The sequence below is a fragment of the Collinsella tanakaei YIT 12063 genome (genome assembly GCF_000225705.1).
In the GTDB taxonomy this organism is placed as follows: Bacteria; Actinomycetota; Coriobacteriia; order Coriobacteriales; family Coriobacteriaceae; genus Collinsella; species Collinsella tanakaei.
This window is the reverse complement of sequence record NZ_JH126467.1, coordinates 494014-551684: the sequence shown is the minus strand read 5'-3', so window position 1 is coordinate 551684 and position 57671 is coordinate 494014. Positions and strand designations below refer to the sequence as shown.

Sequence of the window (57671 nt, the reverse complement as noted above, 5' to 3'; positions counted from 1 at the left end):
TGCGCGGCGTCAGGACGCAGCCAGTTGTGCAGGTCGCGGTAGCCGTCAAGTGAGACGCCTACCAGGAAGTTGTTCTCATGGAAGAACTCCGCCCATTCTTTGTCTACGAGATAGCCGTTGGTTTGCAGCGCGTAATGGATGGTTTGATTGATGCGGTGGTCCGAGACGTAGCGGGTGAAGTCCCGGAAGAACTCGAGCCCCGCCAGCGTGGGTTCGCCGCCTTGGAACGCAAAGGTGACCTCCGCATCCTCGCCCAGGCCGAGCGCGCGGTCAATAAGGGCGCGCATGGTTTGGGACTGCATCACGCCGTGGCTTTTGACCTCGCGATGCGCCGACACGTCTGCATAGAAACAGTATCGGCAGCGCATGTTGCAAAGCGATGACGCCGGCTTGATGAGAAAACTGATGTGCTTCATGGTGTCCCTGTTATACGTGGTTGAAATCTAGCATTGGGTCTAGTATAGCCTTGCGCTCGCTAGGATAGAATCAACTGCGAGCGCGGTGCGTGCGGGTGCATGCGCCGTGACGAGTTTGGAACCTTATTTGGGATTTGTTTGCAGCGCCGCGATGTTCGCGGGTGCCTATGCGGGTGCTCGCGGGTTGCGGCAAGGTCGATATTGGAGGAGCTATGGCAACCGTTGATGAAGCGCGAATCGCTCGCGTGCTGCAGGTTCTTGGCGAGGGGCATCCCGGCTCCCAGCTGCTGGTGACCGATTCGTGGTCTATCTACTATCTAACCGGCTTTTATGCGGAGATGGGGGAGCGGTTCTCCGGTCTGCTGCTGTCCGATGGCGAGCGCCCGGTCATCTTTGACAACGCGCTGTTCCCCATCGATGAGTATGACAATGCGGACGTGGTGCTCTTTAGCGATACCGATGACCTTGCAGGGGTCTTGATGGCTCGCATCGACCCTGAGCGCCCGCTGGGCATCGATGCGCAGATGAGATCTGGTTTCCTGCTGCCGTTGCAGGAGCGCCGCGCCGCCGCATCGTTCTTTTTGGGGTCTTACGCCGTTGCGCGCACGCGGGCGATCAAGGACCAACGCGAACGCGAGCTTATGCGCCGTGCAAGCCAGATCAACGATCAGGTGATGGCGCAGCTGCCCTCCCTGGTGCATGCGGGCGTGACGGAGCGCGAGGTTGCCTCGCGGCTATCGGGCCTCTACAAGGAGCTGGGGTGCGACGGATTCTCGTTCCCTCCCATCGTGAGCTTTGGCGCCAACGCGGCAGATCCCCATCACGAGCCGGATGACACCGTGCTGGGCGACAACCAGGTTGTGCTGTTTGATATCGGCGGCCAGTATCGCGATTATTGCTCTGACATGACGCGCACTTTCTTTTGGGGCGAGCCGGACGAGGAGTCCGCTCGCATCTATGACGTGGTGCGTCGCGCGAACGAGGCTGCCGCGGCCATGGTGCGTCCGGGCGTTCGCTTTTGCGACATCGACCGCTGCGCGCGCGATATCATCGAGCAGGCCGGTTACGGGCCGTACTTCACTCACCGCTTGGGCCACTCCATTGGCATGCAGGATCATGAGCCGGGCGATGTCTCTCTTTCTAACACGGCCGTGGTGGAACCCGGTATGACGTTTTCCATCGAGCCGGGGATCTATCTGCCCGGACGCACCGGCGTGCGCATCGAGGACTTGGTCCTTGTGGGTGAGGAGGGCGTCGAAGTGCTCAACTCCTATACGCATGAGCCGGTGAGGCTGGACGCGTAGGCATTCCTGTAAGGGCATAGCACGCGATCTCTGGGCGCCGTGCCTGGTCTGGTATTACTTTGTACCGTTTTAGACGGCTTATGTGGTCCCTTTTAATACCGCTATGAGAATTGGTATTAAAAGGGACGCTTTTTTGCAAAAAAAGTGGCACATGATAATACCGATTCCAAAGTTGGTATTGCCACGTGCCACTTGAAGGGCTTCAATATGGTCCAAAGTAATACCTAAAACATCGGTATTACTTTGGACCATTTTTGGTGCCATTGGTGCATCCTGCATCGGTGCGGTCGCGGTTGCGAGCAGTGACAAGGGCCTAGCGCTCGCAATCGATATCGAGGGACGCAACCACGTCGACGCCGCTATCCAGTATATCGGGCACCACCACATCGCCCATGCGTACCGGCGCTACCGCTTGCGTGGCGCGCAGCAGCTCCATGGCCTGCATGTGAAGTGCGCGCGGGATGGCCTCCTTGGTGCGAACCGGCAGCAGCGGTTGGTCGCCGCCGGTGACGGGGACGGTGGTTGCCAAGATGCGCATGGGGCAGGTGGTCTCCTGCTCCGCAAATGCCGCGCCGCGCTGGCAGCGGTTGCCGTGGACAGATAGGACGCGGGTGACGTCGCCATCTTTCTCAATTACCACGTCGAGTAGGCACTCGGACGGGCATGTGGTGCAGTGGAACTGCAAAGCTTGCGTGTCTGCCATGGTTACCGTACCTCCTTTGCGGGCGTATCCTCATCCTCGACGGGCTCGACGCTAAACGTGATGCTCCCGTGCGCCTGCTGCATCATCTTGGGTGTGAGTGGTATGAACTCCATGATGCTGGGTTTGAACGCGCGCGGCTTGCCCTCAAAGATGACCGTGCCGCCGCTAGAAACCTTGATGCGCGCGCGGTCATGCGGACGCCGCACGCGAAAGTACAGTTTCACCAGCTTATCCGTGTTTGAGATGACCTCCGGCAGGGCGTAGCTGGCTATGCCGCCCGCCTCTACCTTAAGGTTTTCGGCTTGGACGGGGGCGGGGTTGACGTTGGCGGCAGCGCCTTCCCGGCTTTCAAGGTCTTCCTCGTCCACGTACATGGAGTTTGCCCACGATGCCGCGGCGGCGCCCGCGCGCTCGGCCTCAGCCGTGGCGTTGTCCGCAAGGTCGTGCACGTGTAGAACGTTGCCGCACGAGAAGATGCCGGGCACGTTTGTCATAAGGTCTTGGTTCACCATGGCGCCGCGCGTGCGGGGGTCGAGCTTTACGCCGGCGGCGACGGAGATCTCGTTTTCTGGGATGAGGCCAACCGAGAGCAGCAGCGCGTCGCAGGGGATGGTGCGCTCGGTGCCGGGGATGGGGGCGAGATTTTGGTCTACGCGCGAAACCTCGACCGCTTCGAGCCTGTCATGGCCAATGATGCGGGTGACGGTGGTTGAGAGGTGCAGCGGAATGCCAAAGTCCTCAAGGCAATTCTTCACATTGCGGAACAGTCCGTTTGCGTAGGGCATGAGCTCGTAGACGCCCTCCACCTCGAAGCCTTCCAAGGCCAGGCGGCGCGCCATGATGAGGCCGATGTCGCCGGACCCCAAGATGACGAAGCGTCTGCCCGGCGCCAGATTCTCGATATTGATGTAGCGCTGCGCCAATCCCGCGGTGAAGACGCCGGCGGGGCGGCTGCCGGGGATCTTGATCTCCGAGCGCGTGCGCTCGCGGCATCCCATGGCGAGGACCACGGATGCGGAATCGAACTCGATGTATCCATTGGGGCTCATGCAGGCGACGGTGTGGACGGCGTGCGAATCGCGCGAGGGCGCGGGGGAGTCGATGCCCGCAGCGCCGTTCGCGTCGCCGCCGTCGATAGAGAGCACCATGGTGTTGGTAAAGACGTCGACGGCGGTCTGCTTCACCTGGTCGATGAGCCGCTGGGCGTATTCCGGTCCGGTGAGCTCCTCTTTAAAGTGCTCGAGACCAAATCCCGGATGGATGCACTGGCGAAGGATACCGCCCAAGTGCGCGTCTCGTTCTATGATGGCGACACGTGCGCCGACTGCCTGCGCGGAGAGCGCAGCTCCCATTCCCGCGGGGCCGCCGCCAATGACCAAAACGTCATAGCGGGTGCGTTTACGTGCATTTTCGCTCATGGCTAGCGCACCTCCTTTACAGGGCCGTAGACGATGTTCGAACCCTTGTCCTCAAGAAGGACGTCGGCGGGATCGCAGTCGAGTTCGCGGGCGAGGATGCGCACCACACGGCTCTGGCAAAAACCGCTTTGGCACCTTCCCATCCCGGCGCGGCAGCGGCGCTTGACGCCTTCGACCGAGACGGCTCCCGGCTCGCGGCGGATCGCGGCGACAATCTCAGCCTCCGGCACGGTTTCGCAGCGGCACACCACGCGCCCCCAGGCAGGGTCGGACCCGATGAGTTCTCGCTTGCGATCGGGCGAGGCGAGGTCGAAATCCTCCGGCACGGTGCGCGCGGGGTTATAGCCGGGCTTTTCGATAAGCGTTATGCCCGCTTGGCGAATGAGGCCCTCGATTCGTTCTGCCACGGCGGGCGCGCTGGCGACGCCGGGGGACTGGATGCCGGCGGCCTGGAACAGGCGCGGCTGCGCGGCGGAGCGCTCGATAAGGAAGTCGTTAAGTCCGCGGATGACTGCTCGCCCGCCCGCGAACGCGCGGACTAAGCGGCGCGTATCCAGGTCAGGGACCAGTTTACGGGCTCCGGAAAGCAGCTCCTCCACGTCCGCGGCGTAGGTATCGTTGTCGCCCGCCTCGTGAATTGCGGCCGTTGCGGTGATGACGGTGTTGCCATGGACCGTTCCGGTCACGATGACGCCTTTGGAAACCGACGTCGGGATAGGGTAGAGCGGCATGAGGGGACGAGCCTCATGGTCCAAAACAGCGATGTTGCCCTGGCGCCATACCAACTCAAAGTGTTCGCCGCCCGCCATGCGCGAGATGTCGGCGCAGCCGTTGCCTGCGGCGTTAACCAAGTAGGAGGCGCTAAGGTCGCCGGCGGACGTATGGAGCACAAAGCCGTCGGCATGCTCGTCGATCGCGTCGACCGCGGCGCTACGCCAGAATTCGACGCCGTTCGCAGCGGCGTTCTCGGCGGCGGCGATGGCGACTTCAAAGGGGTCGACGTAGCCGGTCGAGGGGCACCACAGCGCGCAGGTGGCTTCCTTGCTCGCGCGGGGCTCGTGCTCCCAGATCTCATCGTCCTCTATAATGCGCATGTCCTCGACGCCGTTGGCGCGTCCGTTTTCCAGCAGCTTTTCCAGGTGCTCGCGGTCGGCGGGGGAGAAACCCAGCACCATGGAGCCGGTGCGCTTAAAACCAAATCCAAGCTCTTTGGCCCAACGGCCGTAGAGGGCGCAGCCGCGTGCGTTAACGCTCGCCTTGACGGTGCCTGCCGCCGGATCGTATCCGGCGTGGACAAGACCGCCGTTTGCCTTTGTCGAGCCCAGCGCGATGTCGTTGCCCGCCTCCACGCAGGCGATCGCAAGGTCATATCGTGAAAGCTGGCGCGCGATGGCGCACCCCGTGATGCCTGCTCCCACGATGACGATATCGTAGTGTCTCACCCTGATATCACGTCCTTTTTGGTGTCAGGTGTTCATGTTTCATGGCTTATGGTATCCCTGCGGCAGGATTGGCACGCATGATATAGACGAAGCGTCAATAAGCGTCCGCGAACGGCCTTATGCTCCGTTAGCGGACGGCGCCATTCGCCCCGACGCGTTTCTATACATACGGGGATTCTTGCTGCTGGGCGATGCCGCCACCGGGCCGCGTTGAATCAAAATGCATGAATAATGGACGAAGCCGCCGTATGCGGTATACAATGCCAAAGACCATGTCGCCGCAAGTCGGCGTACCAGATAGGAAGGTAGCGCATCGCTATGTCGAAGTATATCCAGGAGCTCATGTCGCCGCAGTTGATGATGGCGGTCTATCTGTTCATCGGCTTCATTGTCGCACTGTACGTGCTCTCCGTCGTCTATGTGTTCATCGACGCGAAGCGCCGCGGCGTCAAGGCGTTTTGGGCGTGGGGCCTGGTCGCGCTCATCCCGCTGGTCGGCCTCATCGCATACATTGTCCTGCGCCCCAATTCCTATGCGTCCGATCGCGAGGAGCAGGAGCTCGACGTCGCTATCCGCGAGCACCAGCTAGCCCAGTACGGCGCATGTCCCAAGTGCGGCACCACCATCGAGAAAGACTTTATTGTCTGCCCGGTATGCAACACGCAGGTTCGCAACGTCTGCCCCTCATGCCACAAGCCGCTCGACGCTCATTGGAAAGTGTGCCCGTACTGCCGAACTCACATCCAATAGGCGCGCACGCTCCGGTTTTCGCGGCGTGATATGCGCGTCCAAGCACCCGTCTTCCAAATATGTGGATGGCGGGTGTTTTGCGGTATCGATACATTGTGCGTGGGCGCATGGCGATACATCTTTATTCTGGTACTAAGCTCATCTACAAGAGGGAGATTTACATGAAGGCACTGTATAACGACGGCTCCGTCGCAGAGGTCGCGGACGAGGATGTCGTCCACGTAATCCGCCACTCCGCCGCTCACATCATGGCGCAGGCCATCAAGCGCCTGTACCCCGAGGCCGACTTTGCATACGGCCCCGCAACCGATAACGGCTTCTATTACGACGTCGACCTCGGTGACAAGAAGATCAGCGAGGACGATTTGCCCGCGATCGAGGCTGAGATGAAGAAGATCGTCAAGGAGAACCTCAAGTTCAGCACCTTCGAGCTTCCCCGCGAGGAGGCCGTCGCCCTCATGGAGGAGCGTGGCGAGAAGTACAAGGTCGAGCATATCGGTGACCTGCCCGAGGACGCCCGCATCACTTTCTACCAGCAGGGCGACTACATCGACATGTGCGTCGGCCCGCACCTCACCTATACCAAGGCGCTCAAGGCCTTTACGCTCACCGGCGTTTCCGGCGCCTACTGGAAGGGCGATAAGAACAATAAGATGCTCACCCGCATCAACGGCACCGCGTTTGCCACCAAGGACGAGCTTGAGGAGCACCTGCGCCTGCTCGAGGAGGCCAAGAAGCGCGACCACCGCAAGATCGGCCGCGATATGGACCTGTTCATGATGCGCGACGAGGCCCCCGGTTTCCCGTTCTTCCTGCCCAACGGCATGATTCTTAAGAACACGCTGCTTGACTATTGGCGCGAGATCCACACCGCCGCCGGTTACGTCGAGATTTCCACGCCCCAGATCATGAACAAGCAGCTGTGGAAGACCTCCGGTCACTGGGACCACTACAAGGACAACATGTACTCCACCGTCATCGATGACGAAGAGTACTGCATCAAGCCCATGAACTGCCCGGGCGGCGTCCTTGTCTACAGCTCCAAGCCGCATAGCTACCGCGAGCTTCCCATCCGCGCCGGCGAGATCGGATTGGTGCATCGTCACGAACTCAAGGGCGCCCTGCACGGCCTGTTCCGCGTCCGCTGCTTCAACCAGGACGATGCCCATCTGTTCGTTACCCCCGAGCAGCTGACCGACGAGATCGTGGGCGTTGTGAACCTCATTACCTCCGTCTATGACAAGTTCGGCTTCACCTATCACCTGGAGCTCTCTACTCGTCCCGATGACTCGATGGGTTCGGACGAGGATTGGGAGGCGGCGGAGGCCGGCCTCAAGACCGCGCTCGAGCAGCTTGGCATGGACTATGTCATCAACGAGGGCGACGGCGCCTTCTACGGTCCCAAGATCGACTTCCACCTGGAGGACTCGCTGGGTCGCACCTGGCAGTGCGGCACCGTTCAGCTGGACTTCCAGATGCCCCAGAACTTCGATCTCACCTACATTGACGCCGATGGCGAGAAGAAGCGCCCCATCATGCTCCATCGCGTCTGCTTCGGCTCCATCGAGCGCTTCATCGGCATCCTGATCGAGCACTTCGAGGGCAAGTTCCCCACTTGGCTCGCTCCGCTGCAGGTCAAGGTCCTGCCCGTCTCCGAGAAGAGCCGCGACTACGCCCACACCGTCTGCGATCAGCTCGTTGATGCCGGCGTCCGCGCCAAGGTGGACGATCGCGACGAGAAGATTGGCTACAAGATCCGCGACGCCCGTAGCACGGACCGCGTTCCCTACATGCTCATCATCGGTGAGAAGGAGGTCGAGAGCGGCAACATCTCCGTCCGCGACCGCAGCAACGAGACTGTCCAGCGCGAGCTTTCCGACTTCATCGCCGATATCAAGGCAGAGATCGCCGAGCGTCGCTAACGGCTTTGCTTAGATGGGCTCATCGGCCAAAGCATTACAGAGTCCATACAGCGCCCCGCAGCCCTTTTGGTTGCGGGGCTTTCCTTTTTGATGGAATAATAAATTCTTCTTATTTGCAAAAAAAGGGGGGGATTGCAATGGGTGACCTCGTGTCTATCGAGGAGCGCTATGCGTGCGCATGCTCGGCTCGCGCGTCTTGGTTTATGCGGGCAGCTCATGCGCCCGCGGCCCTTGCGCTAACGGGCCTTGCGGACCGTACGTGTTTGGTGGCGTGCGCAAATGATTTCACCGCTGCTTTTTTGCAGGGTTTCGATTCAACCTGCATTCGCTTTATCGACCGTCCGTGCGTGGACGAGTTTGTACGAGCGGGGAGGGATGCGGGATCCAAAGACGCTTCACTTGTCTGGTTTGTGAATTCTATCGGCTGCCTGGGGCTCAGGGTTCCAGATCTTCGCGCGCTTGCGGTCGTCGCTCGAGAAGAGGGAGCGCTGTTGGTTGTCGATAACACCGTCGCCTCTCTTTTTGGGTGCCGTGCCCTTTCCCTTGGAGCTCACGTGGTGCTCGAGGCCCTCGATCGCATTGCCGCCGGATCTCTTGGCTGCAAGGTGGTTGCCGTGAGCGTTGCGCGCGATCAATTTAAGCGGGGCGGGCATCGCGCGGACGATCCCGCGGCAAGAACGGCGTTAAATCATCTGGAGTCGCGGCTGTCCCAAAGCGAGGCGCGTACGTCCCTTCTTCGGGATGCGTCATCGCTTGACTGCATCGCCCAAGGACTCGATACCGTCGAGGTTCGCATGCAGCGCCATATGGATAACGCGAGGGCGATCGCCGAATACCTTTCCGCCCATCCAGCTATACCGCGTGTCGACTATCCCGGTCTTTCGGCCCATGTAGATCGCAATGTTGCTTCGAGTGTGCTTATGCACGGCGCAGGTCCGGCGATTGATTTCGCGCTGCCGCGGGGCGAGCGGGCGGGTGAGTTTATCCGCGCGCTTGGAGCCGAGTACCGTACGGCTCCCGCAGGAGGCCCCCGCACCAGGGTTTCCGCGCTCGAGGGCGACGGGGGTTGCACCGTCAGGCTTTTTGCGGGGACCGACAACCCTCTTGGCGTTGTGGATGATATCGACAGGGCGCTGCGCGGCATCGTCTAGGCGTCGGGCCTGGTCGCATTCATCTTGTGAATTGGTTCTGCATCGTCGGTGTTGCAGATTTAGTATGGGGAGGAAACTTGAACGCAGCGGTTATAGGTTCTTTGGTCGAGAGCATTGTTTTGGGCATCGCGCTAGCTATGGATGCCATGGCGGTCACCTTGTCCAATACCCTGTGCGAGCCGGATATGCCTATCTCAAAGAAGATCGCCATCCCCATCGCCTTTTCCGTCTTCCAGGCCGCTATGCCGGTTGCGGGGTATTTTGGCGGAACCTTGATAGCGCCTGTCATCGAGGCCTATGCGGGCATTGTTTCGCTGGTTATTCTCGCGTTCGTCGGCGGTAAGATGATTTTCGAGGCCGTACGGGAGTTGCGCGAGCCCGAGGCGTGCTCGGCCACCAAGCTTTCGTTCGCCACTATCTTCTTCGAGTCGATCGCAACGTCTATCGATGCGTTTGTGGTCGGGGTTTCTCTTGCCGCATCGGGCGCCGATATCGTGATGTACGGTCTGTCGATCGGTCTCACCACGCTTGCGTGCTGCTTTGCCGTCCTGATAATCGGGCGTCGTTTGGGCGAGCGCTTCGGCTCTCATGCTCAGATTACCGGCGGCATCGTCTTGATCTTCATCGGCCTTAAGGCGTTTTTCGGTTAGCCTGTGTTCGCGCCTATCCAAATAACTCGGGGGTGCGTCGCCGTAGCAGCTCGTCTATCTCATCCTGAAGGATGCGATAGGCCTCTACCGCGCGAGCGCCCTCGGGCGTAAGGCTAGACCCTCTGGCCCCGTCGCGCAGCAAGAGCTGATAGCCAAGCTGGCCTTCTGCTTCCTTTACCAGGCGCCACGCTTTTGAATAAGCCATGTCAAGCTCTTTGGCGGCCTTGTTAAGCGATTTGGTGCGAGACACGCCGTCGAGAAGCATGACGCAGCCGTGGCTAAAGGTGCCCGGCAGCTCGGGGTTCTCCGAGTTGACCACAAGGCGCGCGGAAGCCTTCAATTTCATATGCGACCTGCCTTCATACAATCGCGATGCATTGGAATATCGTGTAATAGTTTGGACACTCTGCATTGTAGCAGCACCGACTGCGCTACAATGGGCTGCAACCTATACGACATGCGACATGCGAAGGAGTACCATGGCCACGTTTTTCCCAGGTGAGTCCCATACCTTTTCCGAGTGCCTACTCGTCCCCGGTTATTCATCCTCTGAATGCGTGCCAACAAACGTCTCGCTCAAGACGCCGCTGACTCGCTTCAAGCGCGGCGAGGAGCCTGCAATCACCCTGAACATCCCCATGGTCTCCGCCATCATGCAGTCCGTGTCCGGCGTCGACATGGGCGTCGCCCTGGCAACCGAGGGCGGCCTTTCCTTTATCTACGGCTCCCAGACTCCCGAGTCCGAGGCAGCCATGGTCAAGGCTGTCAAGGACCACAAGGCAGGCTTTGTTGAGTCCGATTCCACGCTGACCCCGGACATGACCATGGCCCAGGTCATCGAGCTCAAGGACAAGACCGGGCACTCCACCATGCCCGTGACCGATGACGGTACGCCCCGCGGCAAGCTGCTGGGCATCGTCACCAGCCGCGACTACCGCCCCAGCCGCGACGACCACTCCAAGAAGGTTGCCGAGTTCATGACGCCGCGCGCCGAGCTCATCGTGGGCGATAAGGACATCACCCTGAAGGATGCAAACGACCTTATCTGGGATAAGAAGCTCAACGCTCTTCCCGTTGTGGACGAGAACGACCACCTGGTGGGCATCGTCTTCCGTAAGGACTACGATAGCCATAAGACCAACCCCAACGAGCTGCTCGATGCCAACAAGCGCTACATGGTTGGCGCCGGTATCAACACCCGCGATTACGCCGAGCGCGTGCCCCTGTTGGTCGAGGCCGGTGCAGACGTTTTGTGCATCGACTCCTCCGAGGGTTTCTCCGAGTGGCAGAAGCGCACCATCGAGTGGATCCGCGCCAACTACGGCGAGACCGTCAAGGTCGGTGCGGGCAACGTGGTCGATGCCGAGGGCTTCCGATTCCTGGCAGATTGCGGTGCCGACTTCATCAAGGTGGGTATCGGCGGCGGTTCCATCTGCATCACCCGCGAGACCAAGGGCATCGGCCGCGGCCAGGCCACCGCGCTGATCGACGTCTGCCGCGCTCGCGACGAGTACTTCGAGGAGACCGGCATCTACGTGCCCGTGTGCTCCGACGGCGGCATCGTCTACGACTACCACATGACGCTCGCGCTCGCCATGGGCGCCGACTTCATGATGCTGGGACGCTACTTCGCTCGTTTCGACGAGTCCCCGACCTCTCGCGTGAACGTCAACGGCCAGTACATGAAGGAGTACTGGGGCGAGGGTTCCGCACGCGCTCGCAACTGGCAGCGCTATGACCTGGGCGGCGCGCAGAAGCTCTCCTTTGTCGAGGGCGTCGATTCCTACGTGCCGTACGCCGGCTCCCTCAAGGACGGCGTGGGCGGCACGCTCTACAAGGTCAAGTCCACGATGTGCAACTGCGGTGCCCTCTCGATCCCCGAGCTCCAGGAAAAGGCACGCCTGACCCTGGTAAGCTCCACCTCCATCGTCGAAGGCGGCGCCCACGACGTTGTCGTGAAGGATTCGCAGCAGTCCGTTACCTATCGCTAGCGTTTAGGTATTAGCGGGTTTTTATGTTGAAGGCGTCGTCCGCTTCATTTGCGGGCGACGCTTTTTGTTTTCGATAGGTCCACATTCGAGTATCGTTGTCTCAAACGTCCTGTGGCGCTTTTCATAAGGGAGATATTAGAAATGAAGATTGACGAACTGGTCCGAGACCATTACGTCGATTTGGGTGAGATCGATCGTGATATTTGGCATTATATTTCGATACATCGCTTTGAAGCGGCGAACTCAACGCTCGTTGATCTTGCTGCTAAGTGCAATGCATCGAAGTCTGCTGTGCTTCGCTTTACTCAGCGCTTGGGATTTCGAGGGTTTTCCGAGTTCAAGTATGCCCTTAAGGCAGAGGTGGAAGCTGATGCGCGCGGTATGGTTGATGCCGCAGTTCTCGATAGGTATACCTCCATCGTTTCGAAATGTCTTAAGGATTTTCTGACCCGCGATTTCACGTCTGTTTTTAGGCTCATCGAACAAAGCTCAAAGGTGTTCCTTTATGGTACGGGAACACTTCAGCGCGCAGTTGCGCAGGAGATGCGTCGCGTGTTTCTGGCCGGCGATGAGTACTTTTATGTCGTGGAAGGCGTTGACGAGACTGCCGCCCTTACGGGTGCGTTAACTCAAGATGACTTGTTGTTTGTATTCTCTTTGAAAGGCCAGTCTGATAACGCGACGACATTAGCGCGAAATCTCAAAGCCAGAAATGTTCCTTTTATTGCGGTAACGAGCTATCTGGATAACGATATCGCTCATCTTGCTGATGCGAGCATTTTGGTCGGTACCGAGAGTTTGCCGATCGGCGGAGGGCGCACCTACGATGTTCTTGATGCGTACTTCCTCCTCGTCAGCATCCTGTTCTTAAGGTATTCCGAATATAAACGGGCACATCGTTAAGTTTTTGCAGGTAAGCGACCTGTGGAAAATTCCCAGCCTTTGGGAATTCGTCCCAACCGCGGACGAAGTACCTATATCTGCTTTCTCGAATCACTTGGGGACATTGGCCTCCTACACTGGGCCTCGTTAGGCGAGACCGCGAACAGAAGCGTGTCTCGATGAATCGGGAAGGAATCACATGGACTCCTTGAAGATCACGGACGTGCGCCCAATTTGCACTGCTCCTGAGGGTATTAACCTCGTTGTGGTGAAAGTGGAGACGAACGACCCGTCTATCTACGGTGTTGGCTGCGCCACATTTACGCAGCGTTATGAGGCGGTGGCGCACGCAGTCGATCGTTACCTAAAACCTTTCTTGGCTGGTAAGGATCCTGCTCGGATTCAGGATATCTGGCAGACCGCGCACGTTTCTGGTTATTGGCGCAATGGGCCAATCTGGAACAACGCCCTCTCTGGCGTAGATATGGCACTTTGGGATATTAAGGGCAAGATGGCCGGTATGCCGCTTTACGACCTGTTTGGCGGTAAATGCCGAGAGGCCGTTCCGGCTTACATTCATGCCGATGCGCAGACGGTCGAGGGTGCTATTGATTTGGTTCAGCAGCGTGTTGATGCTGGATGGAATCGAATTCGCGTGCAGATTGGCGGCTACGGCGGAAACGTTCCCGTCGAGAACAAGCCTAAGGGTGCGTTGCCTGGAGCCTACTATGACCCCAAGGTCTATATGCGCACAGCCATTAAGGGCTTTGCTGCGCTGCGTCGAGAATTTGGCGACGACATCGAGCTGTGCCACGATGTACACGAGCGTTTGACGCCCTCCGAAGCGATTCGCTTTGCGCAGCAGATGGATCAATTCGACCTGTTGTTCCTTGAGGACGTGCTGCCTCCCGAGCAGATCGCGTGGTTCGATCAGGTGCGTGCTCATACGACGTGCCCGCTTGCCATGGGCGAACTCATCAATAATCCTCACGAGTGGATGCAGCTTGTTCAGAATCGAAGCGTTGACTATCTGCGTCTCCACATTAGCCAGGCGGGCGGCATCACGCCCGTTCGCAAGATTATTGCTTTTGCGGATGTTAACGGTGTCCGTACGGCTTGGCATGGGCCCGGCGATATGTCCGGTATTGGGCATGCGGTCAACACGCACCTCTCCATTTCGTCTCCGAACTTTGGCATTCAAGAGTGGAGCTGCAGCATTAAGGAGAATACGTATCGCGTGTTCCCCGGCATGCCGGTTGTTGAGAACGGCTATGTGTATCTAAACGATCAGCCTGGCATTGGCGTTGATATCGATGAGGATCTTGCAGCGGAGTTCCCTCCTGCCGATAAGGATCTGAGCTGGCTTCTCTGCAGGCTTCCGGATGGCTCGGCTGCTCGTCCGTAACGTGACTCATAACTATGTATTTTGAACTTCTCGAAAGGGGATTAATCATGAAAACTGACGATAAGGCCATTGCCGATGGCATTATTGCCGCGATTGGCGGAATGGACAATATTAGGGCGGTCGGCCACTGCTCGACCAGGTTGCGTTTGACGCTGCACGACAAGGCCAAGGTCGACGAAAAGGCCATCGAGGACATCGAGGGCGTCAAAGGCCAGTTCTTCGCTGGCGAGCAGTATCAGGTAATCTTGGGTACCGGCCTCGTCAATCGCGTGTATGACATTGTTGCTGGAGAGAATCAGGGTGGCGTTAACACCGATATTAAGGCTGATCTGTACGCTGGCATGTCGCTCCCTAAGAAACTATCCCGTATTCTGGGCGATATTTTTATTCCCGTCATTCCCGTTCTGGTTGCAACGGGTCTCTTTAGCGGTTTTATTAACTGCATTAACTCGTTTGGTGTCCAGATGGACCCCAACGTTCTGACAATCGCAACTATCTTGATGAAAACCGCCTTTACGTTCCTGCCCGTGCTCATTGCATGGTCGGGTATGAAGCAGTTTGGCGGCAGCCCCGTTATCGGTATCGTCCTTGGTCTCATGCTGGTAAACCCGCTTCTTCCTAACCCTAACGACGTGGTCAAGGGTACGGTTGAGGCAATCACCTTCCACCCGTTTGGTCTGGAGTGGAATGTGGTTGGCTATCAGGGTTCTGTTCTTCCTGCTCTTGTCGTCGCCCTTATCGCTGCGAAGACCGAGAAAGCTCTAAAGTCTGTTGTCCCTGATGTGATGGATCTGATCGTTACTCCATTCACCACTATTCTTGTCGCCGGCCTGCTTGGCATGCTCGTCATCGGTCCCGTGTGCCAGACTGTCGAGCACGCTGTCCTGGCGGCTGCTAAGTTTGTTATTGCTTTGCCGTTTGGCCTCGGTGGACTGATCCTTGGCGGCACGCAGCAGGCGATCGTGGTTACCGGTATGCACCACATCTTCCTTGCGCTCGAAACCGACTACCTTGCCACCACTGGTTTTAATCCCTTTAACGCCATGATTTCCGGCGGCATTATGGCCCAAGCTACCGCTGCTCTGGTTACCGGTCTTAAGGTGAAGAATCCTAAAAAGCGTGGTTTTTATATGGCTGCATCGCTGCCTGCCTTCCTGGGCATTACTGAGCCGGCAATCTTCGGTGTGAACCTTAAGTTTGGCAGGCCGTTCCTGTTCGCACTTTGCGGTGGTGCCTGTGCTGGTTGGTGTGGTGCAATGCTTCATGCGGCCAGCACCGGTATGGGTGTCGCTGCCATTCCGGGTATCGTTACCTACCTGTACAGCCAGCAGGCCATCATCAACTACTTCATTATCCACGGCGTTGGAATAGTCGTGTCGGGCCTACTCACTTGGTTCTTCTTTGACCCCAATAAGGCCGAACAGGGTGAACTTGAAGGCTAGGGTCAACTTAGTTGATTTTGCTGGTCCAGTTACTCATTTGGTGGGCCTTTGATGACTCACAACCAATGAAGTGTGTTATCCCTGTACATACTCTTTTTTGATAAAGCGAGATGCCAACAAGTCGCAGGCATCTCGCTTGTTGTATTTGCTATCATCAGTCAAGTTAACCTTAGGGTCGGTCGGCTTGGCTTTGTTCGCTACAAGTTCCGCACGAGCCGAAGACCACTTAATGTGGCCTTCGTGCGAGCAGGACTGTCCGCAGTAGCGAGTAAAGCCAAGCCGACCGACCCCAGCTAAGATTAAAGGAGCTGATATGTGCGATTGCACAGACCATAAGGATGAGATCCCTGCCTACGACGCGCAGGCCATTGAGTCCCGGTGGATGAAAGCTTGGGAGGATTCCAGCCTCTTTGCCGTCGACACCGACGCGAGCAAGCCCAAGAAGTACGTTTTGGAGATGTTCCCGTATCCTTCGGGCGACCTGCACATGGGACACGCGCGCAACTACACCATCGGCGATGCCATGGCGCGCCAGGCCCGCATGCGCGGTTTCGATGTGCTGCATCCCATCGGCTTCGACGCCTTTGGCCTTCCTGCGGAAAACGCCGCCATCAAGCACAACACCCAGGCCGCTGCCTGGACGTACAAGAATATGGAACAGGCGCTTGCGACCATGAAGCGCATGGGCTTCTCCTACGATATGGACCGCCTGGTCAAGACCTGCAGCCCGGATTACTACCGCTGGGGCCAGTGGATCTTCGAGAAGCTGTGGGAGCGAGGCCTTGTCTACCGCAAGAAGAACCCCGTCAACTGGTGCCCCAAGTGCGAGACGGTCCTTGCGAACGAGCAGGTGACCGAGGGCCGCTGCTGGCGCTGCGACTCCGAGGTGGAGAAGCGCGACCTGGAGCAGTGGTACATCAAGATCACCGCCTATGCACAGGAGCTGCTCGATGACCTGGAGAAGCTCCCTGGCTGGCCCGAGCGCGTGAAGCAGATGCAGGCGAACTGGATCGGTCGCTCCGAGGGTGCCGAGGTCGACTTCACCCTTTGCGATAAGAACGGCGAGCCCATCCCCGGCGACGAGGGCAAGATCACCGTCTTCACCACCCGTGCGGACACCCTGTTTGGCAACACCTTCTTCCTGCTGGCCCCGGAGTACAAGGGCCTGATGGAGCTTGTCGAGGGCACCGAGTACGAGGAGACGGTCCGCGAGGTCGTCGAGGGCGCCAAGCACATCTCCGCCGTCGAGCGCGCCCAGGGCACCCTTGAGAAGCACGGCGCCTTCACGGGCCGTTATGTTGTCAACCCGGTCTCCGGTGCCAAGGTGCCGGTATGGGTCGCCGACTACATCATCTCCGATTACGGAACCGGCGCCGTCATGGCCGTGCCTTGCGGCGACCAGCGCGACTTCGAGTTTGCCAAGAAGTACAACCTCCCCGTTGTCCCCATCATCCTTTCTGATGACGACCCGTTGTTCGATCAGCTCAAGGACGAGCAGGGCACGGTCGTCACGTCCGTCGATTGGGAGGAGGCGCTCACCTGCGAGGGCACGCTGGTCCAGTCCGGAAAGTACACCGGTATGATCGGCGGCAAGCACTCCGAGGGCGAGGCGGCCATCGTCGCCGACCTGGAGGCGTCCGGTACCGGACGCCGCTCCGTGCAGTACCGCCTGCGCGACTGGCTCATCTCCCGCCAGCGCTATTGGGGCAATCCCATCCCGGCTATCCACTGCGAGCGCTGCGGCATCGTGCCGGTTCCCGAGGACCAGCTGCCCGTGATGCTGCCCGAGAACCTCGACCTGGGCGCCGGCGAGACACTGGCGGAGTGCCGCGACTTCTACGAGACCACCTGCCCCGTGTGCGGCGCGCCCGCTCGCCGCGAGACGGATACCATGGACACCTTCACGTGCTCTAGCTGGTACTACCTGCGCTATACCGATCCGCACAACACGGAGCTGCCCTTCTCCAAGGACGCCGCGAACCATTGGATGCCGGTTGATAACTACATCGGTGGCATCGAGCACGCGATTCTGCACCTGCTTTACAGCCGCTTCTTCACCAAGGCGCTGCGCGATATCGGGCTGCTCGATGTGGACGAGCCCTTCACCAACCTTCTGTGCCAGGGCATGGTGAAGGACGAGAACGGCGACACCATGTCCAAGTCCAAGGGCAACGTGGTTCCGCCTTCCAGCGTTATCGAACCCTTTGGCGCCGATACCATGCGCCTTGCCATCCTATTCATCGCCCCGCCCGAGAAGGACTTTGACTGGGATCCCAACGCGGTGGAGGGTGCCAACCGCTTCATCAAGCGCGCGTGGCGCATCGTCTGGCAGCTTTGCGAGACCGCCGGTGATTCCTCGACCCTCGATAAGGCGGGCCTGGACGCTCCCGCGCTCGATCTGTACCGCGAGCGTCACCGCACGCTTGCCAAGTGCACCGACGATTTCGACCGCGGCCAGTTCAACACGGCAATCTCCGCGATGATGGAGCTGGTCAACGCTGCGAGCGCCTATATCAACGCGGTGGAGCCGGAGTCGCGCGACGCCGCCCTGACCGCGCTGGTTGCCGAGGACATCGTTTCCGTCCTCGCCCCCATCTGCCCGTTTGCCTGCGAGGAGCTGTGGCACGCCGCGTTGGGTCGCGACGGCAGCGTCTATACTGCCCCCTGGCCTGAGTTCGATGTCGCGGAGGCTGCCGCGGACGAGGTCGAGATCGCCGTTCAGGTTCTGGGTAAGATGCGCGCCCGCGTCATGGTGCCCGCTGGAGCCGACAGCGCCGCCATGCAGGCCGCCGCTGAGTCCGCGGTCGCTAAGTGGATCGACGGTAAAACGGTGGTCAAGGCCATCTGCGTGCCCGGCAAGCTCGTCAACCTGGTGGTCAAATAACGGTTCGAATTGGGACTTGGCGGGGGAGATGCACCACAATCTCATGGAAACATTGTGGTGACGTAGCCCCCATTCGTCCGCTTATTTCGACCAGTTCGCCGATTTTTTGCAAGTTCAGCCTATTCGTGGTAAGCTTGGCAAGTAATTGAAGCTGTTTCGTAAGAGGGAGTGGGGTTTCGGCCCCGCTTCCTTTCTTGTATGAGGAGGTGTTGCATGGTCAAGAGCAAGTTGGAGCAAGAGATCATCGACGCATTGGAGGCGGTCGCCCAGGACCACGGTATCGATGTAGTCGATGTCGAGATCGTGGGCGCGACCAAGGCGCCGTGCGTGCGCGTTCGCCTCGATCGCCTTGACGGCGAATCCATCTCGCTCGAAGACGTGACCGCGCAGAGCGCATGGGTTTCCGATTGCGTTGAGCAGCTCGATCCTATCGCCGGACCCTATACGCTCGAGGTTTCGAGCCCTGGCATGGCGCGCCCCCTGCGTCGTCCTTCCGATTTCGCCCGCTTTGTGGGCGAGCCGGTTGAGCTCACCACCACGGCCATGCAGGGCCGTCGCAGCTATAAGGGCACTATCGCCCAGGCGACCGATACGCAGGTGACCCTGGAGCTTGAGGGCGAGGACCCTGCGACCATCTCTTACGACGAAGTGAAGAAGTGCGTCTTGAAGCCGGTGTTCGACTTCAAGCCCAAGAAGGAGGAGAAGTAAATGGCATCCGATATGATGGACGCGCTGATGGCGCTGTGCCAGGAGAAGCACATCGACCAGCTCTACCTGATCGACCGCCTCGAGCAGTCGCTTGCCAAGAGCTACGCCGAGATCTTGCATCTTGATTGGGGCGCCAAGGTCACCATCGACCGCTCCAATGGCAAGATCTACGTCTACAAGCTCATCCCCATCGATGACTCTATGGACGAAGAGGGCAACTACACCGAGTGGGAAGAGATCGACGTCACCCCTCGCGATACTTCTCGCATCGCCGCCCAGCACGCCAAGGCGGAGATCAACGCGATCGTCCGCAACTCCGCCCGCGAGCAGATCTACGAGGAGTTCTCCGGTCGTATCGGCGACATCATCAACGGCACCGTGCTTCAGTCCACCCCGGACTTCACCATCGTGAAGATCCGCGAGGGCGTCGAGGCCGAGCTCCCGCATTTTGACCAGCGCCGCTACGAGAACGAGCGCAACGAGCGTCCCCAGGGCGAGCGCTATCTTCACAACCAGCGCCTCAAGGCCGTCATCATCGACGTCCGCGACCCCAATTCCACGCTGCAGCCCGTTCGCGGCGAGCACTCTCGTCCGCCTATCGTGGTCTCCCGTACGCACCCCGCGCTGATCAAGCGCCTTTTCGAGCTCGAGGTACCTGAGATCTATGAGGGCACCGTCGAGGTCAAGTCCATCGCCCGCGAGCCCGGTATGCGCTCCAAGGTCGCCGTCCGCTCCCTGGACGACCGCCTCGATCCGGTCGGTGCTTGCGTTGGCCCCAAGGGCAGCCGTGTCCGCACCGTGGTTTCCGAACTCCGCGGCGAGCGCGTCGACGTCATCTTGTGGGATGCCGATCCGGCCGTCTACGTTGCCAATGCTCTGTCTCCCGCTAAGGTCACCCGCGTGCTGATCGATGAGGAGAAGAACTACGCGGGCGTCATCGTCCCGGACGACCAGCTCTCTCTTGCCATTGGCAAGGAGGGCCAGAACGCCCGTCTCGCCGCTCGCCTCACGGGTTGGCACATCGACATCAAGAACGAGACCCTTGCTGCGGACATCCTCAAGAACGTTCCGGTTCCCGCCGCCCCCGCCGAGGACCTTATCTACGAGGACGATGAGGACCTTGAGACCGAGCGCTGCGCTTATGTGGACGAGGACGGCGTGCGCTGCCGCAACCAGTCCCGCCCCGGCTCGCGCTTCTGCGGCGTTCACGACGAACTTGTAATGGGTGAGCCCGGCGCCGATATCATCGACGACGCCGACGAACTGATCTAACGCTGTCAAGCATGGCCCGTTTCGTATGTATGAGCACGCATGTGCTTGAGAGGTAGGTGAAAGGCGTATGGCGAAGGTTCGCGTATCAAGCCTTGCTAAAGAATTTGGAATGACTTCCAAGGAGCTGCTCGACCAGCTCGCAGAAATGAAGATCCCGGCGAAGTCCGCTTCGTCTGCACTCGAAGACGCATACGTCTCCATGGTGAAGAAGAAGCTCGCCCCGGTGATCGAGGCCCGTTCTGCTGAGATCGAGGCGAAGAAGATTGCCGAGCAGCAGGCTGCTGCAGCCGAGGAGGCCGCTGCTAAGGCGGAGGCCGAGAAGGAGCGCATCGCCGCCGAGGCCCGTCGCGAGGAGGAGCGTCGACTCTCCCTCGCAGCCCAGGCCGCCGAGGAGGCCGCCCGCGCCGCAGCCGAGGAGGCTGCCCGCGAGGCTGCCCGCAAGGAGAAGGAGCGCATCGCCGCCGAGGAGCTCGAGGCCAAGCGTCGTGCTGTTCCGGCATCGGATTCCGGCTCCCGCTTCCGCTCCCTGCTTGATCAGATCGCGGCTCAGGAAGCCGTCCTGAAGGAGAAGAAGGAAGAGGACGCGAAGAAGCAGGCTGCTTCCGCTTCCGAGCGACCCGCGCGCAAGGGCCGCGGCCAGCGCGGCGAGCGCGGCGAGCGTTCCGATCGCGGTGATCGCGGTTCCGCGACGAACGAGGCGCCCGCTCATCGTCGCCGCAGCAACGCCGCCCCCGCTGTTCCCGGCAACGTCGACTTCCCGTCCCCGGATAAGGGTGGCAAGGGTAAGAAGCGCAAGGGTTCCGCTCACGTTGAGGAAGACCGTTACGCCCGCATGGCTCGCGAGGCGGAAGAGTACAGCCGCGAGAAGGTCCTCGAGGAGGCTCGAGCCGCCGTCGAGGAGGCGTCCCGCGAGTCTACCGGTCGCCGCAAGAAGCGCAAGGAGAAGCGCGAGCGCGAGGCGGAGCAGCTGAAGCAGGAGAAGAAGCTCGAGGAGGCTATCGCCCAGGGCATCAACCCTGAGGATCTCGACGCCGTCAAAGTTTCCGAGGGCGTCACCGTGGCGGAGCTCGCCGAGGCCCTCGACGTTTCCGCTAACGACATCATCAAGCGCCTGTTCCTGCTGGGCACCCCGCTTACCATGACGCAGTCCATGAGCAATGACCTGGTTGAGCTCGTCGCCGACGACATGGGCCGCAAGGTTCGCATCGTCACCGCCGAGGAGGAGAACTCCTTCAGCTTCTACGACGATCCCAAGGACCTCAAGCCCCGTCCGCCCGTGGTCACCGTCATGGGCCATGTCGACCACGGCAAGACCAGCCTGCTCGACGCCATCCGTCACACCAACGTTTGGAGCGGCGAGGCCGGCGGCATCACCCAGCACATCGGTGCTTCCGAGGTCATGATCAACGGCCGCAAGATCACGTTCGTCGACACCCCGGGCCATGAGGCGTTTACCGCCATGCGCGCCCGTGGCGCGAAGATCACCGACGTCGTTGTCCTGGTGGTCGCTGCCGACGACGGCGTTATGCCCCAGACCATCGAGGCTATTAACCACTCCAAGGCCGCCGGCGTGCCCATCATCGTCGCCGTTAACAAGTGCGATAAGGAAGAGGCCAACCCCGATAAGGTCCGCCAGATGCTGACCGAGTACGGCATCATCCCGGAGGAGTGGGGCGGACAGAACATGTTCGTCAACGTCTCCGCTAAGAAGAACATCGGTATCGATGAGCTGCTCGAGACCATCCTTCTCCAGGCTGACGTTCTCGAGCTCAAGGCCAACCCCGATACCTTTGCTTCCGGTAACATCATCGAGGCAAAGCTCGATCGCGGCCGCGGTCCGGTCGCCACGCTGCTCGTCACGCGCGGCACGCTGCACGTTGGCGATACCATCGTCGCGGGTCAGAGCTACGGCTCCGTTCGCGCCATGCTCGACCAGCACGGCGAGCACAAGGACGAGGCGCGGCCTTCCGACGCCGTCGAGATCCTCGGTCTCAACTCGGTTCCGGCAGCCGGCGACGAGTTCCGCGTCTTCGAGGACGCCCGCGATGCTCGCGACCTTGCTGAGCAGCGCGCTCTCAAGGCCCGTATCGAGGAGCAGAACAAGGTCAAGCACGTCACCCTCGAGACGCTGTTCGAGGAGATGAGCCAAAACGAGCTCAAGGAGCTCAACCTGGTCGTCAAGGCGGACACCCAGGGCACCATCGAGGCACTTGCCGACTCCATCGGCAAGATGGACCAGTCCGAGGTCCGTATCAACATCATCCACTCCGCCGTCGGCGCCATCTCCGAGACCGACGTCTCGCTTGCCGCCGCGTCGAACGCCATCATCATCGGCTTCGGCGTCCGTCCGCAGGGTAAGGCTCGCGACGCCGCGGAGAAGGAGAGCGTGCAGATCAAGACTTACTCGATCATCTACAAGGCGATCGAGGACATCGATGCCGCCCGTATCGGTATGCTTGCTCCCACCGAGGAGGAGGTCCAGACCGGTTGCGCCGAGGTCCGCGATACGTTCCGCGTTCCCAAGGCAGGACTCATCGCTGGCTGCATGGTTACCGAGGGCGAGATCAGCCGCGACGACAAGGTCCGCGTCGTTCGCGACGGCGTCGTCATCTTCGACGGCGAGTTCGGCTCCATGCGCCGCTTCAAGGACGATGTCAAGACCGTTAAGAACGGTTATGAGTGCGGTCTTGGTATCGAGAAGTTCCAGGACATCAAGGTCGGCGACATCTTCGAGGCTTACAAGATCGTCGAGGTCGCTCGTACCGAGTAAATAAGGAGGGCAAGCGTGAAGCAGAACAACGCCACTCGCAGGCTTGGCGAGCAGCTTCGTGAGAAGTTGGGCTACATCCTGCTGTTCGAGGTTTCCGATCCCAGGCTCGACCTGGTAACGCTCACCGGCGTGGAAGTCTCCATCGATCGCTCTTTTGCCCGCGTGTTCGTTAGCTGCGATGGGGACCGCTATGAAGAGGTCCTCGAGGCCCTTGGCTCAGCCAAGGGCCGCATCCGCAGCCTTCTCGCCCGGTCTCTGGATTGGCGCGTGACTCCCGAGCTCGATTTTCGTATCGACCGCTCCACCGATGAGGCGGAGCGCATCGCGAGGGCTCTTGAGAACGCGCCGGAGACTATCGACGTCGAGAAGGACGAGGAAGGATACCCGCTCGCTCCCGAGCTTCGCGCCAAGCTTGGCTTGGACCAACTCGATGCGGGTATCGAAGACGACGATGACCAGGAGTCGCATGAGTAGCACTTCTTGTTGTCTCGCGCGGAGCACTACCCCCGACATGTGGGGGAGCGTTATAGATTGCATCGAGGGCGCCCAGACCATCGCTATTTCGGGACACACCAATCCCGATGGCGATGCGCTGGGCTCCGTCCTCGGTCTCGGTCTCTCCCTTCGCGAGAACTTTCCTTCTAAAAAGATCGTTTTCTTGCTTGCGGATAGAGCGCCTGTTCCGCGCGTCTACCGGTTTATGGCCGGTTCGGACATGATGGTTCCTGCCGCCGAGTATCACGAGACTCCTGACCTGTTCATTTCCGTGGACTGCCCTACGCTTGGGCGGCTGGCGGACTCCGCCGTTGTCGCAAAGCGTTCCCGCGGCCGCGTGGTCATCGATCACCATCCTTCACGCGAGGAGTTTGGTGATGCAGCCGTTCGCGTGGTCAGCGCCGCTGCGACGGCCGTTCTTGTTGAAGAGCTCCTCGAAGCCGCCGGCTATCCCAGGTCTCCCCAAATCGCTACCTGCCTGCTTACCGGTCTTGTTACCGATACGGGAAGGTTCCAGTACCAAAACGCCGACCCGTCGGCGTTTGCATGCGCTTCGCGTCTTGTCGACGCCGGCGCGGAGCCCTCGCGCATCGCGCTCGAGGTCTATCAAAGCCAGCGCATCGAATATTTACGGCTTGAATCGATCGTGATGGGCCGTATCAAGGCAATCGCCGGTGGACGAGTGGCCTATAGCTACGCCTATGCCGATGATCTGGCTTCATGTGGTGTCTCGTCCGACGAATGCGATGGCTTGGTCGACGTCGTCCGCTCCGTCCAGGGCTCTGAGGTCTGCCTGTTTTTGAAGGAGAACGAGCCGGGCGTTATCCGCGGCAACCTTCGCTCTAAGGGTTCGTTGGATATCTCCCATATCGCGTCGGCCCATAATGGCGGCGGACACGCTGCCGCAGCGGGATTTACGTTTTACGGAACGGTGGAGGAGGCGCTTGATACCCTCCTGCCCGAACTCGATGAATTGGTAACCAACGCCCGTCGATAGGTGATGCACAACTTATGGCAAAGCGCAAACCCGCAGACTTGAACCTGCTCCTCGCAGTCGACAAGCCGCTCGGCTGCACCTCTCACGACGTCGTCGCAAAGGTGCGCCGAGCGGTGCACGAGCGTCGGGTGGGTCATGCAGGAACCCTTGACCCACTGGCTACGGGGGTCATGATTATCGGCGTTGGCCAGGCGACGCGTTTGCTCGGCATGCTCACGCTTGATTCAAAAAGCTATGTCGCCGACATCCATTTTGGATACGAGACCAATACGGATGATTCGGAAGGAGAGCCGACCCGCACGGTGGAACCCGATCAATCCCTGTTCGACGAAGAGGGCGCCCGTCGCGTGTTGTCGGGATTCCTCGGCGCATCCGAACAGGTTCCGCCCGCGTTCTCGGCTATCTCCGTTGACGGCGTGCGCTCCTACAAGCGCGCGCGTTCGGGGGACGAGGTGGTTCTGCCCGCTCGACCCATCGAAGTCTCCGCAGCCGACCTCATCTCGATATCTTTGGATCCTGAGTCTGGAAATCCGGTTTGGACCGTCGCGTTCAGCGTGAGCAAGGGTACATATATCCGAGCGCTCGCCCGCGACATTGGCCGCGCGGCTGGATCCGCTGCCCACGTGTCGGCGCTAAGGAGGACCGCTTCCGGCGGCGTCGGCATCGGCCAGTGCCTGGCGGTTGATGGTTTGGATGCAAAGTCGGCTCGCGAGCGCGCGCTCGATCCCGTGGCAACTCTGAATCTACATGCCTCTTCGATCTGCGATGAGCAACTTGAGGACGTGCTGCTGGGTAGATCCATTTCTGCTCCCAACGGATTGCCTGTCGATCACGGCAGCCAGGTGGCGCTTGTGCACGTAGGGCAGTTGAGGGCCGTCGCTCGGGTCGACGGCGACCGCTTCAAGATGGAGCATGTTTTTCCGCAAGGTATTGAAGGGGTGCGTGGATGACGTATTCGATCGCCGAACTAAGACGCGACTTTTTGGTCGGTGCGCGCGCTGCCGGCGTGCGACGCATCGGCGAGGGCTTCTTTGATGGATTCGATGGGCCTGCGCCCGCATCGATCGCGATCGGCGTATTCGATGGTCTACATGTTGGCCACAGCGAGCTACTCGGCCGCACGGTGGAGGACGCTCGCCGTCGCGGCACCATTTCCGTCGTGGTCACGTTCGATCCCGATCCCGATCAGGTGGTGTCTCGCAACCCATCGCTTAAACTCATGTCAGTCGAGGACCGTCTTCGCGCGCTTTCCCTAAGCGGCGTCGACGCCGTGCTCGTCGTCCCTTTCGATAGGTCCGTCGCGGCGCTTGACCACGTGGGCTTTTTCGAGGGCGTTCTAGCTCCATACCTCGATATCCGCTCTATTCACGTTGGTTCGGATTTCAGGCTTGGCGCACGCGGGGCGTCCAACGTCAATGTCATCGCGCGATGGGGGTCGCAGCGTTCCATAGAGGTATTTGGGCACGACCTTGTTTCTGACCAAGGGGTTGCCGTTACCGCGACGCGCATTCGTTCTTTGCTGTCCAAGGGCGAAATCGACGACGTGAGCCGAGAGCTGGGACGCACCTACGTTGTTCGCGGTGCCGTGGGCTCCGGCCGCGGGCAGGGGACCGGCATGGGCTTTCCCACCGCCAATGTCATAGTGGATCCCATGATTCAGCTGCCGCTCGATGGGGTCTACGCGGGCTACGCCTATCTGGATGGGTTCGCGTGGCCCGCTGCGGTGAACGTTGGGATTCCGCCTATGTTCGCCCAATCCAAGCGGTCCGCTCGTCTTGAGGCAAACCTTTTGGGTTTCTCCGGCGACCTGTACGGCAAAGACCTTAAGGTCTCGTTTACAAAAAGACTCAGGCCTTCATGCCATTTCGACTCAATCGCTCAGCTCATCGAGGTTGTCAACGGCGATATCGAAACGGTCTCGCGCCTTCATGGCGACTCGGCGATAAGGATTGCCCATGATTAGCGATGAAGATAAAGATAAGGTTAGGTCGGCAACGGATCTAGTGGAGCTCGTCCAAGAAACGGTCGAGCTCAAGCCGCGCGGTAGCGAGTTTTGGGGCTGCTGCCCGTTTCATGGTGAGAAGACCCCGTCGTTTCACATCATTCCATCCACGCAGGTATGGCATTGCTTTGGTTGCGGGGAGGGCGGCGACGTCTTTACCTATACCATGAAGCGCGAAAACCTAAGCTTTCCCGATTCGATTCGCTACCTTGCGGAGCGTGCCGGCATAGAAATATCGGATGAGGGGCCGGCTCGCAAGGGTACCAAGCGCTCTCGCCTCATCGACGTGTGCGAAGAGACGTCGCAGTTCTTCCATACCATGTTGATGAGGGGTAAAGACGGCCGTGGAAGGGAGTACTGCTCGCACCGCGGGCTGACTGCGGACGTGTGCCGTCGTTATCGTTTGGGCTATTCTGTTGGGCGCAACACGTTGGTCGCCCATCTTTCCCAAAAGGGCTTTACCCCTCGAGAGATGATCGATGCCAACGTTGCGTTTACGGGTCGCGGCGGCGGGCTGGTCGATCGATTCTACGAGCGCGTCATGTTTCCTATTTTTGACGAGCAGGGGAAATGCATTGCCTTCGGTGGCCGCATCACGGGCGATGGCGAGCCGAAATACCTCAACACGTCCGAGACCCCGCTGTTCCATAAAAAGCGCAACCTGTATGGATTTAACTGGGCTAAGGAGCATATCGTCGCCCAGGGTGAGGCCGTGGTGGTTGAAGGCTATACGGACTGTATCGCATGTTGGGAGGCTGGGCTTGGCAACGTGGTGGCAACGCTGGGAACGGCGCTGACGGAGCATCACGTTAAAACGTTGACGCGCTTTGCAAAAAAGATCATCTACCTGTTTGACGGCGATGCCGCGGGCCAGAAGGCCGCTGAGCGCGCGATTCAGTTTATCGAGAAGGATTCGGTCGATCTGCGCTGCGTCATTTTGCCCGACAACCTGGATCCAAACGATTTTGTGCACCAGTTTGGCGGCCACGCGCTTCGCGACATGCTCGATGCGTCCGAACCGCTCATGGACTTTGTGTACCGCAAGCTAGAGGAGCGCAGCGACACATCCACCCCGGGCGGACGCGCCAGGGCATTGGAGGACGCGTGCAGGCTCATCTATCCCTTGCGGTCGAGTTACGTGATCGACACGTATTTCATGCAGATCGCAGACAGGCTCGGTGTCGATGTGGACATGGTGCGCGACGTGGCGCCGCGCGTCTTTAGGGATGTGCAGAAAGAGGAGGAGGCATCCGCCCGCCGCGCGGAGCGTTATGAGCGGCAGCGCCGCGATCGGGAATCCTCGTCCTATCGCTCCGATGCATCCCGATCGCGAAGCGGCTCTTTGGCCGCCCCCGCGGCCTCGCAGGGCGCATGGAGCGTGACTGGCTCCTCAGCGCCGACAGACGTTGCGTCGGCTCCGGTCGACGGGGGAGAGCCTTACGACTATGTGCCCTTGGATGCCTATGAGGACGCGCCGTATGCGGACGAGGCGCCGTATCCGGATGCCGGGGAAGCTTATGCACCTGCACCCGCCCATCAATTTGCGGTCGCATTAACGGATTTGGAGCGACGCTCCCTGGCATGCGAGAGGGAGCTCTTGACGCTTCTGACCGCCTATCCAGATGATTTTCGTCCCAATGCAGAGCGGATTACGGAGATCGAGTGGGTGGAGCCAAGGAACGAGACTATCGCGTGGGCCGTGCTCGCCACGCCTGAGGGTACGTCGCCCCAAGACGTCATGGCCGCCGCGCGGGCCGTCTGCCCGGATGCGGCGCAGTTGGTAAGCGCGGGCACCATCGATGCGACGAGCAAGCATCCCACGCAGACCAACATCGCCTTCTTGCTTGACAGCCTTGAGCTGTTCACGTTGCGCCGCCGTATGAAAGCGAGTCAGTCGAAGCTTCGCAGCGACAAGAACCTGACGGCGGAAGAGAGGCGTGCGATGACCATCCAGGCGACGCAGGACGCTGCCCGCGCAAGGGAGCTCGCCAAGGCTGTCGAGGGCGTTGCCGACCCATTTAGGAATCTGTAGAAATATCCAACGGATTGACAAAGAGTCTGGCTGGGTATAGTCGAGTGTGTTAAAGTAATGTGTCCTATGTGCTATGAAGGGAGATTCTGTGCCTAAAAAGACGGAGAGCACCGGTAGCGAGCTCGATTCCTATGTAGGAAACCTGCTTGTCAAGGCAGCCACAAAGGGTTCGGTTACCGAGGACGACATCCAGATCGAACTGAAGGACGTCGACGTTTCCGATGCACAGCTGAACTCCATCTATCGAAGCTTGCGCGACCGCGGTGTTGAGATCGTCACGGCAAACGATGACGAAGACGCCGCTCTCGATCCGGATGATGTCAGCGATCTGGACGATGTGAGCCTGGATGACGATGAGAGCGATGAGGATCACGACGTCAAGGTCGCCAAGATGGCGGACGCCGAGATGGCGTCGGAGAAGCCCAAGAAGAAGTCCCGTGTTCGCACCGCTCGTTCGCGCAATCGCGCCCGCGGCATCGATGCGTCCACGGTAATGCTCACCGGCGACCCGGTTCGCATGTATCTCAAGGAGATCGGTAAGGTCGATCTGCTGACCGCTGCCGATGAGGTTGACCTCGCTATGAAAATCGAGGCTGGCCTTGAGGCTTCCAATAAGCTTGAGGCTGCGGATGCGGGCGAGATCGAGCTCACTCGTGCCGAGATGCGACGTCTTACCCGCGTCGAGCAGGTTGGCCTTGAGGCCAAGCAGGCTCTTATCTCTGCAAACCTGCGTCTGGTCGTTTCCATCGCAAAGCGCTACGTTGGCCGCGGCATGCTGTTCTTGGACCTTATCCAGGAGGGCAACCTTGGCCTTATTCGCGCGGTCGAGAAGTTTGACTACGAGAAGGGCTTTAAGTTCTCCACCTATGCTACGTGGTGGATTCGCCAGGCCATTACGCGCGCCATCGCCGACCAGGCCCGTACCATCCGTATTCCCGTGCACATGGTCGAGACGATTAACAAGCTCGTTCGCGTGCAGCGCCAGCTGCTCCAGGATCTGGGTCGCGACCCAACCCCGGAGGAGATCGGTGCCGAGATGGATATGAGCGCCGATCGCGTCCGCGAGATTCAGAAGATCTCACAGGAGCCCGTCTCCCTGGAGACGCCTATTGGTGAGGAAGAGGATTCTCAGCTGGGTGACTTCATCGAGGACTCCCAGGCCGTCGTTCCCCCTGAGGCCGCGAGCTTCTCGATGCTTCAGGAGCAGCTCACCCAGGTTCTCGACTCTCTTGCCGATCGCGAACGCAAGGTTATCGAGCTTCGCTTTGGCCTCGTCGATGGTCATCCCCGCACTCTCGAGGAGGTTGGCCGCGAATTTGGCGTGACGCGCGAGCGCATTCGTCAGATCGAGTCTAAGACTCTTGCCAAACTGCGCCATCCCAGCCGTTCGAGCAAGCTCAAGGACTATATCGAGAGCTAAATCACATTGATGCCCTTCGGGACCCCGGGTTTTCCGGGGTCCTTTTTGTATCGAGGCGCTTTATCTGAAGGCGCTTCTCTGCAGGATGCTAGCCGTGCGACCTCAAGAGGGCGTCATCGATCACTTTACGAACTGCGGGTGTCAAATAATCGCTTAGTGCGGAACCGGGCTGGGACAAATAACGGCTTAGTGCGGAGGTTGGGACAAATAGTCGCTTAGTGCGGACCCGAGCGCGACAAATAATGCGTTAGTGTGGAAAGGACGAGATATAGCAAGGGTACCTTATGAATAGGCCGTTCGCATCGTCTGAGCTAGGAGGCTTGTTCGATGCTGCCCGATGAATAGGGAAGTCTCTTCGGACCCTCTCCAATCCGCACTAATGCACTATTTGACCAAGCCTCCGCACTAAGCCCTTTTTTGACACACCGGATTTCTCGCACTAAGGCATTATTTGGCACAGCCCTTTAGGGGAGATGGTTGAGGGCGCGTTGGAGTGGAAACGATTTGCTTTTTAGCTAAGTGGAAGGTTTACGCTACCTGGTCGTGATCCCGTGCAAACGGTTGAACGGTTGGCTATCTAGATAAATAATAAAAAACCCCGCTCCAAGGAACGGGGTGAAAGCTCTGGCTCCTCGAGTAGGACTCGAACCTACAACAGCGCGGTTAACAGCCGCGTGCTCTACCATTGAGCTATCGAGGAATTCGGTTGCGGCTAAGCAACAAAGTTAATTATATTCATGACCGGGGGAGGCGCAAGGGGGAATTTCAAAAAAGTTTGGAACGTGGCTTCGCCGCTTTTTCCCGACTCTAATAGCGGGGCAGATCGAAGTGAAGGGCGATCAAACTTCAGTTTGCCAGCTTGCATCGCCGATAAGATCTTTAAATAACAAAAAACCCCGCTCCAAGGAACGGGGTGAAAGCTCTGGCTCCTCGAGTAGGACTCGAACCTACAACAGCGCGGTTAACAGCCGCGTGCTCTACCATTGAGCTATCGAGGAATTCGGTTGCGGCTAAGCAACTAAATTTATTATATCCATGGCTGGGGGACGCGCAAGGGGGAATTTCAAAAAAGATAAGCGACAAAAGACAGATAACGGTCTTATCAGCACATTGCGCAACGTGTGAAGCGTCTGTTTTTAGGTCTCGCGGTCTCAAGGCGTATTATCATATTAAAGATTACTCCCATGAACTGACGCGACATCCCGCGCGTCGCGGAAGGAGATACATGTCTGAGACCATTACCGGTTCCCTGAACGTCTCGAACGACGTCATCGCCGACATCGCCGGTTACGCTGCCATGTCCTGCTACGGCGTGGTTGGCATGGCTGAGCAGCTGCAGGGCGCTGAGAGCGTTCGTCTGTCCTCCGGCCAGCGCCTTCGCAAGGGCGTTTTGGTTTCCACCGCTGAAGATGGGCTGACCGTAGATCTTCACGTGGTCATCGAGGCTGGTGTCAACATGAGGTCCGTGAGCCAGAACCTTGCCAGCTCCGTCACCTTCACGCTGCAGGAGATCGCCCAGATCGATCCCTCCAAGCTTAAGATCGCTATTCACATCGACGCTATGAAGTCGCGCGCCTAGTACGCGTTGTCCACGAGATGGAGCTGCAACATCTAATGATCGCAAAGACCGTTCGCACCTGTTTTCCCATCGCCGCCGGCGCGGTTGCTGAGAAGGCAGAGGAAATCAACAAGCTCAACGTGTTCCCCGTGCCCGATGGAGATACCGGCACCAACATGTCCCTTACCCTCCAGTCGGTTGTTAAGGAGCTTTCCGCCCTTCCCGTCGATGCCGATATGGAGGCTATCGCTGGCGCCATCACCCACGGTTCCCTGATGGGCGCCCGCGGCAACTCCGGCGTCATCACCTCCCAGATCCTTCGCGGCGTCGCCGAAGGTCTTGTTGGTGCAACCGAGCCCGCCACTTCCGCTCATATCGCCGTCGCGCTTCGCCGCGCCGTCAAGGTCGCTTTCCAAGCTGTCCGCAAGCCGGTTGAGGGCACCATCCTCACCGTCCTTCGCGACATCTCGACTAAGGCCGATGAGTGCGAAAGGAAGCGCATGACCGCCGAGGAAGCTCTCGACGCCATCGTCGTAGAGGCGTACCAGTCCGTTGCCCGCACTCCCGATCTGCTTCCCGTTCTGAAGGAGAACGGCGTGGTGGACTCCGGCGCCTTCGGCTTCGCTATCTTCCTTGAGAATTTCGTCGCCGCAGCCCTGGGACGTGCGAGCAACATCGAGGACTTCTCCGCCACGTTCGATACCGATGCGGATTCTGCAAAGGCCGGCGCCCTGGATCGTGTCAAGATCGAGGCGAATGACGACTGGGAGGGATCGGAGTACCGCTACTGCAACGAGTTTCTCTTCAAGGCTGAGAAGCATTTTGACGAGGACAAGGCGCTGCAGTTCCTCGCCTCTATGGGCGATTGCGAGTTGCTGGTCGGTGCGTATCCCGACTACAAGGTTCACGTGCACTCCAACACCCCCAACCTTGTCCTTGAGCACATGCTCCAGTTTGGCCAGGTCTACGAGGTCTTCATCCACAACATGGACCTGGAGGTCGCCGAGCGCACCGCTAAGATCCATGCCGATCAGGAGGCTGCCGCCGAGCCCGCTAAGCCCCTTGGATTTGTCGCCGTTGCGGCAGGTTCCGGCGAGGCGGAGATCTTGAAGTCCCTTGGTGTCGACGTCGTCGTTTCCGGTGGCCAGACCATGAATCCCTCTACCGCCGATCTGCTTGATGCCGTCGCCAAGGTCAACGCCGAGGCCGTTATCATCCTGCCTAACAACGGCAACATCCGCATGGCTGCGGAGGCCGCTGCCAACGCATGCGAGGACAAGCGCGTTGTGGTCGTTCCCACCAAGACGGTCCCCCAGGCGTTCTCCGCGCTGTTCGCCGTCATGCCCGATGCGGGCGTTGACGACGTTGTCGAGGCCATGTGCGATGCGTACTCCGAAGTCCGCGACGGCGAGGTCACCCGCGCCGTGCGCGATAGCTCCGCTTCCGACGGCTCTCCCATCCACTCCGGTGATGTTATGGGTATCATCGCCGGTTCCATCGACATCGTTGGTTCCGACGTACTCCAGGTCACGGTCGACTGCATCAATCGCATGATGGACGAGGAAGAGGGCGACTCCCTTACCATCCTCGCCGGCGAAGAGCTTTCTGACGATGCGTTCCAGGAGATCCTCGACGCCATCGAGGAGGCCCAGCCCGACCTCGAGATCGATTCCCATCGTGGCGAGCAGCCGCTGTATCCGGTCATCTTCTCTATCGAATAGGGGACAACTCCATGTCGACAGGCGTTAAGCTGCCCGCCGCGTCCGCGCGCCTTGCTCGCTCGGCCGCCCTTAGCGACGACGTCTCTCGACTCAAATACGTTTCTGGCGCTCGTGAGGAGGCCCTTCGCAAGCTCGGTATCGAGTGCGTGGAGGACCTCCTCCTCCACGTTCCGCGCCGTTACTTGGATTTCACCAGAGCCTACTCCATCGAGCAGGCTCCGCTGGGCGAGGTCTACACCGTCATCGCTACCGTCGATCGCGTGACCGAGAAGCGCCCGCGGCCTCGCATGGTGGTAACGGAGGTCTCTCTTGTTGACCAAACCGGCGTATTGCAGGTGGCGTTTTTCAAGCAGCCTTGGATTTCGCAGCAGCTGTCGCGCGGAGATCGCCTCGCCGTTATGGGCAAGGTCGAGTTCTCCTACGGCTTCAAGCAGATGGCGTCGCCCCATTTTGAAAAGCTCGACGCCGCATCGGTGTCCGGAACGGTGCTGCCGGTGCACCCCGTTCGCGACGGTATAAGCCAGGCTTGGATGAGGCGCATCGTTTCCGGTGCGCTCGAGCAGGTCGCCGATTTCTGCGATCCGCTTCCCGCGCGCCTTCGGGCAAAGCGCGGCCTTATGAGTCTGTCGCGGTCCTATCGCTCGCTTCACTTTCCCGTCGCCATGCCCCAGCGAGAGCTCGCGCGCAAGCGCCTCTCGTATGAAGAGGTGTATTACCTTCAGCTCGCCTTGCGCTTGCGCGGCAACGCCGGCCTTCTTGGCGTGCGTCCCTTCAAGCACCGGGTTGGGTCGCATGTTGACGCGCTTATCGAGCACCTTCCCTTCAAGCTCAGCGAAGAGCAGCAGCTGGCCGTCGATCAGATCCTGGAAGATATGACCAACGGCGGATCCGTCATGAACAGGCTTTTGCTCGGCGATGTCGGCACGGGTAAGACCGCGGTGGCAAGCGTCGCTCTTGCAAGCGTGGCAGATTCCTCATCTCAAGCTTGCGTTATGGCGCCAACGGGCGTGCTCGCCCAGCAATATGCAGTAAAATGCGGTCCTCTGCTCGAGCAGGCGGAAATCTCGTGGGCGCTGCTCACGGGATCGACCACGCAGGAGGAACGCGCGCGTATTCTGGATGGGCTGCGCTCCGGCTCCATCGACGTCCTCTTTGGCACGCATGCCGTTTTGGGCGAAGACGTTTCATTTAAGCTGCTAAGCCTCGTCGTTATCGATGAGCAGCATCGTTTCGGCGTCGGTCAGCGCAATGCCTTGCGATCCAAGGGTCCCGGTGCAGATTTGCTGGTCATGACAGCGACGCCCATCCCGCGCACCCTCGCGCTGTCTGTTTACGGCGATCTTGATACCAGCATTATTCGCCATCGTCCGGTCGAGGGCGCCGGCGTCGCCACCAAGGTGCTGGACGAGGCGAATCGCGATATCGCCTACGGCGCCATCCGCGACGCATTAGAGCAAGGCCGCCAGGCATACGTGATCTGCCCCTTGGTCGCGGAGAAAGAGGACGACTCAGAGTTGGAAGACGTTCCCGCCCTCGAGCGCGATGACGATGGCAGGGTCGTCGCCCCGCCGTTGCGCTCGGTTGAGAAGGATATCGAGGCGCTGCGCATCGCCTATAGGGGCAAGCGCGTCGAGGCGTTGCACGGTCGCATGTCGTCCAAAGAGAAAGACCGTATCATCTCCGAGTTCCGCTCCGGCGACATAGATATCCTGGTGTCCACAACGGTGGTCGAGGTGGGCGTGGACGTTCCCAACGCCACGGTCATGCTTATCGAGAACGGAGAGCGCTTTGGTTTGGCAACCTTGCACCAGCTGCGCGGCCGCGTTGGACGTGGTAAGCTATCGGGCTCGTGCTACGTCATGTGCGCCCTCAAGCGCAAGCGGGGCCGTAGGTCTCCTGCCATCGACCGCCTCGAGGCCCTTGAGTCAACGACGGATGGATTTGCGTTGGCAGAGATGGACTTGCGGCTGCGTCATGAGGGCGAGATCTTGGGTTTGCGCCAGCATGGCGGCGTGAGCTTGCGGTTTGTTGATTTGGACGATGACGCCGATCTTATCGAGTGGGCGCATGCAGATGCCATCGAGACGCTTCGCTACGCGCCATCGCTCGATTCGGTGGCGACGCTTCCCATCAGGCATCGCGTCATCGATCGCTACGGCGATATCTTTAAGGAGGTTAGCGGCGGATGAGAATCATCGCTGGCGAATGGAGGGGCAGGAAGCTGTCCGAGCCCCGCGGACGGGAAGTCACGCGGCCCACGACCGATCGCGTTCGCGAGGCGTGCGCGTCCATGGTCGATTCTGCGCTGGTAGGGGGCATCGAGGCGGCACGTGTGCTCGATGCCTTCGCGGGTTCCGGAGCCATGGGCATGGAGATGCTGTCGCGCGGCGCCTGCTTCGCGGCGTTCTTCGATATCGATAGGCAGGCGGCCGGCCTGGTTCGAAAAAACCTGGAGTCCATGGGGTGCGCCGGCGCTCGCTACCGCGTTACGTCCGGCGACGTGCTTGCCATGTCGACCCGCGGTCGTCTTTTCGGTGCGCCGTTCAACCTGGTGATCCTGGACCCGCCCTATGATTTCGACCCGGCAGACGTCTCCGCCTTCGTCGAGCGCCTTGCTGCCTCGGGCAGCCTTGCCGATGACGCGTTGGTACTCTACGAGCACGCCTCCGCCAAGCCCGGACTCGACCCCTTGGGCTTTATCGAGGAGCGCGACAAGCGCTATGGCAGCACGTCGGTTCAGCTTCTTCGGCGTTCGACTGAAGTCGAGTAAACTCGTCAGCGTATTCAATCCATTTTGACTGTCCCATTGATCGCACACATGCGAGGTACTATGCAACAGATTACCCATGCGTTGGTGCCGGGCACCTTCGACCCCATCACCTTTGGCCATATCGATGTAGCGCGTCGAGCGAGCCGCCTGTTCCCGCACGTTACGGTCGCGGTGGCGGAATCCTTGGGCAAAAACGGCGTCGGCACGGTGTTCACGCTGGACGAGCGCGTGGAGCTTGCCCGCACGGCGCTGAGCGACATTCCCAACGTCGACGTGCAGCCGTTTTGCGGCCTGCTTGTTGATTTCGCCCGGCAGGTTGGCGCCGGCGCGGTGGTAAAGGGATTGCGTGCCATGACGGATTTTGAGTACGAGCTCCAGCAGGCAGACCTCAACTACCGCCTGGATTCTGAGCTCGAGTCCATATTCGTGATGAGCTCGCCCCAATACGGGTACTTGTCCTCCTCCGTGGTGCGTCAGATCGCATCGTTTGGCGGGGATGTATCGGAATTCGTTCCCGTTTGCGTTCAGCGCGCCTTGAAAGAGCGGTTTGTATAGTATCTTGCTGCATGTGGTACTATTACCTGTTGATATGCAACCGTTGAAAGGAGACTGCGATGCCGGGCGAGAACCTTCCTGGCGAGAGGATCGAAAGCTTGGTGGATGAGCTCGAGGGCATCATCCAGGAGTCCAAGGCTCCTTTCGGCAAGGCTCAGCAGAAGATTATCGAGACCGAGGTCTTCTTCAACATCCTTGATGAGATCCGCATGAGCTATCCGGAGGAGTGGCAGAAGTCCCGTCGCATCCTTCGCGAGCGCGATGAGCTTCTTGCCTCTGCTACCGCCCAGGCTGATTCCATCATCGCGGACGCTCAGCAGCAGGCGCTCACCATCGCCGGCGAGCAGGAGATTGTCCGCTTGGCGCAGCAGCAGGCAGATGATATTCGCGATCGTGCCCAACAGTACGAGCGCGAGACCCGCTATGCTGCCGAGGACTACGCAGAGCAGGTGTTCACGCATCTGGAGGAGAACCTCAAGAGCCTCACCTCCACCGTCGCCCGTTGCCGCCAGCAGCTCAATGAGAGCGCTAACCAGTCGCAGAACGGTGCCTGGTAGCTATGGCGAGCGAAATGGACATCCAGCCCGGCGCGGTGGATCAGCCGCAGGCGCCCAGCGTCATCGTCGATCTTACCGGCCAGCTTGAAAATCCCGGCGAATCCATGCCAGTATCCGGCAAGCTTGAGGTGGACGGTTACTCGGTGGGCGATAAACAACTGCAGCTTTCTGACGGTATCCAATACGATGTGGTCCTCACCAATGCCGGCGACGGTATCCTTGTTACCGGCATGGTTCGCGCGCACGCCACGGGTGAGTGCGACCGCTGTCTGGAGCCCGCGAGCTTCGACGTTGCCGGCGAGATCGAGGAATACTACCTTTTCGAAGAGCCTGAGGACGAGGAAGCCTACGAGGATGGATTCGAGCTGGTGGGGGAGGACCGCCAGGTCGATCTTTCCGGTGCCATCAACGATGCCGTCGTTATGGATACGCCCTTTGTGGTGCTGTGCCGCCCGGATTGCCTGGGTATCTGCCCCACCTGCGGCGCCAACCTCAATGAGGGCGACTGCGGATGCGCGGATAAAGCCGAGCAGGACTGGGTCGATAGCGACGAGAACCCGTTTGCCGCGTTGAAGAACCTCAAATTGGACGATTAAGGCCGCGCCCAATCCACGTCTCGTCCACAAATCGGGCGTACAGGGACCGTTATGGAAAAAATACCTGTACACCTGCTGTAACTGTGCTAATATCGCTACTTGCGCGTAATTGTGCTCGATTTAGATTATAAGGAAGGTCAACATGCCAGTACCTAAGCAAAAAAAGGGTCGCGCGAAGACGCATTCCCGTCGCTCCACGAACATGAAGATCACCGCTGCGGCTCGCTCTGTTTGCCCTCGCTGCGGTGCCGTGAAGCTTCCTCACCATGTGTGCCCCAACTGCGGGTTCTACAAGGATCGTGAGGTCATCGTTACCGAGTAACTTACATAAGGTGAGTTACCGTGACGCTATCGCGAAACAGTATGGCCGGCTCGGTGAGTCGGCCATTTCGCTATAAAGGGGGAGTATCCATGAAAGACGTACGCATCGTTGTCGATGTAATGGGAGGGGACGAGGAGCCCCAGGTTGTGCTCGACGGCATCTCCGCCGCCCTTGCCGCCGATCCCGCCCTCACCGTGCTCGCCGCGGGTCCTCAGGATATCGTGGTTCCGTTTTGCGATTCCACCGATCGCGCGGAGGCTCTCATCGCCCCCGATGTCATCACCATGGAAGACGACCCTATCCAGGCTGTCATGACCAAGCGCAAGTCCTCCATCGTCATCGGCTGCCGTGCCGTCAAGAAAGGTAACGCCGACGGCTTCTTCTCAGCGGGGTCTACCGGCGCCGTCACTGCGGCGGGCACCGCCTACGTCACGCCGTTTCGCTACGTGACCGCGGAGGGCGAGCGCCGCCCCATCCGTCCGTGCATCACCTCCACGCTGCCCAACCGCTCGGGGGGCCTTACGGTCTTTTGCGACATGGGCGCCAACCCGGACGTCGACCCGGATGACATGGTGCGCTTCGCCCAGATGGGCGCCGCCTACGCTTCGTGCGTCCTGGGCATCAAGAACCCCCGTATCGGACTCATGTCCAACGGTACGGAGGACACCAAGGGCTCTCACTTCACCAAGGAATGCTTTCCGTTGATGCGTCAGCAGGTGAAGGGCTTCGCGGGCAACTGCGAGGGGTCCGACATGGTGTCGGGCAACGTCGACGTGGTGGTTACCGACGGCTTTGCGGGCAACGTCGCCCTTAAAGCGACCGAAGGCGCGGCGAAGTTCATCATGTCAGAGCTCAAGGGCGCTCTCATGGGGTCGCTTAAGGGCAAGATCGCCGCGGTGCTTCTTAAGGACGAGCTCAAAGCGATAAAGGCAAAGCTCTCAGGCGATGCCAAGGGCGGCGCGATCCTGCTTGGCCTGCGCGGCGTGGTTCTTATCGGCCATGGGGCGACCTCTGTCGAGGCCGTCAAGAACGGTACGCTCGCGGCTGCAGAAGCGGTCAGGGCAGACCTGGTTCAAAACGTCGCGGATTCCATGGAGGGCATCCTCTAGGGATCGCTCGTCCATCCGCCCGCGCATACGGCAACGTTTACCAGCCGCCTTCAACCTTCCTTATCGGTCTGGTTGAGGCGGCTGCTTCAAGCGGGTAGAATCACTAGCATATGCGAAAGGTAACGCCGCCTTCGCTGCTTCACCGAAAGGAGCGCCAACCATGGAGCGCAACGAGATTCTTGAGAAGATCATCGAGATCGCCAGCGATGTTTTGGGCACCAACCCTGATGACGTCAACGAGCAGACCACGTTTGACGACCTGGATGCCGACTCCCTTGATCGCCTTCAGCTTGTGACGGCTATGGAGGACGAGTTCGACCTGGAGATCGATGAGGAGAAGCTTCTCGCCATCAGCTCCGTTGCCGACGCTGTCGAGGCGATCGAATCCGCCCAGGAGGCATAAGGTTTTGACCATAGCAAAGAAACTCGCCCTTGCAGAGCAGATCTGCGGCCATACGTTTAAGAACCGCGACCTTCTGCAAAGCGCTATCACCCATCCATCCGCGGTGGAGGGCCAGCCCGTCTCCGCTTCATATGAACGCCTGGAGTTTCTGGGCGATTCCATACTTGGCTCCATCGTCGCGTTGTCTTTGTTCAAGTCTTATCCCGGCTTTGACGAGGGCAAGCTCACGCGCCTTAAGGTGTCTTTGGTTTCCGGTATGACGCTGTCCGAGGTCGGCCGCGAGCTGGGGATCGATAAGTGCATCGTCTTTGGCGCCTCAGAGACCGGCACCGGTGCCCGCGGCATGCATTCCGCCCTCGAGAACGTATTCGAGTCGCTGGTGGGCGCTATGTATCTGGATGGTGGCTGGGATGTTGCGGAGGAGTTTGTCCACCGTACGCTTAAGCCGCATCTGGCGACCGAGCGCGCGGAGCATCCCACCAACCCAAAGAGCTACCTGCAAGAATGCGTGCAGGCGGACCACCTCGAGGCCCCCTCGTACAAGTTGGTCGACACGTCGGGCCCGGCACACGAGCCCGTCTTCACCGCCGTCGCGCTCGTGGACGGCATCCGCCGCGGTCGCGGCTCGGGTTCTTCCAAGAAGGAGGCGGAGGCTGCCGCCGCCCTGGACGCGCTCAACCGCATGGGCTATACCCACAACGGCGTCATCCTTAAAAAGAAGCTGGGCTAAGCGAGGCATCTGTGTATCTCAAATCGCTCACGTTAAAGGGATTCAAATCATTCGCAGACCGGGCTCACATGTTGTTCGAGCCCGGTCTCACCGTGATTGTGGGCCCCAACGGTTCCGGTAAGTCCAATATTTCAGACGCTATCCTGTGGGTCTTAGGCGAGCAGAGCGCCAAGCAGCTCCGCGGCCAGGCCATGGAGGACGTCATCTTCTCGGGCTCGTCCGCGCGCCAGCCCGTGGGCGTTGCCGAGGTCACGTTGGTACTCGACAACTCGGACCACGTGCTTCCCGTCGACTTCAACGAGGTCGCGGTGACCAGGCGCATGTACCGCTCTGGTGAAAGCGAGTACCTCATCAACTCAAGTCCCTGCCGCCTGATGGACATCCAGGACATCCTGCATGACTCCGGATTGGGCAAGGACACGCACTCCATCATCTCGCAGGGCAAGCTCGACGCGATTTTGCAGAGTAGGCCCGAGGAGCGGCGCGCGCTCATCGAGGAGGCCGCCGGCATCTCCAAGCACAAGCGCCGTAAGGAGCGCGCTCTCAAGAAGATCGCCTCTATGGACGAGCATCTCACTCGTGCCCGCGACATCAACAGGGAAATCTCGCGCCAGCTCAAACCCCTTGAGCGCCAGGTCGACCGCGCGCGCAAGTACAAGGATCTTTCTTCGCGTGCTCGAGAGCTCACCCAGATTCTCGCGGTCGACGAGCTCCGCCGCCTGCAGGCGAGCTGGAGCGATATGGAGAGCGCGGCCAAAGAAGCCGATGCTTCGCTGGAACTCGCCCGCTACCGTCTTGCAGAAAAGGAGCGCGAGCTCGAAAAGCTACAGGTCATGCTCGAGGAGAAAGGCCTCTTTGTGGGCGACCTCGGCGAGCAGCGTCGCCATATGCAGGACGTGGTTGGCCGCATAGGGTCCGACATGCGCCTTCTCGAGGAAAAGGGCCGCAACATGGTTGCGCGCCTCTCTGAGATGCGCGGCACCCTCTCGGGTTCAGAGCACCAGCGCCGCCGCGTTTCAAGCGAGCTCGAGGACGTGGAGCGCCAGTTGGACGAGGTCCGCGCCGCAGCGGAGCTGGCCCAGCAGGATGTAGACGAGTACGCTCCGGCTGCGGGCGAGTTGCATAACCGCCGCGTCGAGCTGGACGAGCTCATCTCCAAGCTCAACCGCGAGCAGCGCGACGCCCAGCGCACCGTTGACAGTGCCTCGCTGGAGCTTGCCAAGGTACGCGAATCGCTCTCAAACGCCGAGCTCGAGGATTCCATGTACGCATCGCGCCTGGAGCAGATCGAGGAGAACATCGAGAATATCGACGAGTCGTTGGTCAGCCGTCGCGACCGCGCGGAGGAGGTGGAGGACCTCCTCAGGGCGGCACGCGAGGAGCAGGACGAGGCGAAGCTCGCCATCGAGACCGCGCGAGGCGCCCTCGAGGAGTTGCGTCGCCGCGAAAGCGAGGCGCGTCAGCGCGTGTCCGAGGTTCGCTCGGAGCTCGCAAGCCTGAAGAGGCTGGACGAGAAGATCTCCGAATCCTCCCCGTTGGTATCAAAGATTGCCCATGCTCGCCCCGATTCCATCGCCGGCCGTTTGGGGGACGTCATCGAAGCCCCCAAGGACCTCGAGGATTTGGTCGAGCGACTGCTCGCGAGCGATATCGAGGCCTTCATCCTTAACGGAGTCAGCGACCTCGAGGATGTCGCGTCCCTGGCGATGGGCGAGTCATCCTCGTCCGGCCAGGCGCTTCTGCTGCCCAAGAGCATCGATTCCGTACCGTCTGTCGACGGCGCCGCCGGTTATCGCTTGGTCGAGCGCCTACAGGTCAAAGAGGGCTTCGCTCCCGCGATCTCCGCGCTCATCGGCCATATCTATGTTGTTGAATCCTTGGCTCAGGCCCTGACTGCCCCCGCGGTGCCCGGAGTTCTCTATGTCACACCCGACGGCGCGAGGGTGACAAATGGCGGCGTCGTTCGCGTTGGCGAGATGGCGTCGCAAAACACCGGCACCCTCGAGCGCAAACGCCGCATTCGCGAGCTCGAGGGCTTGGAGCCCGACCTTGCCTCCGCGTTCGATCATCTGACGCATCAGGTCGAGGATGCCGCGGCGGCCGTGGAGAAGGTTCGTTCGGTGCAGGGCGAGGCATCTGGAAAGATCGCTCGTCTGGACGGCGAGCGCTCCAGCGTGCTGTCGGAGATCGGCCGTTTGGAGCAGTCGCTGGTGCGTATCCTCGCCGAACAGAAGCAACTCAAGCGTCGCCGCGAGGAAGCAGCAGAAGCGGTTCGCGCCGCCCAGCCACGCGTCGACGAGCTGCTCGATGAGCGGGCGGAGGCGCAAGAGCTTTTGGCCGATCTCGCTTCCAGGGTCGCCGATGCCGCCGACGAGCTCGACCGCGTGCGAGCCAACGACGCCGAGGCGGCAGGCAAGCTCGCCGATGCCAAGGTGCGCCTTGCCCAGTCCAAGGAGCGGCTGCGCAGCCTCAACGCCCGCCAACCCGAGCTCAAGCATCGGCTCGAGGGCATCGACCGTCGCATCCGCGCCACCGAGCAGGCATCGCGTTCGCTCGAGGTGCTGCGCCTTCGCGTCGACCCGTTGCACAATCGCTATCAAGCCCTTTCCGAGCGCGCCATGGACTGGGCCGCCCGCCTGCGCGACCAGGCTTCTATCGAGGAGGCGGACTCCGCCTCGCTCAAGAAGACCATCGAGGACGCCAAGAGCGAGGTCGCCCGCGCCAAGCAAGAGGTGGAGCGCTCCACCGCCGCGGTAAACGATTCCCGCGTCGCCCGCGGCAAGCTCGAGGTGCAGGTTGAAAACGCCATCCAGGCTATCACGGCAGACGGGGAGATGGTGCTCGAGGAGGCGCTGCAGCTGCCCGCGCCCACCGATCGCGCTGCAGCGGAGCGGGAGCTCGAGAGCCTTGCCCGCCAGATCAACAACTTGGGTCCCGTCAACCAGGTGGCCTACCAGGAGTACGAGCGCCTCAAGACGCGCGCGGACTACGTGGAGTCGCAGCTGGCGGACCTCGAGAGCGCGCGCAAGGCCCTCACCAAGATCACCTCGGCCATCGACCGCAAGATGCGCAGGCAGTTCCTCATCACCTTCGAGAAGGTGGACCAAAACTTCCGCGAGGTCTTCAGCATGCTGTTTCCCGGAGGTCAGGCGCATCTGGAGATGACCGACCCCGAGCATCCGGCCGACACGGGCATCGAGGTGGTCGCGCAGCCGCGCGGCAAGCGTATCACCAAGATGATGCTCATGAGCGGCGGCGAGAAGAGCTTGACGGCTCTAGCGCTGCTGTTCGCCGTCTACCGTACCCGTACCGTGCCGTTCTACGTGTTGGACGAGGTCGAGGCGGCGCTTGACGACTCGAATCTCTCGAAGCTGATCGGCGCCATCAACGTGCTGCGCGAGTCCACGCAGCTCTTGGTGGTTTCGCATCAGCGGCGTACCATGGAGGAGGCGGACGTGCTCTACGGCGTGTCCATGCAGGCGGACGGCGTGAGCCGCGTCGTCAGCCAGAAGCTAGATCGTGAAACCGGAAAGGTCGTGAATGCATAATGGGATTCTTTGAAGCGCTTTCCCGCGGCCTCGAGCGCAGCCGCGAGGCTCTAAACGAGGTTTTCTACTTTGGCGGCGAGGTAGATGAGGACTTCTGGGAGAACCTCGAGGACACCCTCGTCATGGGCGATATGGGAGCCGAGATCTCCATGCAGGTCACCGACGACCTGCGCGACGAGGCGGCGCGACGCAATCTCAAGACCGCCCGTCAGCTGCGCGGCGCGCTGGCGGACCGTCTATCCCAGGTGTTCGTTCAGCCCGATGGCGACATCTTCCGCGATACCCCCAGCTGCGTGCTGTTTGTAGGCATCAACGGGGCTGGCAAGACCACCACGGTGGGAAAGATCGCCAGCGACATGGCGCACCGTGGAAAGAAGGTTGTGATCGGTAGCGCCGATACGTTCCGCGCCGCCGCCATCGAGCAGCTCGATGTTTGGGGCCAGCGCGCCGGCGTGCCCGTGGTCAAGCGTGAGCGTGGAAGCGATCCTGCCAGCGTGTGCTACGACGTGTTGGACGAGGCCGACCGCTTGGGAAGCGATCTGGTCCTCATCGATACCGCCGGTCGCCTCCATACCTCGCCCGAGCTCATGCGCGAGCTCGCCAAGGTGGTCAAGGTCACCCGCAAGCGCGCCGAGCAGATGAAGCGCGGGCCCATGGCGGTCCACGTGGTGCTGGTCATCGATTCCGCCACCGGTCAAAACGGCCTCAACCAGGCGCTTGAGTTCAACGACGCGCTGGGGCTCGACGGCATCATCATGACCAAGCTCGACGGTACTGCCAAGGGCGGCATCGCGCTCGCGGTCGCCTCGCGCTTGAAGCTTCCCATCTACCGTATCGGCGTGGGCGAGAGCGTGGACGACCTCCAGGAGTTCGATGCGCACGAGTTCGCGCGCGCCCTGGTGGGCGAGGAGTAGCCCCGTTTTGCCGTATAATCACCTACCAGTGAAAAGATTGTTTGAGTGGGGGAGGACCCATGTTCAATAGCCTGTCCGATCGCCTGACAGATACCTTTGACCGCCTGCGCGGCAAGGGCAAGCTCACCGAGGCGGATATCACCAGCGCGATGCGCGACATCCGCATGGCGCTTCTGGAGGCGGACGTCAACTTCAAGGTGGTCAAGGACTTTGTTGCCCGCACCAAGGAGCGCTGCATGACCGCCGAGGTCATGGAGTCCCTCTCGCCCGCGCAAAACGTGGTCAAGATCGTTTTGGACGAGCTCATCGAGCTTTTGGGCTCGACGGAGAGCAAGCTCGTCCTCTCCAACCGCATTCCCAACGTCATTATGCTGGTGGGCCTGCAGGGCTCCGGTAAGACCACCGCTGCGGTGAAGCTCGCCTACTTGCTCAAGAAGCAGGGTAAAAGCCCGCTTCTGGCCGCCTGCGACGTCTACCGTCCCGCGGCTGCGGACCAGCTGGCTACGCTCGGTGGGGAGATCGGCGTGCCGGTCTTCCGCGGCGACGGCCAAAACCCCGTCGAGATCGCTCGCGCCTCCATCCGCGAGGCCGTCGACCACATGCGCGACGTGGTCATCGTCGACACCGCCGGCCGCCTTCAGATCGACGAGCAGATGATGCAGGAGGCCGTCGACATCAAGAAGGCCGTCAAGCCCGACCAGGTTCTCATGGTGGTCGACGCCATGACCGGCCAGGATATCGTCAACGTGGTCTCCACCTTCGCCGAGCGCACCGACTTCGACGGCGTCATCATCTCCAAGCTCGACGGCGACGCACGCGGCGGCGGCGCGCTTTCCGTCCGCGAGGTCACCGGCAAGCCCATCAAGTTCGTTTCCATGGGCGAGAAGCCCGACTCGCTCGAGGTCTTCAACCCCGAGCGCATGGCCAAACGCATCTTGGGGATGGGCGACGTCATCGGCATCATCGAGAAGGCCCAGGAGATGGCCGATGTCGAGCAGCTCGAGGCTGCGGAGCGCATGCTTCGCGAGGGCTTTACCATGAACGACATGCTCGACCAGATGCGCGCCGTCAAGAAGATGGGCGGCATGAAGGGCATTCTGGGCATGCTCCCCGGTGGACAAAAGGCCTTGAACCAGATGGGCGGCAACCTGGACGAGAGCATCTTCGAGCGCAACGAGGCCATGATCATGTCCATGACCAAGGAGGAGCGCGAGAAGCCCAGCATCATCAACGGCCAGCGCCGTGCGCGCATCGCCCGCGGCTCCGGCACCACGCCGGCAGACGTCAACAACCTCATGAAGCAGTGGGGCGAGATGAACAAGATGATGGGCAAGATGCGCTCCATGACGCAGCAGGCTCAGGCCGGTTCTGGCAAAAAGGGCAAGAAGGGTAAGAAGGGCAAGAAGATGCGCATGCCTGGTATTCCCGGCATGGGCGGCATGCCCGGCATGGGCGGCGGCAACCCGTTTGGCGCCATGGGTCGCGGTGGCAGCGATATGGATATGCTGCGCGCCATGGAGCAGCAGATGCGCAACAAGCGCTAGCGATAGCTGCAAGGTGCATTTTCGCGGGCGGTTCGCGGTCTCGGCCGTTGACCGCCCGTTTTGTTTAGAATGTGCGTGCGGCGCCTCTTTGCGCCGATTGAGGTTCCCCCTACGGGGGTAAAGCCATACACGTCGGTTAACGCCTTGACCATCCCTATTTGGCATAATGCGTCCCGACGATCAGGAAAGGAGTCTCCCATGAGCAAGGCTGATCAGCTCTTTGTCTCTATGTGCAAGGATATTCTGGATCATGGCACCACCACGGAGGGCGAAAAGGTTCGACCCCGCTGGGAGGACGGGTTCCCGGCCTACACCATCAAGAACTTCGGCGTCACCAACCGCTATGACCTGCGTGAGGAATTTCCCGCGTTGACGCTTCGTCGCACCGCTCTCAAGAGCGCTATGGACGAGATCTTGTGGATCTACCAAAAGAAGTCCAACAACATCAACGATCTCAACAGCCATATCTGGGACCAGTGGGCCGATGAGTCTGGCTCAATTGGCAAGGCCTACGGCTACCAGATCGCCCAGAAGTCGAGCTATCGCGAGGGTGAGTTCGATCAGATGGACCGTGTCCTGTACGATCTCGAGCACACGCCGTTCTCCCGTCGCATCATGACCAATATGTACACGTTTGCGGACCTGCATGAGATGAACCTGTATCCGTGCGCCTATAGCGTTACCTACAACGTCACGCAGGGCGAAGGGGATGAGAAGCCCGTCCTCAACATGGTTCTCATGCAGCGCAGCCAGGATATTCTCGCGGCTAATAACTGGAACGTGTGCCAGTACGCCATCTTGCTCATGATGGTCGCCCGCCATGTCGATATGGTTGCCGGCGAGTTGCTCCACGTTATCGTCGATGCTCATATCTACGATCGTCATGTCGACATCGTCCGCGAGCTTATCGAGCGGCCGCAGTATCCGGCCCCTCGCGTGTCGCTCAATCCCAACGTCCAGAACTTCTACGATTTCACCATCGATGACCTGATCGTCGAGGATTACAACCATGGCCCCCAGGTCAAAAACATCCCCATCGCCGTTTAGGGAGGATTTCGCTTTGAGTTGCAAACTTTCAGCAATCGTCGCCGTCTGCGATGATTGGGGCATCGGCCGCGATGGCGGCATGGTAGTCGCGAATAAGCAGGATATGCGCCATTTTGTGAGCACAACAACGGGACACCCCGTCATCATGGGCCGCAAGACGCTTGAGAGCTTTCCCGGGGGACGTCCCTTAAAGAACCGCCTAAACATCGTCCTCACGCGCGACCCCTTTTTTCATAGAGAGGGAGTCGAGGTGGTGCATAGCGTCGATGCGGCGCTCGACCTCGTATGCGACCAGGACGAAGCATGGGTTATCGGCGGGGGCCAGGTCTACCAACAGCTCCTGCCGTATTGCGAGCGCGCAGTGGTCACCAAAAACCATTGCCTACGCGCGGCTGACGCTTATTTTCCCAATCTTGACCAAGATGAGGCCTGGGAGCTTGTAGATGAGACCGAACCCATTATCTTGGGTCGCGGCGAAGGCGATGAGGGCGTGAGCTTCTCTTTTGCTACCTATCAGCGCCGCCAGCAGGGGTAAATCTTCGCCCGCTGGGGTATCATACAATCTATACGTCGCATTGTGTCCGGGCCCGAGCGGCCCGGCTTCGTTGAAGGGCCCGCTCCATGAAGACCGTCATCCTGTACCGTTCCAAGCACCATGGCAACACCAAGAAACTTGTCGATGCCGTTGTGGCAAACTTCGACAACGTCGACGCCATCGATGTCGCCGCGCTTGGCAAGAACGAGTATCCGGATTTGGACGAGTACCCACTGGTGGGCATAGCTACGGGCATCTACTACGGCAAGATCGACGATGACCTGGCGCGCGTCATGGAGCACATCATCAACGAGGGGCAGAAGATCTTCGGCCTCATTACCTACGGCGGTTCCAGCAAGTGGTACGGCAAGGATATCGATGGCATCTGCCGCATGAAGCGCGCCGTCTTCCTGGCCTGCTGGGGTTGCGCCGGCTTCGATACGTGGGGCCCGTACAAGTTTATGGGCGGCATGAATAAGGGCCGCCCCAACCAGGACGATATCCAGGCGTGCCTAGAGTTCTACAAGAAGCTTCTCGATGACTACGGCGATATTTTGGACGAGCAATACGAGCAGTACAAGAAGCGCCGCGCTTATCAGGAGGCGCACCCGGCAGGCGGCCTTATGTCCAATATCAAGCGCTCTGCCAAAAAGATCACCGGTAAGTCTAAAAAGCCCGCTGCGCAGGCATCTCGCCGGGAATCCTCGTCCGTGGACGACGCCGACTCCAAGGCGGATTCTGAGTAATGGCTCCCGAGATCATCCATATCGATTCCCTGGACGATAGCAGGCTCGATGCCTATACGCGTCTGACCGAACGCGAGCTCCGTAGCGTGCTGGAACTCCAAAAGGGCATCTTCATCGCAGAGAGCGCCAAGGTTATCGAGCGAGCGCTCGCTGGCGGCATGGAACCCATCAGCTTCTTGATGGGGGAGCGCTGGCTGGACTCCTTGCTTCCGCTGCTTGAGACGCTCGATACAAAAGAGAGCGTTCCCGTGTTTGTGGCTCCCATGGAGCTGATGGAGCGGCTCACCGGCTTCACGGTCACTCGGGGCGCCCTTGCCGCTATGCGTCGACCCCGCTTGGAGCCTGCCGACGCGTTTTTACGCGGCATCTGCGAGCACGCGGGCGAGCGGCCCGTGCGCGTGTGCGTGCTAGAGGGCATTGTGGACCACACTAACGTGGGTGCCATCTTCCGCAGCGCTGCCGCCCTCAACGTCGACGGCATCCTGGTGAGCCCCACCTGCTGCGATCCGCTGTACCGCCGTGCGGTGCGCGTGAGCATGGGCACGGTCTTTCAGGTTCCCTGGACCAGGATCGGTTCAGAGGCGCGCGCGTGGCCCCATGATGGATTGGATGCCTTGCATGGCGCCGGTTTCTCTTGCGCTGCTATGGCGTTGACGGACGATTCCGTTCCGCTTGACGACCCCGTGCTGCAGCACGAGCCCCGCCTTGCAATCTTTATGGGGACCGAGGGACAGGGTCTGGGAGCCAAGACCATCGCTGGCTGCGACCGCGCGGTCCGCATTCCCATGGCGCACGGCGTGGACTCGCTCAACGTGGCGGCTGCCTCCGCCGTGGCGTTTTGGCAGCTGTGTCCCCATGTTGATAACGCATATCACTACCAACCCGGTCGCTACTAGCTTGTGCCTTATAATCTTATAGCCTACTTGAGCGCTCGCTTTTGTCGAGCGCTTTTCCGTTGAGTTAGAAAGGTGTTGCCATGAATTTCAAGATGGTCCACACGGAAGTGCACGTTCTTGACCTCGATGCCTCGCTGGCGTTCTACAAGGAGGCCCTGGGTTTGGAGCCCGTCCGCGAGAAGGGTCCGGAGGACGGCTCTTGGAAGATCGTCTTCCTAAAAAACGACCAGACCGACTACCAGCTGGAGCTCACCTGGAACCTCGGCCGCACCGAGCCCTATGATAACGGCGGCGGAGACATTCACCTCGCGTTTACCGTGGACGATTACGACGCGGCGCTTTCGCACCACACCCAGATGGGCTGCGTGGTGAAGGTCAACGAGCGCATGGGCATCTACTTTATCGAGGATCCGGATGGATTCTGGATCGAGATCATCCCCGCCAAGCGATCCTAAGATTGCCCGCATGCCGCTTGTCGGCATCTGCGACCGTTTTATAGACCTCTGCCTACTGCATCTAGATTGCGCCCTTGTACCGTGAAGCATGGGGGCGTACTCTCTTTTTGGTACATTGGAGCATATGCGTCGGGGGATGGGCGCACATCGTGTGTTCGGGGGAGAAGCATGGGTAAGCGCGGGACAAGTGGTTCAATCGACGTCACGCAGGGCGTTATCTGGAAGCAGATCATAGCGCTTTGCGTTCCCATCTTCTTCGCATCGTTCTTTCAGCAATCGTACGCCCTTATCAATACGTTTATCGTGGGCCAGTTTGGCGGCAAGCTCGCGCTGGGCGGCATCCAGGCGACCATGAGCCTGACTGAGCTCGCGGTCGGGTTCTCCGTCGGCCTTGGAGCTGGCTGCGCGGTCATTACGGGGCAGTTCTTTGGCTCGCACGATGACGAGCGCCTTTCGCGTTCCGTCCACACCGCTATGACCATCGCCCTGGTCCTGGGCCTTATCGTGTCGGTCGCCGGTGTGATCTTCATCCCCCAGATTCTTCAGTTTATGGAAACGCCCCAAGAGCTCATGTGGGAGTCGGTATCCTATTCTCGCTGCTATTTTGGCGCAATGGTGTTCGCGCTCTTGCTTAATATGGGGACCGCCCTGCTTCGCGCTGTGGGCGATACCCGCGCTCCCGCCCTCATCATCGCCAGCGGCTGCGTCATCAACGTGATTCTCGACCTCATCCTTGTGGCATGGCTGGGTCTGGAGGCGCTGGGCTGCGGCATAGCCACAGCTACCACTATCTTCATCAACTGCTGCTGCGTGCTTTATCGCCTCATGCGCGCCAAGGGCGCCTGGCGTCTCGATATACGCAAGCTTGGCGTCGATGGACGAATCTGTCGCTCCATGCTCTCCTGCGGCATGCCGCTTGCGATTCAGTCCAGCGTCTACTCGGTCTCAAACATCATCATGCAGTCCACCGTCAACACGTTTGGCGTCGACGCCGTCACCGGCTGGGGCCTCTCGGGCAGGCTCGACGCGATCGTATGGCTGGTAACGGAGGCGCTGGGCGTCGCCATCACCACGTTCGCAGCTCAGAACTTTGGCGCGCGCAACTACAAGCGCATGCGCCAGGGTTACCACACCTCGCTTGTCATTACCGTGTTCTTGGTGGGCTCGCTGTCACTGTTCTTGGTTGTTTTCGTCGAACCCTTGGCGCGTATCTTTATCGATGACCCCGCGGTCACGGGTTACACGGCAAAGATGGTTCATTTCATCGCGCCGTTCTACCTGTTCTACTCAGTCGTCGACAACACGTCTGGCGCCATTCGCGGTTCCGGCGAGAGTTTCCGCCCCATGCTGCTCACCATCCTGGGCACCTGCGTGTTTCGCGTGGTGTGGCTGCTGGTCGTGGTGCCCATGCACCATACGGTCGAGACCATGCTGCTGGTCTACCCCGTGACATGGATCCTCACGGCGGCCCTCTTTGTTGCCTACCATCACTTTGGCCACTGGCTAACCCATGCAGAGGAGAAGGCCGCCCGTCTGGAGGTTCAGCTGTAGGGGCCGCCTAATACTCGATTCCCTTGCGGGCGAGCAACCCTTCATCAAAGTAGTGCTTTACGGGACGCATTTCCGTCACCAGGTCGGCAAGGTCCGCAAGCGGCGTCAGGCCGCGGCCCGTAAGAACCAGCTCCGTGGTCTGCGGCTTCAAGGCAATCAGACGCTCGATGTCCTCACGGGTGACAAAGCCCCTGCGCATCGCCTCTCCCACTTCGTCCAAAATCAACACGTCAACCGGGGTGGGGCAGGGTAGCGTGCAATCAGGGGAGGCCTGCTCGTCTTCGGCGCTGCCGTCATCTGAGAGAGCTATTCGCGCCATCTCCATAATTTGCTGGGCGCATTCTGCGGGCGTGGCGCGCGTTGCCTGGATGATGGGTAGGCCAAAGCGGGCGGCTGCATCGTGCTCCGAGCAGTGTAGCTTCTTTACAAATTGCAGCATCAAAACGTTGAGGCCGTAGCCGGTCGCCCTAAACGCCAGACCCATGGCCGCGGTGGTTTTACCTTTTCCATCGCCCGTGTAGATCTGGACTTTGCCGGTGTCGAGATGCGTCATCTTAAGTCTCCTTAAGGAAGTGTCGGACTATCGTTTTGCTCTGTGGGTACCATTAAACCATTGCAAACCCTTTGGGATGGAGAAACAACGTATGGAGATGGATGATCATAAACGTAGAAGGAATATGATCCTTTACGTTCTCATCGCCTTTGTTGTCTACCTTGTTATGAGCCAGGTGCTGTTCCCTAGCATGAAAACTGGCGTCAAGGTGGAGGACGTGAGCTACTCGACCTTTGTTGAGAAGCTTGAGGCAAAAGATGTAAGCAACCTGGAGTATACGCAGGATGCCTCATCTGTTGCCCTGTATCAGCTTGAGGGCGAGAAGGATATCGCGTATCGCACCACGGTGCCTGCGGGCGATAGCGGCATCTGGACCCTCATCCGCGAGTCCGGGGCGGACACCACGGTCGATATTCCGGACCAAAACTCCGGTTATATGACCTATATCCTGCTTACGGTGGTGTTGCCCATCGCCATCTTCTTCCTTGCGGGCTGGTGGCTCAACCGCCGTATGAAGAAGGCTATGGGCGAAGACAACCCTTCGATGAACTTTGGCAGCGGCGGCTTTGGCGGCATGGGCGGAGGCCTGGGCAAGTCCGGCGCGCGCATCGTCGCGTCCAAAGATGTCGGCGTCACCTTCAAGGACGTCGCCGGCCAGGAAGAGGCCAAAGAGTCCTTGAAGGAGGTTGTCGACTTTCTCGAGAACCCCAAGCGCTATGAGGAGATTGGCGCCAAACTTCCCCGCGGTGCCCTGCTTGTAGGCCCTCCGGGCACCGGTAAGACGCTGCTTGCAAAGGCTGTCGCCGGCGAGGCGGGCGTTCCGTTCTTCAGCATCTCCGGTTCGGAGTTTGTTGAGATGTTCGTCGGTCGCGGCGCCGCCAAGGTGCGCGACCTGTTCAAGCAAGCCAAGGAGAAGGCGCCCTGCATCGTCTTCATCGACGAGATCGACACCATCGGCAAGAAGCGCGATGGCGGTGGGTTCTCCGGCAACGACGAGCGCGAGCAGACGCTCAACCAGCTGCTGACCGAGATGGACGGCTTCGATAACCAGAAGGGCATCGTTGTTCTCGCTGCGACCAACCGCCCCGACAGCCTTGACCCCGCTCTGCTTCGACCCGGCCGCTTTGACCGCCGCGTCCCCGTCGAGCTGCCCGACCTTACCGGCCGCAAGGCCATTTTGGAGCTGCATTCCAAGGACGTTAAGGCCGAGCCGCCTATCGACCTTTCCGCTATCGCCCGCGCTACGCCCGGCGCTTCCGGTGCCGACCTCGCGAACATCATCAACGAGGGCGCGCTTCGTGCCGTGCGCATGGGTCGCAAGCGCGCCACGCAGGAGGACTTCGAGGAGTCGGTAGAGGTGGTTATCGCCGGCCAGCAGCGTAAGTCCACGGTGCTGTCCGATCACGAGAAGCAGGTTGTTTCCTATCACGAGATCGGTCACGCTATCGTCGCCGCAAGCCAGATGGACTCCGCTCCCGTTACCAAGATCACTATCGTTCCGCGTACCTCCGGCGCGCTGGGCTACACCATGCAGGTTGAGGCGGACGAGAAGTTCTTGACCACCAAGCAGGAGGTCCTCGACAAGCTGGCAGTCTACTGCGGTGGTCGTGCGGCGGAGGAGCTCATCTTTGGCGAGATGACCACGGGTGCCGCCAACGACATCGAGCAGGCCACCAAGCTGGCGCGCAACATGATCACGCGCTTTGGCATGTCCGACGAGTTTGGCATGATGGCGCTGGGTACCGTCCAGAACGCCTACCTCAACCAGGACACCTCGCTTACCTGCGCTCCCGGCACCGCCGAGCGCGTTGACGAGGCTGTTTTGAAGCTGATCACCGAGGCTCATGAGCGCGCGATGCAGATTTTGAAGGAGAACAAGTTCAAGCTACATGAGCTCGCCCACTACCTCTATAAGAAGGAAACCATCACTGGCGACGAGTTCATGAACCTTCTCACCCGCGAGAACTCGCTGATGCCTAAGCAGTAATCGCGTTTTCTAAAACCGTTGACGGGTCCCTCCTGTATCTCCATGCTTGCTTTGCGCAGCGCGTGGAATATGGGAGGGTTCCTTTTGTTATAGACGCACGCGTACCGTGGGTATAATGGGCGCGGAATTATCTTCGGTGGCGGCTGCATCCGCGGCGTGCCACCGTACCCATATATCGCACCCATTTAGAAAGGGGGCTCTCTTGAATAGGGAACCCGATCTTCGCTTCGCTATCCTTATCGATGCAGATAACGTAAGCGAGAAATATGTTCAGATTGTTTTGGACGAGGTCGCTAACGCCGGCGTCGCAACCTATAAGCGCATCTATGGCGATTGGACCAGCCCCAGGCTTTCCAGTTGGAAGAAGTGCCTTCTGGATAACTCCATCATCCCCATGCAGCAGTACAGCTACACCTTTGGTAAGAACGCAACGGACTCCGCGATGATCATCGACGCGATGGACATCCTGTATTCGGGCACGGTCGACGGATTCGCGATCGTGAGCTCGGACTCCGATTTCACGCGCTTGGTCGCCCGCCTGCGCGAAAGCGGCATGTACGTTATAGGCATGGGCGAGCAAAAGACGCCTCGACCCTTTATCTCCGCATGCAACCAGTTCAAATACCTCGACCTGCTTTTGGCTGCTCGCGCCAGCGAAGATGAAGCTGATGAGGACGAGGAGCTGGAAGTGCCGGTAAAGAAGCGCCGCTCGCGCTCGCGCGGTCGCAAGCAATCTCGTGCTGCCGAGCGTTCTCAAGACGCCGATGCCGAGCTCGCAATCGATAGGAATGAGGGCGACGCCCTGATCGAGGTTGCAGCCGATATCGAAGATGCTGCAGACGCGGGTGCCGCCCAGCGCCGGGCTCGCCGCCGTCCCGGCGACAGGGGAGTGCTCGCAGTGCCGGCAGGAGATATGCCCGGGGATGCCGACGCGCTTGCCGAGGTGTCCGCAGGGTTCTCCGGTGAGGCGGAGGCGGATGCCGTCGAGGTGGAGTTTGGCCAGATGAGCAAGGCGGACCGCCGTCGTCACATGCGCATGATCCGCGAGTCCATCAACGCCATCATCGACAAGTTCTCAGATGATGACGGCTGGGTGAGCCTTGGCCAGTTGGGAGACCAGCTCGCTCGTCGTCTTCCAGATTTTGACGTGCGCAATTACGGCTTTAAGAAGCTTCGTCCGTTTTTGAAATCGCTGGGCGTCTACGAGTTCGACGAGCCTTCCGATGACTCCGGGCATCGCCAGATCTATCTGCGCGTCAAGGCTGAGTAGGACCCTGTATTTCCACGATGTGCTTGCCGTGTTATCAAGTTTGCAACATTATCAAGTTTGCAACATCGCTCAAGATCGATCTATTCCGATATGAATGGAAAAACCCGCCGCCATCCCCTAATGCAGGGTGGCGGCGGGTTTATTTGAATCTAGGGTGCGGCCGGCTTGATCTTGAGCTATGCGAGGGAGCGTCCATATGCGTCGGCAGCCTTGATGGCCTCTACAAGCTTCTCGTCCTCAAAGGGCTGCGGGTTGCCTTGTTTCCACTCATTGGTGTTGTGGGCGAGCTCGACAATGCCGGGCAGGTGCTCCTCGGAAAGGTCGAGTTCCGCCAAGGTGGTGGGCAGGCCGAGCTTCTTGTTTAGCGCGGCGTAGCGGGCCAATCCCTCCTGGTCGCCAATGTATGAGAGCAGCACCAGGACGCCAAAGCTCACGACCTCTCCGTGAAGATGTGTTTTGCCGCCGCGCGGCACGCCGGTGGTCGCGTTGTAGAACGCGTGGGCCAGCGAGGAGTTGTAGTAGAAATCCGGTTGGTTGGTAAGGTTGGAAACGTAGCCGGTGTTGACTACGATATCGAGTGCAATCTGCTTGACGGCTTCGCTGGCGGTGTTGTTTCGAACGTCTGCGAGACCCTGCTCGCCGTAGGTGAACAACGGCGCCGAGCAGGTATGTGCGAGGGCTAGGCCTAGCGCGCCGGTGTGGGTAAGGTTGCCTGCGCTGGTTGCGTATTCTACCTCTGGCTGCTTGGAGAGCGCGTCTCCAATGCCCGCCCAGAAATACTCCTGGGGAGCGTTTGCGATGATGGCGGGATTTATGAAGATGTGCGCCGGTGCATCCGGGTAGGAGTAGCACTTCAGCGAGTGGTCATCGTGGTACACAACGGCGATGGCCGTGGCGCTCGAGCAGTTGGAGCAGATGGTGGGTACGGAGAAAACCGTCTTCTTGGTGGCGATCGCCGCGGTCTTCACGGTGTCGATGGCTTTGCCGCCGCCGATGGCGAAGGCGACGTCCGCCTGCTGGAAAGAGGGGTTGGCCTCAAGCGTCGCTATGGTGCTTTCGGTTGAATCGGTGCCGTAGGCAATGGTATCCAGAACCTCGATATCGGTGCCTTCCAGTACCTTCAAGATCATGGGTGCTGCTGCCGACAGGGCGCGCTTGCCGCCCACCAGGACTACCGACTTGGCGCGATAGCTCGCAAGGGCGGCTGGGACCGCGCCAAAGCAATCTTCTCCCACCGTGTAATCACTCATCTGGATATTTCTCATGGCACTCCAATCCGCGCACGCATACTGTGGGCTATGGTAGTTATTGCGATTGGTTTTCATTGCGAAACGCATTTTGATTTCTGTACTGTTAATTGTGTTCTATGCGTTCTCAGTTAATTGGTGCGCGCGTCACATGATGTAGCTGCAGAAATAAAGGCGCTCATTAGATATGTTTGAGGGTCGGCTCAAGTTGTTGGGTGTGATGGTGACATGAAGAAAGTTGTTGTAAGCGCTTGCCTGCTGGGCGAGTGCTGCAAGTACAGCGGGGGAAACAACAAAAGCGAGAGGATGCTAGAGCTGCTCGCGGCGCGCGACGACATCGAAGTGGTGGGCGTGTGCCCAGAGGTGGCGGGAGGGCTTCCTACGCCTCGCCCGGCCGCGGAGATCGTCAACGGCGAGGTGATCAACAAGGACGGTGTAAGCGTGGATGCGGAGTTCCGCGCGGGCGTCGCTGCGATTATGGATCGCTTGAGTCGATCCATCGAGGCGGGCGAGGTGGAGACTGCTATCCTGCAGTCGCGCAGCCCCAGTTGCGGGGTGCATCAAGTCTACGACGGTACGTTTTCCGGCACGCTTATCGCGGGCAAGGGACTGTTCGCCCGGGCTCTGGACGATGCGGGGATTCGCCTTGTCGACGTGGCCGATTTATAGCGTCGCTCGTTTATCGTCCATCGATTTGCTATTGCCCGTGTTTCGCGCTGATGAAAATGGGGGAGAGCGCATGGTCGACGGATACTTTCGCATGACGTGCGCCCGCTCCGTGCTATGATGTCGGACTACAGGCGTTGAAGGGGACGAGTACCTTGGACCACGCGTGCTACAGAGAGTTCGGCATGCTGAGAGCCGGACGCGCGCGCCCAGGAGAATATCACCCCGGAGCCGCGGCCCCAACGGAATGCTTTGCGCTTCTTAGTAGACGTCGCCGGGATGGCCGCCGTTATAGGCCAGCCGAGTATTGAGGGGAGCGCGAGAGCGTGACCTCT

The 57671-nt window shown here is 59.9% G+C and carries 49 protein-coding genes and 2 tRNA genes (1 of these 51 running past the window's edge); 42 read left to right on the top strand and 9 right to left on the bottom strand.

All coding sequences use genetic code 11. The annotated features are described in order from the left end of the window. Window positions 1-416 carry the beginning of an anaerobic sulfatase maturase gene (locus HMPREF9452_RS02745; RefSeq protein WP_009140578.1) on the bottom strand. It extends 673 nt beyond the left edge of the window, so 416 of the gene's 1089 nt are visible here — the first part of the coding sequence; it begins with the start codon at window positions 414-416; the stop codon falls past the left edge of the window. A 212-nt stretch (window positions 417-628) separates the two neighbouring features. Here HMPREF9452_RS02745 and HMPREF9452_RS02740 point away from each other — a divergent pair, with 212 nt between their 5' ends. After that, window positions 629-1720 (top strand): M24 family metallopeptidase, encoded by a 1092-nt coding sequence (locus HMPREF9452_RS02740; RefSeq protein WP_009140577.1) that lies wholly within the window; start codon window positions 629-631, stop codon window positions 1718-1720. Between the two features lie 313 nt (window positions 1721-2033). Here HMPREF9452_RS02740 and HMPREF9452_RS02735 read toward each other — a convergent pair whose 3' ends face one another. From HMPREF9452_RS02735 to HMPREF9452_RS02725, 3 genes are read right to left on the bottom strand one after another with little or no spacing between them, the layout of a single operon-like run. Next, entirely contained in the window at window positions 2034-2423 is a 390-nt protein-coding gene (locus HMPREF9452_RS02735; protein WP_009140575.1) for a DUF1667 domain-containing protein, read from the bottom strand. A 2-nt stretch (window positions 2424-2425) separates the two neighbouring features. Continuing rightward, window positions 2426-3841: an NAD(P)/FAD-dependent oxidoreductase gene (locus HMPREF9452_RS02730; RefSeq protein WP_009140574.1), complete on the bottom strand. Its 1416-nt coding sequence runs from the start codon at window positions 3839-3841 to the stop codon at window positions 2426-2428. Between the two features lie 2 nt (window positions 3842-3843). After that, on the bottom strand, window positions 3844-5283 hold the full coding sequence (locus HMPREF9452_RS02725; protein ID WP_009140573.1) for an NAD(P)/FAD-dependent oxidoreductase: 1440 nt from the start codon (window positions 5281-5283) through the stop codon (window positions 3844-3846). Window positions 5284-5601: 318 nt separating this feature from the next. On the opposite strand from HMPREF9452_RS02725, the gene HMPREF9452_RS02720 reads away from it, so the two are divergent. The 4 genes from HMPREF9452_RS02720 to HMPREF9452_RS02705 all read left to right on the top strand — a co-directional run bounded on the left by HMPREF9452_RS02720 (window position 5602) and on the right by HMPREF9452_RS02705 (window position 9756). Next, window positions 5602-6033, top strand: coding sequence for a double zinc ribbon domain-containing protein (locus HMPREF9452_RS02720; RefSeq protein WP_009140572.1), 432 nt, complete (start codon window positions 5602-5604; stop codon window positions 6031-6033). Window positions 6034-6194: 161 nt separating this feature from the next. Then, the gene (gene thrS, locus HMPREF9452_RS02715) at window positions 6195-7955 is read left to right on the top strand and encodes a threonine--tRNA ligase (protein ID WP_009140571.1); all 1761 of its coding nucleotides are present in this window, start codon (window positions 6195-6197) and stop codon (window positions 7953-7955) included. 137 nt (window positions 7956-8092) lie between these two features. Beyond that, window positions 8093-9106 (top strand): PLP-dependent transferase, encoded by a 1014-nt coding sequence (locus HMPREF9452_RS02710; RefSeq protein WP_009140570.1) that lies wholly within the window; start codon window positions 8093-8095, stop codon window positions 9104-9106. Window positions 9107-9183: 77 nt separating this feature from the next. Next, complete coding sequence (locus HMPREF9452_RS02705) at window positions 9184-9756, top strand: manganese efflux pump MntP (protein ID WP_009140569.1); 573 nt, start codon at window positions 9184-9186, stop codon at window positions 9754-9756. A 13-nt stretch (window positions 9757-9769) separates the two neighbouring features. On the opposite strand, the gene HMPREF9452_RS02700 is transcribed toward HMPREF9452_RS02705, so the two are convergent. Then, window positions 9770-10102, bottom strand: coding sequence for a winged helix-turn-helix domain-containing protein (locus tag HMPREF9452_RS02700; protein WP_009140568.1), 333 nt, complete (start codon window positions 10100-10102; stop codon window positions 9770-9772). A gap of 133 nt (window positions 10103-10235) precedes the next feature. Here HMPREF9452_RS02700 and HMPREF9452_RS02695 point away from each other — a divergent pair, with 133 nt between their 5' ends. From HMPREF9452_RS02695 to rpoD, 14 genes are all read left to right on the top strand, one after another. Further along, window positions 10236-11747, top strand: a complete 1512-nt coding sequence (locus HMPREF9452_RS02695) for an IMP dehydrogenase (RefSeq protein ID WP_009140567.1) — start codon at window positions 10236-10238, stop codon at window positions 11745-11747. Between the two features lie 141 nt (window positions 11748-11888). Beyond that, window positions 11889-12650 (top strand): MurR/RpiR family transcriptional regulator, encoded by a 762-nt coding sequence (locus tag HMPREF9452_RS02690; protein WP_009140566.1) that lies wholly within the window; start codon window positions 11889-11891, stop codon window positions 12648-12650. 178 nt (window positions 12651-12828) lie between these two features. Next, complete coding sequence (locus tag HMPREF9452_RS02685) at window positions 12829-14034, top strand: enolase C-terminal domain-like protein (RefSeq protein ID WP_009140565.1); 1206 nt, start codon at window positions 12829-12831, stop codon at window positions 14032-14034. Between the two features lie 47 nt (window positions 14035-14081). Continuing rightward, window positions 14082-15476 carry a PTS transporter subunit EIIC gene (locus HMPREF9452_RS02680; RefSeq protein ID WP_009140564.1) on the top strand — a complete coding sequence of 465 codons (1395 nt, stop codon included), beginning with the start codon at window positions 14082-14084 and terminating at the stop codon, window positions 15474-15476. Window positions 15477-15789: 313 nt separating this feature from the next. Continuing rightward, complete coding sequence (leuS, locus tag HMPREF9452_RS02675; protein ID WP_009140563.1) at window positions 15790-18360, top strand: leucine--tRNA ligase; 2571 nt, start codon at window positions 15790-15792, stop codon at window positions 18358-18360. Window positions 18361-18573: 213 nt separating this feature from the next. Then, a complete protein-coding gene (locus tag HMPREF9452_RS02670; RefSeq protein WP_009140562.1) occupies window positions 18574-19068 on the top strand; it encodes a ribosome maturation factor RimP in 495 nt (164 codons plus the stop codon). Further along, on the top strand, window positions 19069-20340 hold the full coding sequence (gene nusA, locus HMPREF9452_RS02665) for a transcription termination factor NusA (RefSeq protein ID WP_009140561.1): 1272 nt from the start codon (window positions 19069-19071) through the stop codon (window positions 20338-20340). 67 nt (window positions 20341-20407) lie between these two features. Then, complete coding sequence (infB, locus tag HMPREF9452_RS02660; RefSeq protein ID WP_009140560.1) at window positions 20408-23110, top strand: translation initiation factor IF-2; 2703 nt, start codon at window positions 20408-20410, stop codon at window positions 23108-23110. 15 nt (window positions 23111-23125) lie between these two features. Beyond that, window positions 23126-23584 (top strand): 30S ribosome-binding factor RbfA, encoded by a 459-nt coding sequence (gene rbfA, locus HMPREF9452_RS02655; RefSeq protein ID WP_009140559.1) that lies wholly within the window; start codon window positions 23126-23128, stop codon window positions 23582-23584. Further along, the gene (locus HMPREF9452_RS02650; protein ID WP_009140558.1) at window positions 23577-24602 is read left to right on the top strand and encodes a DHH family phosphoesterase; all 1026 of its coding nucleotides are present in this window, start codon (window positions 23577-23579) and stop codon (window positions 24600-24602) included. The genes rbfA and HMPREF9452_RS02650 overlap by 8 nt, the downstream gene beginning before the upstream one ends. A gap of 14 nt (window positions 24603-24616) precedes the next feature. After that, window positions 24617-25552, top strand: a complete 936-nt coding sequence (gene truB, locus HMPREF9452_RS02645) for a tRNA pseudouridine(55) synthase TruB (protein WP_009140557.1) — start codon at window positions 24617-24619, stop codon at window positions 25550-25552. Further along, complete coding sequence (gene ribF / locus HMPREF9452_RS02640) at window positions 25549-26565, top strand: riboflavin biosynthesis protein RibF (protein ID WP_009140556.1); 1017 nt, start codon at window positions 25549-25551, stop codon at window positions 26563-26565. Before truB ends, ribF begins: the two co-directional genes overlap by 4 nt. Continuing rightward, the gene (dnaG, locus tag HMPREF9452_RS02635; protein ID WP_009140555.1) at window positions 26558-28636 is read left to right on the top strand and encodes a DNA primase; all 2079 of its coding nucleotides are present in this window, start codon (window positions 26558-26560) and stop codon (window positions 28634-28636) included. The genes ribF and dnaG overlap by 8 nt, the downstream gene beginning before the upstream one ends. Window positions 28637-28724: 88 nt before the next feature. Then, window positions 28725-30056: an RNA polymerase sigma factor RpoD gene (gene rpoD, locus HMPREF9452_RS02630; RefSeq protein ID WP_009140554.1), complete on the top strand. Its 1332-nt coding sequence runs from the start codon at window positions 28725-28727 to the stop codon at window positions 30054-30056. Window positions 30057-30681: 625 nt separating this feature from the next. Here the strand turns inward: rpoD and HMPREF9452_RS02625 are convergent. Continuing rightward, window positions 30682-30756 (bottom strand) — tRNA-Asn (locus tag HMPREF9452_RS02625). Window positions 30757-30979: 223 nt separating this feature from the next. Further along, window positions 30980-31054 (bottom strand) — tRNA-Asn (locus tag HMPREF9452_RS02620). 227 nt (window positions 31055-31281) lie between these two features. Between HMPREF9452_RS02620 and HMPREF9452_RS02615 the strand changes: the two genes are divergently transcribed. The 20 genes from HMPREF9452_RS02615 to HMPREF9452_RS02520 all read left to right on the top strand — a co-directional run bounded on the left by HMPREF9452_RS02615 (window position 31282) and on the right by HMPREF9452_RS02520 (window position 51613). Further along, on the top strand, window positions 31282-31635 hold the full coding sequence (locus tag HMPREF9452_RS02615) for an Asp23/Gls24 family envelope stress response protein (RefSeq protein ID WP_009140553.1): 354 nt from the start codon (window positions 31282-31284) through the stop codon (window positions 31633-31635). A gap of 35 nt (window positions 31636-31670) precedes the next feature. Then, window positions 31671-33335, top strand: coding sequence for a DAK2 domain-containing protein (locus HMPREF9452_RS02610; protein ID WP_009140552.1), 1665 nt, complete (start codon window positions 31671-31673; stop codon window positions 33333-33335). 11 nt (window positions 33336-33346) lie between these two features. Beyond that, window positions 33347-35524, top strand: a complete 2178-nt coding sequence (locus HMPREF9452_RS02605; protein ID WP_009140551.1) for an ATP-dependent DNA helicase RecG — start codon at window positions 33347-33349, stop codon at window positions 35522-35524. Continuing rightward, entirely contained in the window at window positions 35521-36105 is a 585-nt protein-coding gene (rsmD, locus tag HMPREF9452_RS02600; protein ID WP_009140550.1) for a 16S rRNA (guanine(966)-N(2))-methyltransferase RsmD, read from the top strand. Before HMPREF9452_RS02605 ends, rsmD begins: the two co-directional genes overlap by 4 nt. Before the next feature lie 60 nt (window positions 36106-36165). Next, window positions 36166-36660 carry a pantetheine-phosphate adenylyltransferase gene (coaD, locus tag HMPREF9452_RS02595; protein WP_009140549.1) on the top strand — a complete coding sequence of 165 codons (495 nt, stop codon included), beginning with the start codon at window positions 36166-36168 and terminating at the stop codon, window positions 36658-36660. Window positions 36661-36719: 59 nt separating this feature from the next. Continuing rightward, window positions 36720-37217, top strand: a complete 498-nt coding sequence (locus HMPREF9452_RS02590; protein WP_009140548.1) for an ATP synthase subunit B family protein — start codon at window positions 36720-36722, stop codon at window positions 37215-37217. A gap of 14 nt (window positions 37218-37231) precedes the next feature. Beyond that, window positions 37232-37813: a YceD family protein gene (locus HMPREF9452_RS02585; RefSeq protein ID WP_050797606.1), complete on the top strand. Its 582-nt coding sequence runs from the start codon at window positions 37232-37234 to the stop codon at window positions 37811-37813. A gap of 142 nt (window positions 37814-37955) precedes the next feature. Next, complete coding sequence (rpmF, locus tag HMPREF9452_RS02580; protein ID WP_009140546.1) at window positions 37956-38135, top strand: 50S ribosomal protein L32; 180 nt, start codon at window positions 37956-37958, stop codon at window positions 38133-38135. 89 nt (window positions 38136-38224) lie between these two features. After that, window positions 38225-39244, top strand: coding sequence for a phosphate acyltransferase PlsX (gene plsX, locus HMPREF9452_RS02575; RefSeq protein ID WP_009140545.1), 1020 nt, complete (start codon window positions 38225-38227; stop codon window positions 39242-39244). A 160-nt stretch (window positions 39245-39404) separates the two neighbouring features. After that, window positions 39405-39647: an acyl carrier protein gene (locus HMPREF9452_RS02570; protein ID WP_009140544.1), complete on the top strand. Its 243-nt coding sequence runs from the start codon at window positions 39405-39407 to the stop codon at window positions 39645-39647. Between the two features lie 4 nt (window positions 39648-39651). After that, the gene (gene rnc, locus HMPREF9452_RS02565; RefSeq protein WP_009140543.1) at window positions 39652-40377 is read left to right on the top strand and encodes a ribonuclease III; all 726 of its coding nucleotides are present in this window, start codon (window positions 39652-39654) and stop codon (window positions 40375-40377) included. Between the two features lie 11 nt (window positions 40378-40388). Next, entirely contained in the window at window positions 40389-43925 is a 3537-nt protein-coding gene (smc, locus tag HMPREF9452_RS02560; protein ID WP_009140542.1) for a chromosome segregation protein SMC, read from the top strand. Further along, window positions 43925-44839, top strand: a complete 915-nt coding sequence (ftsY, locus tag HMPREF9452_RS02555) for a signal recognition particle-docking protein FtsY (protein WP_009140541.1) — start codon at window positions 43925-43927, stop codon at window positions 44837-44839. Before smc ends, ftsY begins: the two co-directional genes overlap by 1 nt. Window positions 44840-44898: 59 nt before the next feature. Further along, window positions 44899-46383, top strand: a complete 1485-nt coding sequence (gene ffh / locus HMPREF9452_RS02550) for a signal recognition particle protein (RefSeq protein ID WP_009140540.1) — start codon at window positions 44899-44901, stop codon at window positions 46381-46383. Window positions 46384-46581: 198 nt separating this feature from the next. Then, window positions 46582-47430: a thymidylate synthase gene (gene thyA / locus HMPREF9452_RS02545; RefSeq protein ID WP_009140539.1), complete on the top strand. Its 849-nt coding sequence runs from the start codon at window positions 46582-46584 to the stop codon at window positions 47428-47430. Window positions 47431-47443: 13 nt separating this feature from the next. After that, a complete protein-coding gene (locus tag HMPREF9452_RS02540; RefSeq protein ID WP_009140538.1) occupies window positions 47444-47965 on the top strand; it encodes a dihydrofolate reductase in 522 nt (173 codons plus the stop codon). An 86-nt stretch (window positions 47966-48051) separates the two neighbouring features. Continuing rightward, the gene (locus tag HMPREF9452_RS02535; protein WP_009140537.1) at window positions 48052-48711 is read left to right on the top strand and encodes a flavodoxin domain-containing protein; all 660 of its coding nucleotides are present in this window, start codon (window positions 48052-48054) and stop codon (window positions 48709-48711) included. Then, complete coding sequence (locus tag HMPREF9452_RS02530) at window positions 48711-49607, top strand: TrmH family RNA methyltransferase (protein WP_009140536.1); 897 nt, start codon at window positions 48711-48713, stop codon at window positions 49605-49607. Before HMPREF9452_RS02535 ends, HMPREF9452_RS02530 begins: the two co-directional genes overlap by 1 nt. 80 nt (window positions 49608-49687) lie before the next feature. Then, window positions 49688-50062, top strand: a complete 375-nt coding sequence (locus tag HMPREF9452_RS02525) for a VOC family protein (protein ID WP_009140535.1) — start codon at window positions 49688-49690, stop codon at window positions 50060-50062. 168 nt (window positions 50063-50230) lie between these two features. Next, the gene (locus HMPREF9452_RS02520) at window positions 50231-51613 is read left to right on the top strand and encodes an MATE family efflux transporter (RefSeq protein WP_009140534.1); all 1383 of its coding nucleotides are present in this window, start codon (window positions 50231-50233) and stop codon (window positions 51611-51613) included. 7 nt (window positions 51614-51620) lie between these two features. Here HMPREF9452_RS02520 and HMPREF9452_RS02515 read toward each other — a convergent pair whose 3' ends face one another. Further along, window positions 51621-52166 carry a cob(I)yrinic acid a,c-diamide adenosyltransferase gene (locus HMPREF9452_RS02515; protein WP_009140533.1) on the bottom strand — a complete coding sequence of 182 codons (546 nt, stop codon included), beginning with the start codon at window positions 52164-52166 and terminating at the stop codon, window positions 51621-51623. Between the two features lie 91 nt (window positions 52167-52257). On the opposite strand from HMPREF9452_RS02515, the gene ftsH reads away from it, so the two are divergent. Together ftsH and HMPREF9452_RS02505 are read left to right on the top strand one after the other, a co-directional pair. Beyond that, window positions 52258-54153, top strand: a complete 1896-nt coding sequence (ftsH, locus tag HMPREF9452_RS02510) for an ATP-dependent zinc metalloprotease FtsH (RefSeq protein WP_009140532.1) — start codon at window positions 52258-52260, stop codon at window positions 54151-54153. 202 nt (window positions 54154-54355) lie between these two features. Continuing rightward, a complete protein-coding gene (locus HMPREF9452_RS02505) occupies window positions 54356-55423 on the top strand; it encodes an NYN domain-containing protein (RefSeq protein WP_009140531.1) in 1068 nt (355 codons plus the stop codon). 176 nt (window positions 55424-55599) lie between these two features. Here the strand turns inward: HMPREF9452_RS02505 and HMPREF9452_RS02500 are convergent, their stop codons facing one another. Continuing rightward, the gene (locus HMPREF9452_RS02500) at window positions 55600-56688 is read right to left on the bottom strand and encodes an iron-containing alcohol dehydrogenase family protein (protein ID WP_009140530.1); all 1089 of its coding nucleotides are present in this window, start codon (window positions 56686-56688) and stop codon (window positions 55600-55602) included. 210 nt (window positions 56689-56898) lie between these two features. Here HMPREF9452_RS02500 and HMPREF9452_RS02495 point away from each other — a divergent pair, with 210 nt between their 5' ends. Next, entirely contained in the window at window positions 56899-57339 is a 441-nt protein-coding gene (locus HMPREF9452_RS02495) for a DUF523 domain-containing protein (protein WP_009140529.1), read from the top strand. The last annotated feature ends 332 nt before the right edge of the window (window positions 57340-57671 follow it).

Coding starts and splice junctions, on each gene's coding strand:
- HMPREF9452_RS02740 (WP_009140577.1), top strand. CDS start 629: ATGGCAACCGTTGATGAAGCGCGAATCGCTCGCGTGCTGCAGGTTCTT.
- HMPREF9452_RS02735 (WP_009140575.1), bottom strand. CDS start 2,423: ATGGCAGACACGCAAGCTTTGCAGTTCCACTGCACCACATGCCCGTCC.
- HMPREF9452_RS02730 (WP_009140574.1), bottom strand. CDS start 3,841: ATGAGCGAAAATGCACGTAAACGCACCCGCTATGACGTTTTGGTCATT.
- HMPREF9452_RS02720 (WP_009140572.1), top strand. CDS start 5,602: ATGTCGAAGTATATCCAGGAGCTCATGTCGCCGCAGTTGATGATGGCG.
- thrS (WP_009140571.1), top strand. CDS start 6,195: ATGAAGGCACTGTATAACGACGGCTCCGTCGCAGAGGTCGCGGACGAG.
- HMPREF9452_RS02710 (WP_009140570.1), top strand. CDS start 8,093: ATGGGTGACCTCGTGTCTATCGAGGAGCGCTATGCGTGCGCATGCTCG.
- HMPREF9452_RS02700 (WP_009140568.1), bottom strand. CDS start 10,102: ATGAAATTGAAGGCTTCCGCGCGCCTTGTGGTCAACTCGGAGAACCCC.
- HMPREF9452_RS02695 (WP_009140567.1), top strand. CDS start 10,236: ATGGCCACGTTTTTCCCAGGTGAGTCCCATACCTTTTCCGAGTGCCTA.
- HMPREF9452_RS02690 (WP_009140566.1), top strand. CDS start 11,889: ATGAAGATTGACGAACTGGTCCGAGACCATTACGTCGATTTGGGTGAG.
- HMPREF9452_RS02685 (WP_009140565.1), top strand. CDS start 12,829: ATGGACTCCTTGAAGATCACGGACGTGCGCCCAATTTGCACTGCTCCT.
- HMPREF9452_RS02680 (WP_009140564.1), top strand. CDS start 14,082: ATGAAAACTGACGATAAGGCCATTGCCGATGGCATTATTGCCGCGATT.
- leuS (WP_009140563.1), top strand. CDS start 15,790: ATGTGCGATTGCACAGACCATAAGGATGAGATCCCTGCCTACGACGCG.
- HMPREF9452_RS02670 (WP_009140562.1), top strand. CDS start 18,574: ATGGTCAAGAGCAAGTTGGAGCAAGAGATCATCGACGCATTGGAGGCG.
- nusA (WP_009140561.1), top strand. CDS start 19,069: ATGGCATCCGATATGATGGACGCGCTGATGGCGCTGTGCCAGGAGAAG.
- infB (WP_009140560.1), top strand. CDS start 20,408: ATGGCGAAGGTTCGCGTATCAAGCCTTGCTAAAGAATTTGGAATGACT.
- HMPREF9452_RS02650 (WP_009140558.1), top strand. CDS start 23,577: ATGAGTAGCACTTCTTGTTGTCTCGCGCGGAGCACTACCCCCGACATG.
- truB (WP_009140557.1), top strand. CDS start 24,617: ATGGCAAAGCGCAAACCCGCAGACTTGAACCTGCTCCTCGCAGTCGAC.
- ribF (WP_009140556.1), top strand. CDS start 25,549: ATGACGTATTCGATCGCCGAACTAAGACGCGACTTTTTGGTCGGTGCG.
- dnaG (WP_009140555.1), top strand. CDS start 26,558: ATGATTAGCGATGAAGATAAAGATAAGGTTAGGTCGGCAACGGATCTA.
- HMPREF9452_RS02615 (WP_009140553.1), top strand. CDS start 31,282: ATGTCTGAGACCATTACCGGTTCCCTGAACGTCTCGAACGACGTCATC.
- HMPREF9452_RS02610 (WP_009140552.1), top strand. CDS start 31,671: ATGATCGCAAAGACCGTTCGCACCTGTTTTCCCATCGCCGCCGGCGCG.
- HMPREF9452_RS02605 (WP_009140551.1), top strand. CDS start 33,347: ATGTCGACAGGCGTTAAGCTGCCCGCCGCGTCCGCGCGCCTTGCTCGC.
- rsmD (WP_009140550.1), top strand. CDS start 35,521: ATGAGAATCATCGCTGGCGAATGGAGGGGCAGGAAGCTGTCCGAGCCC.
- coaD (WP_009140549.1), top strand. CDS start 36,166: ATGCAACAGATTACCCATGCGTTGGTGCCGGGCACCTTCGACCCCATC.
- HMPREF9452_RS02590 (WP_009140548.1), top strand. CDS start 36,720: ATGCCGGGCGAGAACCTTCCTGGCGAGAGGATCGAAAGCTTGGTGGAT.
- HMPREF9452_RS02585 (WP_050797606.1), top strand. CDS start 37,232: ATGGACATCCAGCCCGGCGCGGTGGATCAGCCGCAGGCGCCCAGCGTC.
- rpmF (WP_009140546.1), top strand. CDS start 37,956: ATGCCAGTACCTAAGCAAAAAAAGGGTCGCGCGAAGACGCATTCCCGT.
- plsX (WP_009140545.1), top strand. CDS start 38,225: ATGAAAGACGTACGCATCGTTGTCGATGTAATGGGAGGGGACGAGGAG.
- HMPREF9452_RS02570 (WP_009140544.1), top strand. CDS start 39,405: ATGGAGCGCAACGAGATTCTTGAGAAGATCATCGAGATCGCCAGCGAT.
- ftsY (WP_009140541.1), top strand. CDS start 43,925: ATGGGATTCTTTGAAGCGCTTTCCCGCGGCCTCGAGCGCAGCCGCGAG.
- ffh (WP_009140540.1), top strand. CDS start 44,899: ATGTTCAATAGCCTGTCCGATCGCCTGACAGATACCTTTGACCGCCTG.
- thyA (WP_009140539.1), top strand. CDS start 46,582: ATGAGCAAGGCTGATCAGCTCTTTGTCTCTATGTGCAAGGATATTCTG.
- HMPREF9452_RS02535 (WP_009140537.1), top strand. CDS start 48,052: ATGAAGACCGTCATCCTGTACCGTTCCAAGCACCATGGCAACACCAAG.
- HMPREF9452_RS02530 (WP_009140536.1), top strand. CDS start 48,711: ATGGCTCCCGAGATCATCCATATCGATTCCCTGGACGATAGCAGGCTC.
- HMPREF9452_RS02525 (WP_009140535.1), top strand. CDS start 49,688: ATGAATTTCAAGATGGTCCACACGGAAGTGCACGTTCTTGACCTCGAT.
- HMPREF9452_RS02520 (WP_009140534.1), top strand. CDS start 50,231: ATGGGTAAGCGCGGGACAAGTGGTTCAATCGACGTCACGCAGGGCGTT.
- HMPREF9452_RS02515 (WP_009140533.1), bottom strand. CDS start 52,166: ATGACGCATCTCGACACCGGCAAAGTCCAGATCTACACGGGCGATGGA.
- ftsH (WP_009140532.1), top strand. CDS start 52,258: ATGGAGATGGATGATCATAAACGTAGAAGGAATATGATCCTTTACGTT.
- HMPREF9452_RS02500 (WP_009140530.1), bottom strand. CDS start 56,688: ATGAGAAATATCCAGATGAGTGATTACACGGTGGGAGAAGATTGCTTT.
- HMPREF9452_RS02495 (WP_009140529.1), top strand. CDS start 56,899: ATGAAGAAAGTTGTTGTAAGCGCTTGCCTGCTGGGCGAGTGCTGCAAG.